General features: G+C 61.8%; 44 protein-coding genes, 1 tRNA gene, 1 pseudogene and 2 riboswitches (1 of these 48 running past the window's edge). Of the genes and pseudogenes, 22 read left to right on the forward strand and 24 right to left on the reverse strand.

All coding sequences use genetic code 11. The features are described from left to right. Nucleotides 1-85: 85 nt before the first annotated feature. Complete coding sequence (gene rpsU, locus LPA37_RS18880; protein WP_074262890.1) at nt 86-298, reverse strand: 30S ribosomal protein S21; 213 nt, start codon at nt 296-298, stop codon at nt 86-88. A gap of 328 nt (nt 299-626) precedes the next feature. Then, nucleotides 627-1,571: an aldo/keto reductase gene (locus LPA37_RS18885; RefSeq protein ID WP_228978510.1), complete on the reverse strand. Its 945-nt coding sequence runs from the start codon at nt 1,569-1,571 to the stop codon at nt 627-629. Nucleotides 1,572-1,821: 250 nt separating this feature from the next. Between LPA37_RS18885 and LPA37_RS18890 the strand changes: the two genes are divergently transcribed. From LPA37_RS18890 to LPA37_RS18900, 3 genes are all read left to right on the forward strand, one after another. After that, nucleotides 1,822-2,640: a flagellin domain-containing protein gene (locus tag LPA37_RS18890; protein WP_228978512.1), complete on the forward strand. Its 819-nt coding sequence runs from the start codon at nt 1,822-1,824 to the stop codon at nt 2,638-2,640. Nucleotides 2,641-2,813: 173 nt separating this feature from the next. After that, complete coding sequence (gene fliD, locus LPA37_RS18895; protein ID WP_229013331.1) at nt 2,814-4,232, forward strand: flagellar filament capping protein FliD; 1,419 nt, start codon at nt 2,814-2,816, stop codon at nt 4,230-4,232. A gap of 36 nt (nt 4,233-4,268) precedes the next feature. Next, nucleotides 4,269-4,565, forward strand: a complete 297-nt coding sequence (locus tag LPA37_RS18900; RefSeq protein WP_228978517.1) for a flagellar protein FliT — start codon at nt 4,269-4,271, stop codon at nt 4,563-4,565. Between the two features lie 170 nt (nt 4,566-4,735). Here LPA37_RS18900 and LPA37_RS18905 read toward each other — a convergent pair whose 3' ends face one another. The 9 genes from LPA37_RS18905 to LPA37_RS18945 all read right to left on the reverse strand — a co-directional run bounded on the left by LPA37_RS18905 (nt 4,736) and on the right by LPA37_RS18945 (nt 19,213). Beyond that, entirely contained in the window at nt 4,736-7,204 is a 2,469-nt protein-coding gene (locus LPA37_RS18905) for a tetratricopeptide repeat protein (protein ID WP_229013332.1), read from the reverse strand. 6 nt (nt 7,205-7,210) lie between these two features. Then, nucleotides 7,211-9,697 carry a tetratricopeptide repeat protein gene (locus LPA37_RS18910; protein ID WP_229013333.1) on the reverse strand — a complete coding sequence of 829 codons (2,487 nt, stop codon included), beginning with the start codon at nt 9,695-9,697 and terminating at the stop codon, nt 7,211-7,213. A gap of 54 nt (nt 9,698-9,751) precedes the next feature. Beyond that, a complete protein-coding gene (locus LPA37_RS18915; protein WP_229013334.1) occupies nt 9,752-10,966 on the reverse strand; it encodes a class I SAM-dependent methyltransferase in 1,215 nt (404 codons plus the stop codon). Beyond that, nucleotides 10,963-11,904 (reverse strand): UDP-glucuronic acid decarboxylase family protein, encoded by a 942-nt coding sequence (locus LPA37_RS18920; protein WP_228978523.1) that lies wholly within the window; start codon nt 11,902-11,904, stop codon nt 10,963-10,965. The genes LPA37_RS18915 and LPA37_RS18920 overlap by 4 nt, the downstream gene beginning before the upstream one ends. Next, a complete protein-coding gene (locus tag LPA37_RS18925; protein WP_228978525.1) occupies nt 11,901-13,721 on the reverse strand; it encodes an O-linked N-acetylglucosamine transferase, SPINDLY family protein in 1,821 nt (606 codons plus the stop codon). Before LPA37_RS18925 ends, LPA37_RS18920 begins: the two co-directional genes overlap by 4 nt. A gap of 26 nt (nt 13,722-13,747) precedes the next feature. Next, nucleotides 13,748-15,916, reverse strand: a complete 2,169-nt coding sequence (locus LPA37_RS18930) for an O-linked N-acetylglucosamine transferase, SPINDLY family protein (protein WP_229013335.1) — start codon at nt 15,914-15,916, stop codon at nt 13,748-13,750. An 82-nt stretch (nt 15,917-15,998) separates the two neighbouring features. Further along, nucleotides 15,999-16,685, reverse strand: coding sequence for a glycosyltransferase family 2 protein (locus LPA37_RS18935; protein WP_229013336.1), 687 nt, complete (start codon nt 16,683-16,685; stop codon nt 15,999-16,001). 45 nt (nt 16,686-16,730) lie between these two features. Beyond that, nucleotides 16,731-18,494, reverse strand: coding sequence for a methyltransferase domain-containing protein (locus tag LPA37_RS18940; protein WP_229013337.1), 1,764 nt, complete (start codon nt 18,492-18,494; stop codon nt 16,731-16,733). 488 nt (nt 18,495-18,982) lie between these two features. Continuing rightward, a complete protein-coding gene (locus LPA37_RS18945) occupies nt 18,983-19,213 on the reverse strand; it encodes a hypothetical protein (RefSeq protein ID WP_229013338.1) in 231 nt (76 codons plus the stop codon). 14 nt (nt 19,214-19,227) lie between these two features. On the opposite strand from LPA37_RS18945, the gene LPA37_RS18950 reads away from it, so the two are divergent. From LPA37_RS18950 to LPA37_RS19000, 11 genes and pseudogenes are all read left to right on the forward strand, one after another. Then, a complete protein-coding gene (locus LPA37_RS18950; protein WP_229013339.1) occupies nt 19,228-20,337 on the forward strand; it encodes a DegT/DnrJ/EryC1/StrS family aminotransferase in 1,110 nt (369 codons plus the stop codon). Nucleotides 20,338-20,379: 42 nt separating this feature from the next. Further along, complete coding sequence (locus LPA37_RS18955) at nt 20,380-21,078, forward strand: WbqC family protein (protein WP_229013340.1); 699 nt, start codon at nt 20,380-20,382, stop codon at nt 21,076-21,078. Between the two features lie 29 nt (nt 21,079-21,107). Next, a complete protein-coding gene (locus LPA37_RS18960; protein ID WP_229013341.1) occupies nt 21,108-21,830 on the forward strand; it encodes a class I SAM-dependent methyltransferase in 723 nt (240 codons plus the stop codon). A gap of 13 nt (nt 21,831-21,843) precedes the next feature. After that, nucleotides 21,844-22,692, forward strand: a complete 849-nt coding sequence (locus tag LPA37_RS18965; RefSeq protein ID WP_229013342.1) for an NAD-dependent epimerase/dehydratase family protein — start codon at nt 21,844-21,846, stop codon at nt 22,690-22,692. Continuing rightward, complete coding sequence (locus LPA37_RS18970) at nt 22,689-23,666, forward strand: ATP-grasp domain-containing protein (RefSeq protein WP_229013343.1); 978 nt, start codon at nt 22,689-22,691, stop codon at nt 23,664-23,666. Before LPA37_RS18965 ends, LPA37_RS18970 begins: the two co-directional genes overlap by 4 nt. Then, on the forward strand, nt 23,644-24,324 hold the full coding sequence (locus tag LPA37_RS18975; protein ID WP_229013344.1) for a metallophosphoesterase family protein: 681 nt from the start codon (nt 23,644-23,646) through the stop codon (nt 24,322-24,324). Before LPA37_RS18970 ends, LPA37_RS18975 begins: the two co-directional genes overlap by 23 nt. A 12-nt stretch (nt 24,325-24,336) precedes the next feature. Beyond that, on the forward strand, nt 24,337-25,311 hold the full coding sequence (locus tag LPA37_RS18980) for a glycoside hydrolase family protein (protein WP_229013345.1): 975 nt from the start codon (nt 24,337-24,339) through the stop codon (nt 25,309-25,311). Further along, nucleotides 25,308-26,315, forward strand: coding sequence for a glycoside hydrolase family protein (locus LPA37_RS18985; RefSeq protein ID WP_229013346.1), 1,008 nt, complete (start codon nt 25,308-25,310; stop codon nt 26,313-26,315). The genes LPA37_RS18980 and LPA37_RS18985 overlap by 4 nt, the downstream gene beginning before the upstream one ends. Beyond that, nucleotides 26,282-27,040 carry a class I SAM-dependent methyltransferase gene (locus LPA37_RS18990; RefSeq protein WP_229013347.1) on the forward strand — a complete coding sequence of 253 codons (759 nt, stop codon included), beginning with the start codon at nt 26,282-26,284 and terminating at the stop codon, nt 27,038-27,040. The genes LPA37_RS18985 and LPA37_RS18990 overlap by 34 nt, the downstream gene beginning before the upstream one ends. 106 nt (nt 27,041-27,146) lie before the next feature. Next, nucleotides 27,147-28,253, forward strand: coding sequence for an IS5 family transposase (locus LPA37_RS18995; RefSeq protein ID WP_407672569.1), 1,107 nt, complete (start codon nt 27,147-27,149; stop codon nt 28,251-28,253). Nucleotides 28,254-28,679: 426 nt separating this feature from the next. Further along, nucleotides 28,680-29,648 (forward strand): annotated as a pseudogene (locus tag LPA37_RS19000) (tyrosine-type recombinase/integrase); the annotation flags it as partial. A 66-nt stretch (nt 29,649-29,714) separates the two neighbouring features. On the opposite strand, the gene LPA37_RS19005 reads toward LPA37_RS19000, so the two are convergent. Further along, nucleotides 29,715-29,790: transfer RNA gene (locus LPA37_RS19005), tRNA-Arg, on the reverse strand. Between the two features lie 295 nt (nt 29,791-30,085). Between LPA37_RS19005 and LPA37_RS19010 the strand changes: the two genes are divergently transcribed. Further along, complete coding sequence (locus LPA37_RS19010; RefSeq protein WP_228978564.1) at nt 30,086-30,991, forward strand: c-type cytochrome; 906 nt, start codon at nt 30,086-30,088, stop codon at nt 30,989-30,991. Between the two features lie 132 nt (nt 30,992-31,123). On the opposite strand, the gene LPA37_RS19015 is transcribed toward LPA37_RS19010, so the two are convergent. Beyond that, nucleotides 31,124-33,208, reverse strand: a complete 2,085-nt coding sequence (locus LPA37_RS19015) for a UvrD-helicase domain-containing protein (protein WP_229013349.1) — start codon at nt 33,206-33,208, stop codon at nt 31,124-31,126. Between the two features lie 261 nt (nt 33,209-33,469). Here LPA37_RS19015 and LPA37_RS19020 point away from each other — a divergent pair, with 261 nt between their 5' ends. The 7 genes from LPA37_RS19020 to LPA37_RS19050 all read left to right on the forward strand — a co-directional run bounded on the left by LPA37_RS19020 (nt 33,470) and on the right by LPA37_RS19050 (nt 44,166). Next, entirely contained in the window at nt 33,470-34,531 is a 1,062-nt protein-coding gene (locus LPA37_RS19020) for an oxidoreductase (RefSeq protein WP_228978568.1), read from the forward strand. A 162-nt stretch (nt 34,532-34,693) separates the two neighbouring features. After that, a riboswitch (glycine riboswitch) is annotated at nt 34,694-34,794 on the forward strand. A gap of 46 nt (nt 34,795-34,840) precedes the next feature. Beyond that, nucleotides 34,841-34,988: riboswitch (glycine riboswitch) on the forward strand. Between the two features lie 79 nt (nt 34,989-35,067). Beyond that, the gene (gene gcvT, locus LPA37_RS19025; RefSeq protein WP_229013350.1) at nt 35,068-36,186 is read left to right on the forward strand and encodes a glycine cleavage system aminomethyltransferase GcvT; all 1,119 of its coding nucleotides are present in this window, start codon (nt 35,068-35,070) and stop codon (nt 36,184-36,186) included. Nucleotides 36,187-36,249: 63 nt separating this feature from the next. Further along, entirely contained in the window at nt 36,250-36,630 is a 381-nt protein-coding gene (gene gcvH / locus LPA37_RS19030) for a glycine cleavage system protein GcvH (protein ID WP_228978570.1), read from the forward strand. A gap of 67 nt (nt 36,631-36,697) precedes the next feature. Beyond that, nucleotides 36,698-39,628, forward strand: coding sequence for an aminomethyl-transferring glycine dehydrogenase (gene gcvP / locus LPA37_RS19035; RefSeq protein WP_229013351.1), 2,931 nt, complete (start codon nt 36,698-36,700; stop codon nt 39,626-39,628). 115 nt (nt 39,629-39,743) lie between these two features. Next, entirely contained in the window at nt 39,744-40,886 is a 1,143-nt protein-coding gene (locus LPA37_RS19040; protein WP_228978573.1) for an alginate lyase family protein, read from the forward strand. A gap of 27 nt (nt 40,887-40,913) precedes the next feature. Further along, nucleotides 40,914-42,302, forward strand: a complete 1,389-nt coding sequence (locus LPA37_RS19045; protein ID WP_228978574.1) for an L-serine ammonia-lyase — start codon at nt 40,914-40,916, stop codon at nt 42,300-42,302. A gap of 142 nt (nt 42,303-42,444) precedes the next feature. After that, a complete protein-coding gene (locus LPA37_RS19050) occupies nt 42,445-44,166 on the forward strand; it encodes a thiamine pyrophosphate-binding protein (RefSeq protein ID WP_228978577.1) in 1,722 nt (573 codons plus the stop codon). Nucleotides 44,167-44,220: 54 nt separating this feature from the next. On the opposite strand, the gene LPA37_RS19055 is transcribed toward LPA37_RS19050, so the two are convergent. The 11 genes from LPA37_RS19055 to LPA37_RS19105 form a co-directional block, all read right to left on the reverse strand. Then, entirely contained in the window at nt 44,221-44,601 is a 381-nt protein-coding gene (locus LPA37_RS19055) for a phosphopantetheine adenylyltransferase (RefSeq protein WP_228978579.1), read from the reverse strand. 82 nt (nt 44,602-44,683) lie between these two features. Next, a complete protein-coding gene (locus LPA37_RS19060; protein WP_228978580.1) occupies nt 44,684-45,847 on the reverse strand; it encodes an acyl-CoA dehydrogenase family protein in 1,164 nt (387 codons plus the stop codon). A gap of 16 nt (nt 45,848-45,863) precedes the next feature. Further along, the gene (locus LPA37_RS19065) at nt 45,864-47,168 is read right to left on the reverse strand and encodes an NAD(P)/FAD-dependent oxidoreductase (protein WP_229013352.1); all 1,305 of its coding nucleotides are present in this window, start codon (nt 47,166-47,168) and stop codon (nt 45,864-45,866) included. A 32-nt stretch (nt 47,169-47,200) separates the two neighbouring features. After that, the gene (locus LPA37_RS19070) at nt 47,201-48,238 is read right to left on the reverse strand and encodes a DUF2156 domain-containing protein (protein WP_229013353.1); all 1,038 of its coding nucleotides are present in this window, start codon (nt 48,236-48,238) and stop codon (nt 47,201-47,203) included. Further along, a complete protein-coding gene (locus LPA37_RS19075) occupies nt 48,228-48,704 on the reverse strand; it encodes a hypothetical protein (protein ID WP_228978589.1) in 477 nt (158 codons plus the stop codon). Before LPA37_RS19075 ends, LPA37_RS19070 begins: the two co-directional genes overlap by 11 nt. 11 nt (nt 48,705-48,715) lie before the next feature. After that, nucleotides 48,716-49,519 (reverse strand): glutathione S-transferase family protein, encoded by an 804-nt coding sequence (locus tag LPA37_RS19080; protein WP_228978592.1) that lies wholly within the window; start codon nt 49,517-49,519, stop codon nt 48,716-48,718. A 21-nt stretch (nt 49,520-49,540) separates the two neighbouring features. Continuing rightward, nucleotides 49,541-50,185: a methyltransferase family protein gene (locus tag LPA37_RS19085; RefSeq protein ID WP_229013354.1), complete on the reverse strand. Its 645-nt coding sequence runs from the start codon at nt 50,183-50,185 to the stop codon at nt 49,541-49,543. A 13-nt stretch (nt 50,186-50,198) separates the two neighbouring features. Beyond that, nucleotides 50,199-51,437, reverse strand: a complete 1,239-nt coding sequence (locus LPA37_RS19090; protein ID WP_229013355.1) for a cytochrome P450 — start codon at nt 51,435-51,437, stop codon at nt 50,199-50,201. 40 nt (nt 51,438-51,477) lie between these two features. Next, nucleotides 51,478-53,307: a fatty acyl-AMP ligase gene (locus LPA37_RS19095; protein WP_228978598.1), complete on the reverse strand. Its 1,830-nt coding sequence runs from the start codon at nt 53,305-53,307 to the stop codon at nt 51,478-51,480. A 37-nt stretch (nt 53,308-53,344) separates the two neighbouring features. Next, the gene (locus tag LPA37_RS19100; RefSeq protein ID WP_229013356.1) at nt 53,345-56,287 is read right to left on the reverse strand and encodes an aminotransferase class III-fold pyridoxal phosphate-dependent enzyme; all 2,943 of its coding nucleotides are present in this window, start codon (nt 56,285-56,287) and stop codon (nt 53,345-53,347) included. Between the two features lie 504 nt (nt 56,288-56,791). Beyond that, on the reverse strand, nt 56,792-57,671 hold the 3' portion of the coding sequence (locus tag LPA37_RS19105; RefSeq protein WP_228978602.1) for a branched-chain amino acid ABC transporter substrate-binding protein. Its footprint extends 269 nt past the window's final position; 880 of the gene's 1,149 nt are visible here — the last part of the coding sequence; its start codon lies beyond the right edge, outside the window — the gene reads right to left on this strand; the stop codon is at nt 56,792-56,794.

A 57,671-nucleotide genomic window follows, 5' to 3' on the forward strand; every position in this document is an offset into this window, starting at 1 on the left:
TGCTTCCGCCGCCTCAAAAAAACCCCCGGGTGTCTCTCAATATAAACACCCCCCCCCCCCCGTCTGGCCGTGCGTGAAAGCGTGCTTAGTGCAGCTTTTTCGGCAGTTGCTGGCTACGCAGGCGCTTGTGCAGGCGCTTCACAGCAGCAGCCTTCTTGCGCTTACGTGCCGTCGTCGGCTTTTCGTACGATTGGCGTTCACGCAGCTCGGCGATCAGGCCATTCTTTTCGATTGCGCGACGAAAGCGGCGGATCGCCACTTCGAACGGCTCGTTTTCTTTCAGAAGAATCGTCGTCATGTAATTCCTAACTAAATCGCTTGATACGGTTGATTGCGTGGCGGCAACCCGCTCACGCGCCGGCACTCCGGTCGTTTCGATTCATGGCCAATAACAGGCAAACGAAACCATGGACGAAAACGAGAGGCAAAGCGGCCACGGAGGCCAGAAAAGAGAGGTGGGGAGTTCACCGCGAGAACGCGGGCAGACGCATAAACAGCGCCGCGTCTGATGCCCGGTTCACCGCCGACGTTCAACTACAAATCGACCACGAAACAGGCAAAGATCTCAATTCACTCCCGATGATATCAGGAAAAACTCGTGCCCACCATGACTTTCACGAATGCGTTCAGGCACTTGCGTCGTTCAGACGGCGGATATCGGCGTCCGTGAGCCTCAGATGAACTGCCGCGACAAGGCTTTTCAACTGGCCGACCGAGGTCGCGCTGGCAATCGGCGCGGTCACGCCCGGACGCGCTATCAGCCACGCCAGTGCCACCGTGGCGGGCGTGCTGTCATGCCGTCCGGCGACTTCGTCGAGCGCCTTCAGGATGCCAAGGCCGCGCTCGTCCAGGTATTTTTCGACCCGGCTGCCGCGAGCGCTGCTTTTCCCGAGGTCCGCCTTCGACCGGTATTTGCCCGACAGAAAGCCGCTCGCAAGACTGTAATACGTCACGACACCCAGCCGGTGTGCAAGCGCAACCGGCTCGATCTCTGTTTCGTACGGAGCGCGATCATACAGGTTGTATTCCGGCTGGAGCAGCTGATACTTCGGCAAGCCGTTCTGCTGCGCGACCGCGAGCGCTTCTTCAACTCGCGCGCCGCTGTAGTTGGAGGCGCCGATCACCCGCACCTTGCCCGCCTCGATCAGGCGCTGGTAGGCGCCGAGCGTCTCGGCGAGCGGCGTTTCCGCGTCGTCGAGATGCGAAAAATACACATCGATGTAATCGGTTTGAAGGCGACGCAGCGAATCTTCGACTGCGGCCTGGATGTTGCCGCCTGACAGTCCTTTTCGCGCACCGAGCATGCCCACCTTGGTCGCGAGCACGACCTTGTCGCGCCTTCCGCCCTGCTTCAGCCACTTGCCGATGATGGTTTCCGATTCGCCGCCCTCGTGCCCCGGCACCCAGGCCGAATAGACGTCGGCGGTATCGATGAAGTCGAGCCCGGCGTCAACGAAGGCGTCGAGAATCGAGAACGAAGTGGCTTCGTCGGCGGACCAGCCGAACACGTTTCCGCCGAAAACCAGCGGTGCGACCTGTACCTGCGACGTGCCGATATTGCGTTTTTGCATGACTTCTCCCAGGGGAAATGCATCCGGACCGACAAGCATACGCCGTCTCGCGGATCCGCACAGGGAGGCGCTCTCCGGGGTTTTTCCTGGCCTCGGGCGGGCCCGTTCCCTCCCTCTTTTCTCTCCAGCCCCTAAAGTTTTGTTCGCGCGCCGCCGACAACCAGGAAAGGCGGGCAGCGCCACTCGTCAAACGCGCTACGCCGAACCCGAACCAGCCTAATTACATGGCGTTTTCCAAACGAGGAAGCAAATGCTGAATATCAACACCAACATTCTGTCGCTGACGGCACAGAACAATCTGTCGGGCTCGCAAAGCGCTCTGGCGCAAGCCATCAACCGTCTGTCGTCGGGCAAGCGCGTGAACACGGCTGCTGACGATGCAGCAGGTAACGCAATTGCAACGTCGCAAACGGCGTCGATCAACGCGCTGACCCAGGGCGCCGCAAACGCGAACAACGCAGTGTCGATGGTGCAAACGACCAACGGCGCACTGCAATCGACAGTCGACAACCTGCAACGTATCCGCCAGCTGGCAGTGGAAGCAGGCGACGGCTCGCTGGATTCGTCGGCCCTCTCCAACCTGGATTCGGAAGTTCAGGCGCGTCTGACGGAAATCACGCGTGTTGCTGCACAAACGACGTTCAACGGCAAGGCAGTTCTGTCGAACGCCGGTAGCGTGACGTTCCAGATCGGCGCGTTCGCGGGCCAGCAGATCACCGCATCGTTCGGTACGACGGTGTGGAACGCAGGCGGCCTCGGCCTGACCACGCTGAGCGTTTCGACGGCAGCACTGGCACAAACGGCAATGACCTCGATCGACGCGGCACTGGCAAGCGTCAATACCTTCCAGGCAACGCTCGGCGCAACGCAAAACACGATGACGGCCGCCATCACGACGACGACCACGCAAGCGACGAACATGAGCGCAGCGCGTTCGCAGATCACCGACGCGGACTTCGCGACGGAAACGGCGAACCTGTCGAAGGCTCAAGTGCTGCAACAAGCTGGTATCTCGGTGCTGGCTCAGGCAAACTCGCTGCCGCAACAGGTTCTGAAGCTTCTCCAGTAAGACTGACTGAAGCACGGCGTGCGCTACGGCGTCGCATTGCGGGAGCCGCAGCCATACGCGGCTCCCGCAAGGAATACAGGTTGGACCCGTGGGAGGCTCGCCTCCCACAACCCGTTTCTACGCTTCAGTATCATTGACCTGACTTTTTTCGCATCGACGAACGGAGCATCCGTATGACCACGACGGCGTCCTCATCTACTACCGACGTAACCAGTCTGCTAGCGCAGGCGGCCCAGTCCATCATCAGCGGTTCGACCAAGTCGACGCTCGATGTCAACTCGCTCGTGTCAGCTCTCGTTACTGCGAAAACAGCCGGTCAAAACGCGACGATTGTGAACAAACAGTCGCTCGACAATACCGAAGTGTCGGCCATTGGCTCGCTCAAATCGGCACTTTCGTCGCTGCAAACCACACTGAGCGGCCTGGCAGACGGCTCGACGCTGTCGAGCGTCGCCGCAACCGTCAGCAGCAGCGCGCTCACTGCAACGACGACCACCGGTGCGGTCGCCGGCAACTACACGGTCAACGTAACGCAAGTAGCGACGGCCAACAAGATTTCTTCGCAGGCGTTCACCAGTAGCGACACGATCGGCAGCGGCACGCTGACCATCGGTCTCGGCAGCACCGGCACGATGTCGCTCAACGTGACGTCGGGCCAGTCGCTGTCGGACATCGCGAGCGCGATCAACAGCTCGTCGAATAATCCGGGTGTGTCGGCGTCGGTCATCACGGCGGCGGATGGACAGCATCTGGTCATCCAGTCGACGGCGACGGGTGCTGCTAACACGGTCTCGGTGACGGCAGGCAGCGGCCTCAGTTCCAAACTGAATTCCTCCGGTTACACGACGGTGACGACGGGTCAGGACGCGCAGTTCACCATCGACGGCAATGCCGTGACCAGCGCCAGCAACACCGTGACGAACGCGCTGAGCGGTGTGACGCTCGTCCTGTCGGCGGCCGCCATCGGCACGCCGCAGACCGTGACGGTTGCAACCGATCCGACCGCAACCACGAAGGCAATCAACGACTTCGTGACGGCGTACAACAACTATGTCACCACGGCTGCTGGCCTGTCCGGCTACGACACGACCTCAGCGACGGCCGGTCCGCTGCTGGGCGACTCGATGCTCAACCAGATCAACAACGGTCTTGCCAACCTGATCAGCGGCGGCGTAACAACGGGTGGCAACACATTCAGTCTCTCGTCGATCGGCATCGACCTGCAACCGGATGGCACGATGGCCGTCGACCAGAGTACGCTCACGGCAGCCGCGACCTCCAACAGCCCGGCGCTTGCCGGACTGTTCAACACAACGAACGGCATCGGCACGACGCTGAATTCGTTCGTGAACACGTACGTCCAGTCGAGCGGCACGATCGACCAGCGCACCGCTTCGCTGAACAGCGACCTGTCGAACCTTTCGGATCAGGCGACGGCGTTGACGGATTATCAGACCACCCTGACCGCGCAATACAACGCGCAGTTCACCGCGCTGAACACGCTGATGTCGCAGATGCAGAACAACACGCAGTACCTCACACAGCTCTTCGGCGGAACAAGCAGCGCGGGTGCGCTCGCGACCAATAAGTAAGCCCGCGCAATGACGTCGACATCAGGAATGGAACGTATGGCAGACGAACCGCTGGACCGCGCGCTCGACCTGAGCCAGGCAATCGAAGCCGCAGCCGTTGAAGGTGACTGGCTGCGCGCCGCCGCGCTCGTCGAAGAACGCTCGCCGCTCCTGATGTCGCTGAGCCCCACGCAGACGCCGGAGGCACTCGATAAGATTCGCACGATCCAGCGCATCGACGTCGCGATCACGGAACAGGCGAAAACTGGATCGGACCGGATCGCCTCGCAGCACAGCGCGGCGATCGGGCGCATCAAGGCGGTCCGTCTGTATCACACGACGGGCATGCTTTAAGGCGGCAAAAGCCGTGACCGGACGGCGCAAAGAATAAAACAAGGGAATACAACGAACACCGCATGACAAATGCGGGATCTTTGAGTTGCTTCGGAAAGCCGCACTTGCGGCTTTTTTTTCGTCCCGATGCTGCCGCGATTTCATTGCATCATAGCCGGCGACGATTTCCGTCAGCCAGTGGAACCGTCCGAAGCATACGTATTCCACATCGCCGCGAACGCGTCTTCGAGGTTGCGCGCGAAGCGCGGCGCATCACACAGCGGCGATGCCAGCAGTCGCTCACGCAAGCCTGCACGCAACGCGCCGAGGCTTGTGCGATCTGCCGCGAACGAGATCGCCTTCGCGACGTAGTCGTCATCATCCGCGGCGACCCACTGCGGCAATCCCACCGTATTCAGAATGCTTTCGCCTACATGCGACAGGAAACGATCGCCACGCCGCGTCAGCACAGGTACGCCCATCCACAGCCCTTCGACGCTCGTCGTACCACCCGGGTAGGGAAAAGGATCGAGCGCGATATCGACCTGATTGAACATGTCGAGATGCATGTCGCGTGGCGTAGCGCCGACGAGAATGAGACGCTCCGCGGCAACACCGTGGCGCGCGAAACGTGCCGAAATGCTGTCGCGCAGAAGCTGCTGATCGAGTTGCGGGGCCTTCAGCAACAGACGCGAACCTGCAGCCGCATGCAGCACGCGCGACCAGAGCGCAACAACGTCATCGCCGATCTTGCTGAGACTGTTCAGGCAACCGAACGTCACGGCACCGTTTGCAAGCATCGGCAGCGGTCCGATGGCGATATCCCGCTGCGGCGGAGTGAAGCAGAGGTAACTGTCAGGTAGCCGCCAGGGCTTTTCGACGAAGTGAGATTCCTCTTCAACCGGCAGCACGTGCCGGTCGCCGAGAATGTAGTCAATCGCTTCGATCCCCGTCGTTGCGAAGAACCCGAGCCACGTTACCTGCACCGGCGCAGGCTTCCACGCGAAGACCGACAACCGGTTGAACGACGTGTAGCCAGACAGATCCAGCAGGATGTGAACGCCGTCCGCGTGGATCCGGTGGGCGACATCCTGCTCAGTCATCGCAGTGATGTCGCGCCACGCGGTGAAGTACGGCTTCAGTCGCGCTGTCGTCGCGTCTTCCGATACCTGGGCCGCATATGCGATCAACTCGACGCGTGCCGGGTTGAGATGCTCGAGTGCGGTTTCGAGGAATACCGCGACCGGGTGCGTTTTCAGATCGCCTGAAACGAACCCGACTCGCAGCGGACCGGCAGGCCGCTTTGCGCGATGACGGAAAGGTTGCGCCCGCGCGGCCACATGTTCTCCATACCTGCGCGCATCGATTTTCAGCGTTTCCGCAGATGAACACGCTGCGCTTGCCGAACTGAAAATTACGCCCTGATGCGCGGCGTCGAGTCCTGGATCAAGGTCGCGCGCGTTGCGATAGGCCGCGAGGCCGCCGTTGAGATCGCCCACAGCACGCAGGATTTCGCCAAGCGTGAGGAACATTCGCGCGTCGTTATTAGCCAGAAACAGTGCACGGCGGCAACTCGTCAGCGCTTCGTCCGGCTTCTCGAGCATCATCAATGCCCAGGCGAGGTTATGATGCGCCTCGGCGTTGCCTGGATCGAGTTCCGTCGCGTGCCGGTAACCTGACGCTGCGGCTTCGAATTTTTTCAAACCAAAGTACGCGCCGCCGAGAACGTTATAGGCCTCGGCGAGCGACGGCGCGTATTCGATGGCTCGAGTACAGCTTTGCACCGATTCGTTAAACCTGCCCAGTCGCCTCAGCACGCCGGCGCGATTGCAATGCGCGTCCGCCAGATCCGGCTTCAACGCGATCGCCTGGTCGAAGTGCGTGAGTGCGGCGTCCAGATCACCCGCGTCGCAAAGCATGGCGCCAAGGCTGTTGTGGGCCGCTGCATCGGTCAGGTCCAGCGCGCGGCGCAGACTGCTGACCGCGCCGTCCAGGTCGCCACGCGCTTTCAGCATCAGACCCAGACTCTGATGCGCGACGCGCAAATCAGGCCTCAGTTCGACCGCCATGCGATAACTCGCGATTGCTGCATCCGGCCTTTGAAGTCCACGAAGCGCGTTGCCGAGGTTGTTGTGCGCCTCAGCATAGTCCGGACGATATTCGATCGCCTTTCCGTACGTCTCCACGGCCGCATCGAGTTCGCCCATGTCCAGCAGCGCATTGCCGAGATTGTTGTACGCTTCTGCGTAACCTGGACGTAGCGCGATAGCCTGTGCACAACTCTGTATCGACGCCTCCAGCTGTTTCGCCTCGCGCAGTGCATTGCCCAGGTTGTTGTGCGCTTCTGGATAATCGGGTTTGAGCGTCATGGCCTGCCGATAACTGGCGATTGCGTCCTCAAGCCGGCCCTTCTCGCGCTGCACGTTGCCGAGGTTGTTGAAGTAGATCGCGTTGGGGTGCATCGCAATCGACTGTTCGATCAGGACGAAACCGGCCTCGTGCTGATTCAGCTGACACGCCAGCAACCCCAGAAAATGGAGCGCGTCTGCGTTATCCGGCTCGACCTGCAGGATCTGGCCGTACAACGCCCGCGCTTCGGTCAGCTGCCCTGTTTGATGGTGTGCAAGCGCTGTCGCGAGAAGTGAAAGATTGTCTTGCATGACCGGTCAATCCGTAGCGAGTGTTGTTGCCATGACATCATCGGCATATTGCTTCCACATGCCATGAAACGCGTCCTCGAGATTCCTCGCGAAACGCGGCGCGTCGCACAACGGCGACGCCAGCACATGTTCGCGAAGCCCCGCGCGCATCGCAGCCAGCATCGATGGATCGGACGCGAAGGCAATCGCCCGGGCGAGATAGTCTTCCTCGTCGACGGCGATCCAGTCTGCGAGATTCGCGGTCTGCAGCAGGCTTTCGCAGATGTGCGTCAGGAATCGGTCGCCCTTCATGCAGAGCACCGGTACGCCCATCCACAGTCCTTCCGCTGTCGTCGTGCCACCCGGATAGGGAAACGGGCTCAGCACGATATCGACCTGGTTGTACGTCGAGAGATACTCCACTCGCCTTGACGCGCCCTGGAGGATCAATCGCGACTCATCGATACCGTGCGCGGCGAAACGCCGGAAAGTAGTGAGCTGTGCACCCTTCGTGTCGAGCCCATGCGATTTCAGGAACAGCCGCGAACCCGGCACTGCATGCAACAGACGGGACCACAGCGCGACGACTTCGTCGCTGACCTTCATCAGCTTGCCAAAGCAGCCGAACGTCACCGTGCCGCCGTTTGCAAGCATCGGCAGCGGGCCGATCTTCACATCGTCCACAGGCGGCGTGAAGCACAGATAGCTGTCCGGCAAGCGCCACGGCTTTTCGACGAATTGTGCTTCCTCACCCGGCGGCAGCACGTATCGGTCGCCGAGGAAGTAATCGATCGACTCGCTGCCCGTCGAAGCAAAGAAGCCGAGGTAGCTCACCTGAACCGGTGCCGGTTTCCACGCGAAAATCGGCAGTCCCGTGTACGCCGTGTGGCCCGACAGATCCACCAGCACGTCGATGTTGTCGTCACGGATCACGCGTGCCGCTTCTTCTGTTTTCAGTCCGTCCAGCACGCGCCATGTGCTGAAGTGCGGCTTGAGACGCGCGGTGACTTCGTCCTCGAGCGTATAGGTCGCGTAGGCGATCAGCTCCACACGCGCCGGGTTCACATACCGGAACACGCTTTCCAGGAAAATGCCCGCCGGATGCGCGCGCAGATCGCCCGACACGATGCCGACGCGCAGGCGCGAGCCGTCATGCGACGGTTTGTGCGCATATGGTTTCACGCCCATCGACATCAATTCACCGAAGCGGCGCGCATGCTTCAGATAGGTGTCGGTATCGAACTTCGCGGAGCCCGCCAGACTGAACAACAGACGGTTATACGTCTGAACCGGATCGGGATCGAGCGGCAACGCTTTCAGATAGGCGTCGATTGCGCCATCGAGATCGCCAAGTGCGCGCAGGATGTCGCCAAGACTGATGTACATCGGCGCGGAGACGTCGGCGAGCTCAAGCGCCTTGTGGCAGCTTTCCAGCGCTTCGTAAGGCTTGTCGTGCTTCAGCAGAACGACGCCAAGGTTGTGAAACGCATCCGCGTTATTCGGGTCGAGTTCGATCGCGTGTCTGTAACTCAGCGTGGCCGCTTCGAGCCGGTCGAGACCGTAGTACGCGATGCCAAGGCTGTTGTACGCCTCGGCGAGCGTCGGCGCGAGTTCGATCGCGCGGATACAGCTTTCCACCGATTCCTCGAACCGGCTCTGCCGTCGCAGCACGCCGCCACGATTGCAATGCGCTTCGGCAAAATCCGGCCGCAGTGCGATCGCCGTGTCGAAGTGCGTGAGCGCGGCGTCCAGATCGCCAATGTCGCGCAGGACAGTGCCGATGCTGTTGTGCGCGTCCGCGTCGGTCGGATCCAGCGCGTGGCGCAGGCTTCTGATCGCCTCTTCCGGTTCGCCACGCGCTTTCAGCAACAGACCGAGACTGTGATGTGCAATCCGCAGATCATGCTTTAACGCGACTGCCGTGCGATAGCTCGCTATCGCATCGTCCGTTTTGTCCTGCGCGCGAAGCGCGTTGCCGAGGTTGTTGTGCGCCTCGGCGTAATCCGGGTTAAGGCGAATCGCCTCACCGTAGCTCGCCGCTGCCGCCTCCAGCTCGCCCATATCCTGCTGCGCGTTACCGAGATTGTTGTGCGCTTCCGCGTAACCTGGGCGCTCCGCAATGGCCCGCGCACAGCTCTCTACCGCCGCCTCGGGCTGCCTCGCCTCGCGCAGTGCGTTGCCGAGGTTGTTGTGCGCCTCGGGATAGTCTGGCTTGAGCGCGACCGCGCGACGGTAAGCTTCGATTGCGTCCGCGAGACGGCCGTTCTGGCCCAGCATGTTGCCGATGTTGTTGTAGTAGGTTGCGTTCGGATGCGCTGCGATCGACTGTTCCATCAGCCCAAGACCCACATCGTGCTGACCCAGCTGACACGCGAGCAGCCCCAGAAAATGCAGCGCGTCCGGATTGCCCGGCTCGGTCTGCAGGATCCGTCCGTACAGCGCCCGCGCTTCGGCGAGCTGGCCCACCTGATGATGTGCCAGTGCGTTCGCGAGAAATTGGGAGTTGTTCTGCATGTATCTGGGCTCGTGCGTCAGCAAGGGCGACGCATCGCGCGTCGCCCGGTTCAATCAATACGGATGCGATTCAGCGCCGAAATCCACCAGCGCGCCGTTGTGCTCGATCATCACGCTTTGCACAGCGATACCTTCGCGGGACATTTCCGCGATGATGTCGCGCGCACGCCATTGCGTTGGAATCACGATGACGTCGACGCCGGACGACTTCAGCACGTCGCGGAATTCGATCTTCTGGCCGGTGCCCGGCACGTACGTGCCGGCCTTGTGCGGATCGGAATCCACAACCAGAGGAAAGCGCACTGCGTCCGCGCCGAACTGGTGGATGAAGGCCGCCGCCTTGCCGGTTCCACCCCAGATCGCGACGCGCTTGCCCGAAGCCGCGAGGCCCGATAGTTGCTGCGCGATCGTCTCGCGGCTTTTCACGGTACCCGCGGCGAAACGCATTGCTGCTTCGGTGCGCGTGCGCGCCTGCGCCGGCACGCCGAGCTTGACCAGTGCATAAACGACTTCACCGTCGTAGCCATGTTCAAGCGCGACGATCTCACCCGCACGCGACATCAACGTGCGGAACGATTCGGTCGTGAAATGCGATACGTGTTCGTAGAAGAAGTCGGCAAGGCGATTCGTTTCAAAGACGCGGTCGATACACGGCACTTCGGCGAACAGCCAGCAATCCTTTCCTTCCGGGCCTTGCATCGCCGCGCCCCACGCGAGCTGCTCGATCAGCTTCGCCGGTTCGGTGAGATGTTCCAGGACGTGACGGATCACAATCGCATCCGGTGCGAACGCGCTCATGTCGACGAGCGGATCGAACAGACGCGCATGAAACTCGACGCCCTTGCCGGTCTCCGGGCTCGCGTTCGGATCGAAGCCGATAAAGCGGCCGGCCTCGCGCGCCTGCGCGAGGCCGCGCACGAAGTGACCCTCACCGCAGCCGATCTCGACGACGAGCGGCGCGGCCGGCAGATGATTCAGCAGCACGTCGCGCGTATCAGCGAGGTGACCTTTCCAGATGCCGCCGCTGTTGAACATGCGGTTCGGGTTGCTTTCGTATGGAATCGCGTCGTAATGAAACTTGTGGTTCCACACATGGGAGCACGACGGGCATTGCACGAAATCCTGCGCATGACGTGGCAACGCACGCGCCGCTTCAGCCGATGCGGGCCAGGCGAGCGTCGCGAGCGTCTGTGCGCCCGCCGGAAAGAAGCGCGCCGCGACCGAGTGGGCGCAAACGGGACAGGTCGTCCCCACAAGATCAAGACTCATGATTTCACCAGGTGTTTGAAGTAGGCGATCGTTTCTTTCAGACCGTCTTCCAGGCCGACGCCAGGCTGCCAGTCGAGATGCTGGCGTGCCTTTGTGATGTCGGGCCGTCGTTGAATGGGATCGTCCTGCGGCAACGGACGATACTCGATGCGGCTCTTCGAACCCGTCAGCCGCAGCACCGTTTCCGCGAGATCGCGGATCGTGATTTCAGACGGATTACCGATATTGACCGGACCGGTTTCCTCGTTCTGATCCATCATCCTCAGCAGACCTTCCACGAGATCGTCGACATAGCAGAATGAGCGCGTCTGGCCGCCGTCGCCGTACAGCGTGATCGGGTCACCGCGCAGCGCCTGCATGATGAAGTTCGACACGACGCGGCCGTCGTCCGGGCGCATCCGCGGGCCGTACGTGTTGAAGATCCGCACGACGCGGATATCGACGCCGTGCTGACGGTGGTAATCGAAGAAGAGCGTTTCGGCGCAGCGCTTGCCTTCGTCGTAACAGGCTCGCGGGCCGGTCGGGTTCACGTTGCCCCAGTAGCTCTCCTGTTGCGGATGCTGCTGCGCGTCGCCGTAGACTTCGCTCGTGGACGCCTGCAGGATGCGCGCGCCGCAGCGCTTCGCGAGGCCGAGCATGTTGATCGCGCCGAGCACGGCCGTCTTCACGGTCGAGACGGGATCGCTCTGGTAATGCACCGGGCTCGCGGGACACGCCATGTTGAACACGCGGTCCGCTTCGACGTACAGCGGCAGCCACACATCGTGACGGATCAGCTCGAAGTTCACGCGGCCGATCAGATGCTGGATGTTCTGCTTGCTGCCCGTGTGAAAGTTGTCGACGCACATCACGTCGAAGCCGGAGGCGACGAGGCGATCGCACAGATGCGAGCCAACGAAGCCGGCACCGCCGGTAATCAGGGCGGACTGGTTATTCATTCTGCGATCTCCACGACAGCGGTAAGGTGTTGCGCCCACATGCCATGCAAGGCGGCTTCGAGATTCCGGGCAAAACGCGGCGCATCGCACAGCGGCGACGCGACCACCCGCTCGCGCAGGCCGGCGCGCAGCGCGGCGAGGCTGGCGCCGTCAGCGGCAAATGCAATGGCGCGGGCGAGATAGTCTTCGTCGTCGGCGGCGATCCATGTGTCGAGGCCCGCCGAATGCAGGAAGCTTTCGCAGATGTGCGACAGGAAACGGTCGCCGCGACGGCACAGCACCGGCACGCCCATCCACAGCGCTTCGGCTGTCGTCGTGCCGCCGGGATATGGAAATGGACTCAGCGCGATATCGACGCGGTTGTATGCGGCCAGATACTCCGCGCGCGGCGAGCGGCCTTCGAGAATCAGACGCGACGCGTCGATGCGATGTGCCGCGAAGCGACGCAACGTCGTTTCGTGAACGTGCGCCGTATCGAGTTGCCCCGCCTTCAAAAACAGCTTCGCGTCCGGCACCGCGTGCAGCAGACGCGCCCACAACGCGACGACGTGATCGGTAATCTTCGTCAACTGGCCGAAGCAGCCGTACGTGACGTAGCCGTTAGCCAGCATCGGCAGCGCGCCGACTTTCGCGTCGTCCCGCGGTGGCGTGAAGCACAGGTAGCTGTCCGGCAGCCGCCAAGGCTTTTCGACGAAATGCGCTTCTTCTTCGACCGGCAACACGTGACGGTCGCCGAGCACGTAGTCGATCGTGTCGAGACCCGTGCTCGCGAAAAAGCCAGGCCAGCTCACCTGCACCGGCGCGGGCTTCCATGCGAAGAGCGGCAGACGGTTGTAGATCGTGTGACCGGCGCCATCGAGCAGCACGTCGATGCGATCGTCGCGGATGCGCCGCGCGGCGGTTTCGTCGCTCATGCCGGCGATGCTCGTCCACGCGCTGAAACGCGGCTTGATGCGCGCGGTCAGGTCGTCTTCGAGTGTGCGCGTCGGATACGCGATGAGCTCGATCCGCGCCGGATCGAGTTCGGCCACGACGCTTTCGATGAAATAGCCCACCGGATGCCTTTTCAGATCACCCGACACGATGCCGACACGCAGTGCGCGTGCTGTGCGCGGCGCGAGATCGACCAGCCAGTCCTTCCACGGTTTCGCCTGCGTGCGGATCTGCGCGGCGAAGCGGAGCGCTTCATCGAGGTATTGCCGCGGCGTCGTGCTGGCAAGGTAGTTCAGCGCGAACAGCAGGTTGCTGTGCGGCTCGGCAAAATCTGGACGCAGCGCGATCGCGCTGCGATACGCCTCGATGGCTGCGTCGAGTTCGCCGAGTTCCATCAGCGTATTCGCGAGATTGTTGTAAGCCTGCGCGTGCTCCGGCGCCAGGTTGATCGCGTTGCAGAACGACTGCACCGCCGCCTCGTGTTTTTTTAGCGCGCGCAATGCATTGCCGAGGTTGTTGTGCGCGTCGATGTGATCCGGCTTCATCGCGATGGCCTGCCGGAAGCACTCGGCGGCAGCAGCCGGCCGGTTGTTCGACTGCATCACGTTGCCGAGGTTGAAGTAGTACAGCGCCTGCGGCTTGCGCGTGATTGCCGCCATGATCAGCTCGGTGGCCGTCTCGTACTGCCCTTGACGATTCGCGACGAGGCCAAGCAGGTGCATCGCGTCGGCGTGCTCCGGATCGATCGCGAGCACGCGGCGAAAGAGCGTCTGCGCTTCGGCCAGACGATCCGCCTCGTAGTGCGCGATCGCTTCGGCTAATGTGAGTTCGAGCGTCTGCGGCGTCGGCGTGAGTTGTCCGGAAACGCGTGCGTTTTCGGACATGGACAGATCCTGGTTACCGGAGTCGCTCATGGGGTAATGCGTCCCGCGTGATTCGGGACGTTCTCAAGTGGATTTTGGTGTGGGTTGACTGTGGACGACGGCGCGCCTGCGCGATCGTGCGAATGCGTCCGCGGATCGGCGACGTACTCGCGCCACATGCCACGAAACGCTCCTTCGAGATTCCGCGCGAAGCGCGGCGCATCGCACAGTGGCGAGGCAAGAAGCTGCTCGCGCAAACCCGCTTTCAGGCGCATCAACTGATCGCGACCCGCGGCAAAGGCGACAGCTTTCGCGACGTAATCGTCATCGTCGGCGGCGATCCATTCGGCGAGGCCAACCGTGTTCAGGATGCTTTCGCCGACATGCGACAGGAACCGGTCGCCACGACGCGTGAGCACCGGCACACCCATCCACAACGCTTCGACGGTGGTCACGCCGCCGGGATACGGATACGGGTCGAGTGCGATATCGACGCGGTTGTATGTCGCGAGCAGCTCGCCTCGCGGCGACTGCCCTTCGAGCATCAGACGCGCGGCGTCGATGCCATGCGCGGCGAAGCGCGCGCGCGTGGCCTGTTGCACTGAAGCATCGTCAAGCTGCTTCGTCTTCAGATACAGACGGGAACCCGAAACCGCGTGCAGCACGCGCGCCCACAACGCGACGACGACATCGTTCAGCTTCACGAGATGGTTGAAGCAGCCGAACGTGATCGCACCGTCTGTCGACACCGATAGCGGCCCGAGCGGGATTTCAAAGGCGGGAGGCGTGAAGCACACGTAGCTGTCGGGCATGCGCCACGGCTGTTCAACGAAGTGTGGCGCCTCGTCGTCGGGCAAAACATGCCAGTCGCCGAGGATGTAATCGATCGCGGCGACGCCCGTTGTCGCGAAGTAGCCAAGCCAGGTCACCTGAACCGGCGCCGGCTTCCATGCGAACATCGAAAGACGGTTGTGCGTCGTGTGCCCCGACAGGTCGACGAGAATGTCGATGCCGTCGGCACGAATCCGGCGCGCGGCGGTTTCGTCATCGACGCCGTCAAGGGAATGCCACGCAGCGAAATGCGGCTTGATGCGCGCGGTTAGCGAGTCTTCACCGCGTTGCGTGGCGTAGGCGACCAGCTCAATCTGCGTCGTATCGATCTGCGCGACGACATTTTCCAGAAAAATGCCGACGGGATGCGTTCTCAAATCACCCGAAACAAAGCCGATTTTCAGGCGACGCTTCGATGCTTCTGCGTCAGGTGCCTCATGCGTCAGCCGCTTCGCATGTGTGATCTGCCAGTCGCCAAAGCGGCGCGCTTCTGCGATCTGTTCGTCGAGCGAAACCTGCGGCATGAAGTTGAGTTGCAGCAGCAGATTACTGCGCGCAACCAGCAGATCGATATCGAGCGTGATGGCCTGGCGGAAGCTGACAACAGCGTCATCGAGCAGCCCCTGATCGCGCAGCACGTTGCCCAGGTTGTTGTGCATTGTCGCTACCCACGGTTTCAAGGCAGTCGCCCGGCGGTAGCAGGCCGTCGCCTCGACAAGGCGGCTCCGCTTTTCGTACACGTTGCCGAGGTTGTTATGCGTCTCGGCGTAGTCGGGTCTCAGACTGAGCGCTTTCGAGTAGCTCTTCATCGCGGCATCGTCATCGCCGTGATCCTTGAATGCGTTGCCGAGATTGTTCCAGGCCTCGGCGAAACCGGGCGCAAGTGCGAGCGCGGCAACGCAGCTGTCGATCGCGGAAACCGGATCGGCAGCCTCGCGCAACGCGTTCCCGAGATTGCTGTGCGCTTCTGCGTAATCTGAACGGAGTGCGAGCGCCTCGCGATAGGCCACGATCGCAGCATGATGCTCGCCGCGGCGGGTCAGCACATTGCCGAGGTTGTTGTAATAGATCGCGTTGGGATGCAGCCGGATCGACCGCCTGATCCATTCGAGGCCGGTAGCGATGTCGCCTGTATCGCAGACAAGCAGTCCAGCGAAATGCACCGCATCGGCGTGATCGGGCTCGCAGGAAAGAATCTGCTGATAGTGAGCGGCGGCATCGGTAAAGCGTCCCGCCTGATGGTGCGCGAAAGCCGCCTGTAGCGTGTCGGCGATGGAGGCAGTCGAAGGCGCATCGGCGTGGTCAGTCGCCGGAAGGCGCGCATTCTGCGCATCCCGGTGCCCGTTTTCCCCCACCCGCTGTTCTTCGTCGTTCGCCTGTTCCATCGCGTTTTTAAACTCATTCCCCGATTCACCGACACGTCCCGATCACGGCACCCGCGTGGCGAGCGCCGTCCGTGTCGCTGGCCTAGATCTGATATTTCTGCAGATATCGCTGGTAGCCCTCGCGCCACGTCGGCGTGCCAAACGCGCCACCACTTTCGTGAACCACGCTGATGGGATACGTGCCCATCGTCAGGCCCTTAAGCTCGGCCTGGCGACAAAAGTCCATGTCGTAGAAATGGAACATGAACTGTTCGTCAAAACGCACGCCGGCCGAATGGAGCCGTTCGCTGTCCGCGATCAGCATCAGTCCGTCGAGCAGCTTGCATTCGCGCTCCGACGGGCCGAATACGCTGATGTTTTGGCAAGGAAAGCCCTTGCCGTGGCCGACGACGCCGCTCAGGTACTGTCGCTCATCCCACTGGAACTGCGCATTGGTGAACGCCCACGCCGGCTGGAACGGCACGCGACGCGTGTTGCCCGCGAGGCCGGCGATGTCGAACTTCGCCGCGGCTTCGTAAATGCGTTCGACCCAGTAGAAGTCGACGAGCGAAATATCGTCATGGATGAAGACAAGGATTGCCGGACTGTCTTTAGCGTGGTCGATCGCCGAGTTGTAGACGGTCGAAAGGCCGTACGAATTCTTCTCGTAGAGCAGGAATTCGGGTGGAGTTGCGTGTCTATAGAGCGACAGTGAGCGCCCAAGGGCGGACTCCGTGGCGAACTGCTCGCGCGAATGTCGGGTGGCGCAAACGAGTCGGATGGGCTTCATGGATGGATCAGGTCTGGAGTCGAAGTTTGGCGTTCCGTTTGCATTTCAAGCTGCAAAAACGGGCGCTTCACCCTTCGCGAAAAGAAAGAACGGTTCGCGCACGTTGCAACCAGCCTTGTACGCGTCAATATTGCCCAGCACCGTCGCGTGGGGGTACAGGTCGCCGTTAAGACCCGCGTCACGGAAGTAGTCGACGATATCGGCACCGAAGAGGCGCACGTGATCGTCCTGACCGAAGTACCACGTCTTGAACGGCACAGAGGCGGGCTTGTTCAGTTCGAATGTGTGCTTCAGTATCGGCGAGTAAGGTGTTTGCGCCACGACGTGACCACCGGGAGCGAGGCAACGGCTGAACTCAGCCAGTGCGACGTCCGGGCTGTCGACGTGTTCCAGCACGTGATTGCAGATGATCAGGTCGAAGTGGCCGTCCGGAAAGTCGAGGGCCTCGACGTTAATCTTGCGGTGGTCGGGGGAACGCGGGAACAGGTCGCCGGCAATGTATTCATGGGGCTGGAGGCGGCGGATGCGCTGTTCAATGCTGGCTTCGGGTGCGATATGAAGGATGCGCTTTCCGGGCGCGTCCTCGAGGATTCCCGAGTACGCAATATATAGCCATACATGGCGGTCACGGTCGTTGCAGTAGCAGTGCGGGCAGTTATGCTTGTCGAGAATCGAGCCGATCGTCTCGGTATGCTCCATGAAATCCATGCGCATATTGATGTTCGGGTGCGCCAGCCATGTGTCGACGGGTTGTTCGCAGATCACACAGAAGTCCTGGGTATCAGCTGGATTTTTGCGTGCTGTTACGCGCTCCATTACGGCGTCGCGCGCGCTCTCCAGGTTCGCCTGATACTGCACCGAGTCAAACAGTTCGTTTGACGGAAGCTGTGTCAGCTCGTCCAGATTGCCCAGCAGTGCGCCGAGTTCCGGGAGTTTTCCTGCCCAGCCCGTATAGATCGCTTTCATTCGATCTTTCGCCGCCGCAAGGGCCTCGCCGCGCAGGCGACCGTCCGCGGCCTCGCCGCGCAACATCATTTCCCACTCGAAGAGCCCGGCGCTGAAACGCGGGCTGCCCTGGCTGGAATTCTGACCGGCGTGCTGCCTGAAAGCGCTTCCGTATCCACCGACCGCGACAATCGGCGCACGCCCGGAGAGGTTCAGACACATCGCTACATCGGCGAGGAACAACAGGTCGAGATCGCGATAACCGAACAGTTCATCCAGTTCGACAAGTTCGCGATTGAGCATGATGTTGCTCGGCTCACCCACGAAATTATTTTGATTGGCGACCATGTACTCAGCGAGGAATGCCCGATCGAGAAGCACGTGCTCACCTTCGTTGACCAGCGCGGGCGGGACGAACGTCACCTGATCGTCACCATCGATAAATACGCGGCCATGAAACGCCAGCGCGGATTCCGGATTTTCACGCAGTGCGGCTATCAGGATTTCGACCGAGTTCGGCATCAGGACGTCATCATCGAACAGCCATTTAACGTATTTGCCGCTCGCACGCCGCCACAACTGGCGGGCATTTTCCGAACCGTTTTGAAACCCGTGATGGAAATACTGCACGCGCGAATCCCCAACGCGCCGAACAAGCGCTTCCAGGTCGCCATGGGGCGTGTCATCGCCCACGAGAATCTCGACGTCTTCGAACGTCTGCTGCTGCGCACTTATCAGCGCTCGGCCAAGAAACAGAGCCTTGAATGCCGGAATCAGAATACTGACGGTAGCCATTGAAGCGAATCCTTCCTGTAATTGAACTGCCTTTGCCGTGCCCGCGTATTCAATGCTTTCGGCTGGCATTCAAGGCCGCGCCAACGGCCTGCGACGTAACAACCAGGCGCGCAATGCGGACTTTCGATGGCAGGATCGTAGCGTCAAGGGCGGCGCTTCAATCAAGGGAACAGGGGCGGATTTAGGGGCTATTTTCGGGCTGGCCGCCCGCGCTTCTCCTCGATACGCGCAGGGTGCCGCGCCCGCCCCGGCGTGGCGATGTCGCAGGCTGCGGAGTGATTCCGTGCCCTTTCGCGATCCCGCAAACAGGCATGGTTTTCAGGCTCATATCCGCGGTTCAGCACGGTCAACCGGGCAGCATAATCCACCGGGATCGCTTCTCTCACCGAAACCGTGACCCTTTACTGTGTGTCGTCAGCGACTCAGATGCCGCCCATCCACCAGAAGGTCTGTCGGACCAGAGTTCGCCTTCGGGCTGGCTTATGGTGGCGCGTGTGGCGGAGTGCAAACGCGTGGCTTTTTTCACGGAACGAGAGGAACCAACGAGCGCCAATGCATCACTTCGCGTCGTCCCGACGTGCAACGACGAGCGGATCTTCATCGGCCAGCCACGCCTCGCGCCGCTCGCCGAGTCTCTCTCCCAGGTTGGGAAGATATGGGACGGCGAGATCATGACCAATGATGCTCTGTTTCCTCAGTAACTCGAGAATGCTCTGTGCGAGTACAGCGTATTCGCGAGTCACTTTCGTATCCGGGAATGAACGAAGCGCTGGCTTGAGCGCAAACATTGAGTGATTGACACATGAGAAGCGAGAACATTTTCGTCACCAAGCCGACCTTGCCGCCCCTGGACGAGTTCGCCCCTTACTTGCAACAGATCTGGGACAACAAGGTCCTTACGAACGGGGGTCCGTTCCATGAGCAGTTGGAAAGGGAGCTCTGCGAGTATCTCGGCGTAGAACATATCTGCCTGTTCACCAATGGCACCCTCGCACTGGTCACCGCCTTGCAGGCTTTGCGAATCACAGGGGAGGTCATTACCACGCCCTACTCATTCGTAGCGACCTCCCACTCTTTGCTCTGGAACGGCATCAAGCCCGTTTTCGCCGATATCGATCGCGACACGCTAAACCTGGATCCTGCGAAGATCGAGGCAGCAATCACTCCACAGACTACGGCAATCATGCCGGTGCATTGTTACGGACATCCGTGCGATATCGATGCCATTCAGAAAATAGCCGATAACTACAATCTGAAAGTCATTTACGACGCAGCGCACGCTTTTGGCGTCGAAGGCGATTCCGGCAGCGTCCTCAGGCACGGTGATTTGTCAGTGCTCAGCTTTCACGCCACCAAAGTCTTCAATACATTTGAAGGCGGTGCCATCGTTTGTCCCGATGCCAAAACTAAAGTACGTATCGATCAACTGAAAAACTTCGGTCACGTTGGCGAAGTGACCGTCGTGGCCCCGGGTATTAACGGAAAAATGAGTGAATTCAACGCGGCTCTGGGATTGCTGCAGTTGAAGTACATTGACCAGGCTCTGGCACGGCGAAAGAGGATTGATACGGCCTACCGCGAGCGCCTGGAGGGCGTAAAGGGCATTCATTGTCTGAAAGGTGCTGGAGAGAAAACCGCCAACTACGCCTATTTTCCGATTCTGGTTCAAGCCGACTATCCAATCCGCCGTGACGACCTTTATCAGAAGCTCAAGGACAGGGGGATCCATCCTCGCCGTTATTTCTATCCACTGATTTCGGATTTCCCAATGTATCGCGGGTTGCCTTCTGCTCATCGTGAGAATCTGCCAGTGGCAACAGCTTCGTCACAACAAATTCTGTGCTTGCCGATCTACCCCGACCTGGAAATCTCGGTGGTCGATGAGATCACTCGCTTTATTGCAGGCCAGTAAAAAGTGGATATGGGTCCGACGAGCAGCCTCGTGAGGGAAGGGATGAAACTGGCCATCATGCAGCCATACTTCTTCCCCTATATCGGATATTTTCAGCTGATCGCAGCGGTAGATCAGTTTGTCGTGTACGACAACATCAAATACACGAAGAAAGGCTGGATCAACCGCAACCGGATTTTGCAGAATGGAAAAGACGCAGTCTTTTCTTTGCCTTTGAAAAACGGTTCGGACTCGCTGGACATTTGCGAGCGCGAGCTTGCAGGGGATTTCAAACGCGACAAGCTACTGAATCAGATCGTTGGTTCGTACAGGCGTGCGCCGCATTTTGAACAGACGTTCCCACTGATTGAACGGATCGTGCGTTACGACGATGTCAATCTGTTCCGCTATCTGCATCATTCCATCGTCAGCGTATGTGCGCACCTGGAACTGGATACGGAAATCCGCGTGTCGTCCGGGATCGACATTGATCACGAACTGAAAGGACAAGGCAAGGTACTAGGGCTGTGTCGGGCGCTGGGTGCGGGAACCTACGTCAACGCCATCGGCGGCATTGATCTGTATGCCAGGAACCACTTTCAGGCGCAGGGTATGGAACTCAAGTTCGTTCAATCGAAACCGTTCGAGTACGCTCAGTTTGGTGCGCCATTCGTCCCTTGGCTTTCCATTGTGGACGTGATGATGTTCAATGCGCCGGAGCGGGTCCGCGCTCGGGCAAGAGATGGCTTTGAACTGGTCTGACGCGAGACGCACAACCGTTTGGGGATGAAATGAGCAATGTGCTGGACACGCATGTGGTCGCTTATCAGGGAGACAACCTGTACGACTTCGATAACGAGATTCTGTTGACCTGGTATCCGCAAAGGATATTGCACCATGCGGGAGCTGCAGGCTCTCTGTTGGAACTCGGCCTGGGCCATGGCTACACCACCGATATTTTTTCCAGACGGTTCCAGCGGCACGTAGTGCTGGAGGGATCGCCCGCCGTGATCCGGAATTTCCGCGATAGGCATCCGGACTGCCGGGCGCAAATCGTTGAAACCTATTTCGAGGAATTTTCCACCGAGGAACGGTTTGACGTAATCGTCATGGGCTTCATCCTTGAGCACGTGGATGATCCGCTACAGATCCTGCGCCGTTATCGGTCGTTTCTTGCACCTGGCGGGAAAATATTCCTAGCCGTGCCGAATGCTGAAGTGTTGAATCGCAAGCTCGGGCATCTGGCTGGCTTATTGGACGAAATGACCATCCTGTCCGAAAATGATCGCGTACTGGGTCACAAGCGCTATTACACCGTCTCCAGCTTGAACGCCGAAGTGAGCGAAGCGGGTTGTCACGTCGACCGACTTGAAGGCATATATCTCAAGCCGCTCACCACCCGCCAACTGGTTTCCCTGAATCTGGACCGGAAGATCATAGACGCCTTGTGTACAGTCGGGATCGATTATCCCGAGCTGAGTTGCGGGCTACTAGCTGAAATTTCGGCCAGATAAGACGGAAGCCGAAATGAAGATACTCATCGTGGGCGGAAATTCTTCGGTAGCGCAGGTGCTGCGTCCTGTGCTGGCGACTTTTGCAGACGTGCTGACGGCTGGGCGAAGCGGTTGCGATGTTGCGCTGGATTTGTCTTGGCCAGACGACCAGTTTTGCCTGCCGCAAGGGCTCGATTGCGTCATTCAACTGGCTGCTCATTTTGGTGGGCGGGACTACGACGAGATGATGGGTGCCGAACAGGTGAATGTCCTTGGAGCGCTCAAAATCTGCCGCGCTTGCACGCGTGCCGGGGTTGGTCATCTGGTGCAGGTTTCCAGCATTTTTGCCGGACTGTCAGAAACCTCACCGTTTTTTGGCAGCTATGCGCTTTCCAAGCGCCACGCCGAAGAGGTCGCCCGACTGTATTGCGACAGTTCCGGTTTGCCGCTGACCATTCTGCGTCCGGCACAAATCTATGGCGAAGGTGAGTCGTTTCGCAAACACCAGCCTTTTCTGTATTCAATTCTGGACAAAGCACAGAACAACGAAGACATCGTGCTTTATGGTGATAACGATGCACAGCGCAACCTGATTCATGCCGAGGACGTGGCCGAAGTCATTGCCAGAGTGATTCAGCAGCGCGTCCTTGGACAATTTGCGTGCGTCGGCCAGACAAACGTGCGGTACACAGAAATCGCGGCAGCAGCTATCGGAGCGTTCGACAGCCATAGTGATATCCGTTTCGTGGCGGACAAACCGAACATCCTGGACAACGCTTTCGCACCAGACGAGACCCTGTATCGCCTGATCGGTTATTTCCCGAAAATCTCACTGATCCAGGGCATGGCCCGCGAAGCGGTGCGCCGAAAGGCAATGCCATGAAGAGGGTGCTGGTTTCCGGTGCGAGTGGCATCGTCGGCTACGGCGTTTTGCGATCATTGCGACAGGCGGGCCAACCATGCTTTCTCGTGGGCACTTCGATCTATGACGACTCAGTGGCGCCTGCATTTTGCGACGTGTTTGAGCAGGCCAAGCCCACCGACGCGCCAGAATACCTAGATTGGCTGCTCGCTACCTTGCGCAGGCATCGCATCGATCTGTTAATACCTGGCATCGAAATCGACATGTACCACTGGGTTGAGCATGTACCCGAGATTCGGGCAACCAGTGCGTTGCCGTTGCTCAACGCCCACGAGCTGATTGCGCTGTGTAAGGATAAATGGGACTTTTATCAGCAGCTGAAGGCGGCCGGGGTCGCATGTGCCATCGAAAGCTCGCTGGAGGATGACTTTAATGCGCTGGTGCAGAAGTTCGGCCTGCCATTCCTGCTGAAGCCGCGTCGTGGCTTCGGCTCCAGGGGCATCGTACGGGTCACCTCGGAAGAAGTTTTCCTGACGCACCAGGAGGAGATCGGCACCATTCTGATGGCGCAACCCATTGTGGGCAACGATGAAGAGGAGTTCACCATCTCCGCGTTTTGCGATGGGCTTGGCGGTTATTTCGCCGGCATGACCCTGCGGCGGAAACTTTCGCGCGATGGTTTTACCGACAAGGCGGAAGTGGCGGACACGGCCGAATTCTCCCCTGCAATCGCCGAACTGTGCCGGCTTTTCCGCCCGATGGGGCCGACCAATTTCCAGTTCCGGCGCTCATTGGCCGGTCCGAAACTGTTGGAAATTAATCCTCGAATTTCTTCCTCCACCTCCATCCGAGCTGCATTTGGTTATAACGAAAGCGCGATGGCACTGGAATACTTCCTGGATCGACGCAATCCGACGCAACCCGTCATCCGGCGCGGTCGAGCTATCCGTTACACCGACGAGCAGATTTTCTATGAAGACGGCATTCATTTCTGACATTCACGGCAACTACGAAGCGCTGAAATCAGTGCTGGCAGCTATTGAGCGGCTTGGCGTAGATCGCGTCTACTGCGCTGGCGACGTGGTCGGTTACTACTCGCAGATTAACGAGTGCTGCCGCGCATTGCGCGAGCGCGAGATTCCCTGTGTGATGGGTAATCACGACTGGTACATGGCGGGCGACGGCTTCTGCCCGCGCTCGCGTAGCGTGAACGATTGCCTGGCTTATCAACGCACCATCATCGAAGACGTACATCTTGAATGGTTGCAAAGTCTTCCAGTACAGATGCGCATCGGTGAGATACGGCTGGTGCATGGCGGCTGGGGAGACCCCATTGACGAATATCTGAAGCCAACCGCCGAGTATTTCGACCGGGTGCAAGGCAACGTATTCGTCTCTGGCCACACGCATATACAAACTGTGCAGCGCTTTGGTGAAAAGATCTACTGCAATCCCGGGTCGGTGGGTCAACCACGGGACGGCGATCCGCGGGCGGCGTTCGCCGTCTACGAGGCGGGGGCGTTCACCCTGCATCGCGTCGAGTACGACATGCAGAAGGTGTTTGACCTGATGGATGCTGCCGGTTTCAGCGACTACTACTACGGCGGACTGAAGACAGGCGCGCGCAACCTGCGGCGACTGGCCGACGACTAGGACAAGCCTCTTATGTTCAAATGGAAGAAACTTGGCAAGGTGTTCGATCCCAAGGATTTGAAAACTCCAAACTGGATGAGCGAGTTTGCGCAATCGCCCTCGGTGCAGATCGAAGAGAGTTACGTCCGAGTGTATTTCTGTTCCCGTCCTGCTCCAGGGCGGGACGGACAATATCTCAGCTACATCTCCTTTATAGACCTCGACCGCAGCAATCTGCTTAATATCCGGCGAGTGTGCGAACAGCCAGTGTTGAGCTTGGGAAAATATGGCACTTTTGATGAATTCGGCACGTATCCGGTTTCGGTGATCCGCGACGGCGACGAGATCCGCGCCTATTACGCAGGATGGACTCGCTGCGAATCGGTACCATTTAACGCGGCAATCGGCGTGGCAATCAGCCGTGACGGCGGCGAGACTTTTAACCGGCTGGGCGATGGGCCTGTGCTGTCCTACAGCCCGGACGAGCCTTTCTTACTCGGCAGCCCGCGAATCCGCAAGTTCGAGGGACGCTGGCAGCTCTGGTATGTAGCCGGTAAGGAATGGCGAACGATCGATGGCAAGCCAGAGCCGGTGTACAAGATACGCATGGCTACTTCGGACAACGGCATCGATTGGGTCAAGCATGATCGCGACCTGATTGCGGACAAGCTGGGCGAACACGAATGCCAGGCCTGCCCAGACGTGTCCTACCGCAACGGCCACTACCATATGTTCTTTTCCTACCGGGACATCCGCAATTACAAGAGCAGCGAGGGCGGCTACCGCATCGGCTACGCCTCGTCGACGGACATGATCAACTGGCAACGCAATGACGATCTGCTGAACATCGGGCTATCCGAAACCGGATGGGATTCTGAAATGGTCAACTATCCGCACGTCTTTGAACTGGATGGCTCGACCTACATGCTCTATCAGGGCAACGGTATGGGGCGCGCCGGGTTCGGGCTGGCGTTGCTGGAATCGTCGGAAGAGTGGGGGCGGCCATGAAGTGGAAGAAGCTGGGCAAGATATTCAACCCGACCGAGCACGAACTGCCCAATCGTTGCGTAGAGTTCGCCCAATCGCCCCAGACACTGGTATTGGCAGACCGTGTGCGGGTGTACTTTTCCACTCGTGAACGCGACAACGTGGGCAAATTTCTCAGCCATGTCACCTATGCCGATTTCTCACGAGACATGAGTCGACTCATCGGCGTGTCCTCGAAATCAGTGATCGCGCTGGGCGGCTTAGGCTGTTTCGACGAACACGGCATTTTCCCGATCAATGTGCTGCGGGATGGCGAACGGGTAATGGCATACACCACTGGCTGGAACCGCAAAGTTTCAGTGTCGGCGGACGCTTCGATCGGCTTTGCGATAAGTCACGACAACGGAGAAACCTTCCAGCGTAATGGCACTGGACCGCTGCTGACCGCCTCGCTGAACGAACCATTTCTGGTCGCCGACGCCTTCGTTGCTCGATATGGCAATGACTATCACATGTGGTACATCTATGGCACCAAGTGGCAAAAATTCACCGAAACAGAAGCACCCGACCGGGTCTACAAGATCGCCCATGCCACTTCGCCAGACGGCGTCAACTGGCAACGCGACGGGCGGCAAATCGTTAGTGACCGGCTAAATGCCGACGAATGTCAGGCATTGCCCACCGTGATCTGTCTGGACGGCGTTTACCACATGTATTTCTGCTACAGGCAAGCTTACGGTTTTCGGCAAGACAGTAATCGAGCCTACCGCATCGGCTACGCCCGCTCCACTGACCTGGAAAACTGGGTGCGCGACGACAGTCTGGCAGGCATCGACGTCTCCCCAGACGGGTGGGATGCGCAGATGCAGTGCTATCCGCACGTATTTGAGTGCGACGGCAAAGTCTACATGCTCTACAACGGCAACGAGTTCGGCCGCCATGGCTTCGGTCTGGCCATACTGGAAACTTATAACTCAGGAAAGAATCAGCCATGTCAGAGTCAAGAAACTACAACGACGAGCTGAACGATGAGGACAACCTCGCAAAGGAGAAGTATGCCTATAGCTTCGACTTTGACGTGATGCACCCATACATGATTCGCTCTTTTGAGCCATTCTATCGCCCAGGGAACCTCCTGGAGCTTGGAAGTTATCAAGGCCAGTTCACCCAACGGTTTCTCAATCACTTCCACGACATCACTTGCGTTGAAGCCTCCGATGAGGCAATGCGGGAAGCGCAACGCAGGCTGGGCGATCGTGTTCAGTTCATCAATGCGATGTTTGAGGAAGTGACTCTGCCGCGCCGCTACGACAACATCGTGCTAACCCATGTACTGGAACATTTGGATGATCCTGTGCAGGTGTTAAGGCGTATCAACGACGACTGGTTGACCAAGGACGGCAGGTTTTTTCTGGTGTGCCCAAATGCCAACGCGCCATCCAGGCAGATTGCGGTGAAGATGGGATTGATTTCCCACAACTCCGCTGTCACTCCTGCTGAGGCAGAGCATGGACACCGGTGCACCTACACTCTAGATACACTCGAACGCGATGCAGTTACCGCCGGGTTGAAGGTCGTTCACCGGTCTGGGATCTTTTTCAAGGCGTTGGCCAACTTCCAGTGGGATCGATTGCTGCAGACGGACATCATTTCCAAAGAGTATCTTGAGGGGTGTTACAAGCTGGGACAGCAGTACCCGGACCTTTGCTCAAGCATCTTCCTCATGTGTGAGCGAGGCGAAAAGAAATAAGAGAAGTTTGGTTCCTAGCAGGCTGTTGAATTTTGATCCCGTGTAAACGGGGTTTGAGGGACGAGCGTTATGGATATCGTGTTCATGATCTTTGGCAGCGGATACGATGCGCGGAATGGATGAGATGCAGGAACCCCTGTTCACGACAGTCAAGCTGGAGGACTTCGTTCCGGCGGATCACCCGTTGCGACCGATCCGGTTGCTGGTGAATGAGGCGTTGAAACGGCTCAACGGGCTGTTCAGCGTCATCTACGCGGACACCGGCCGTGCCTCGATTGCGCCCGAGAAGCTGATGCTGGCGCTGCTGTTGCAGGTGTTCTACTCGGTGCGCAGCGAGCGCATGCTGATGGAGCAGATGCGCTACAACCTGCTGTTCCGCTGGTTCGTCGGGCTGGCGATTGAGGACGCCGTGTGGGACCACTCGGTGTTCTCGAAGAACCGCGACCGCTTGCTGGAGCATGAAGTCGTGGAAGCGTTCTTCACCGAAGTCATGAGCCTGGCGGACAAACGGGGCTTGCTGTCGAGAGACCATTTTTCGGTGGATGGCACGCTGATCCAGGCGTGGGCCAGTCACAAGAGCTTCCGCCGCAAGGACGGCTCGGACGATGGTCCGCCAGCCGGCGCTGGCCGCAACGCCGACACTGACTGGAAAGGCGAGCGACGTAGCAATGCGACACACGAGTCGACGACTGATCCGGAGGCGCGATTGTTCAAGAAGAGCCACAAGAGCCCGGCCATCCTGTGCTACCACGGGCACATCCTGATGGAGAACCGCTCGGGGCTGGTGGTCGGCGCCGTGGTCAGTCAAGCGGATGGTTTCGCCGAGCGGGCCAGCGCGTTGCAATTGCTCGATTGCGTGCCAGGCGTTCATGCGAAGACAGTGGGTGCCGATAAGGCGTATGACACTCGCGACTTCGTGAACGATTGCCGCGCTCGCAACGTGACACCCCATGTCGCGCGCAACGATGAGCGTTGGGGCGGCAGCGCAATCGACGGTCGCACTTCGCGGCATGCGGGCTACCGGATCAGCCAGATCATCCGCAAACGAATCGAAGAGCATTTCGGCTGGGGTAAAACGGTCGGTCGGATCCGGCAGACGGTCTATCGTGGCATCCGGCGCGTCGACCAGCACTTCAAGCTGACGATGGTTGCGAGCAATCTGACCCGCATGGCGCGAATGCCAGGGGTGGTGCCGCAAGGAGCAAGGCGATGAGCCGCCACGGCGCGAAGACTGCGCGCCACAAGGGCTGCATGCGTGCGCATGCCCCGCGCAGATTGCGCGGCGAACCGGTAATTCAGCGGGAAATTGCACGCGCAAGCCTCCTGAACATAGCTTCGCTCCTCATGACGGGGCGCTTTTCAACAGCCTGCTAGGGAACATGTCAGTCAGCGCATCGTGTAATGAATGCACACAAGCGCGATGCGAAGCTACAACGATCGTAGCGACCGACCAATGTGATTTACACGCGACGTGCAAAGTGCGCCACTGCACGTTGCACGCCTGATTGACTTCAGGCAGGTCAGGCCATTGCGGCAGCGTTGGAGAACTCTTCAGGACTGGCCGGGCGCTGCTCTGGCTCTGCTTATGCGGTAGAAGTCTGAATCTGCTGGTCATGTCGTTTCTGTCAGCTACCCGCATCGCGATTTCCATGACCGGCTGAAAGCCGATTTATGGGATCAGGCGAAACTCGGCCACAAGCCGCGGTACACCTGGAACGATGCGATGGTCCGTTACATCGGCGATCGCGAGGGCATCGCCAGCCTCGAAACCAGCAAGACGCATTTGCGCTGGCTCGACCAGCATCTGTCCGGTGTACTACTGGCTGACATCGATCGCAGCAGGATCGACGCGATTGCACACGCCAAGCGGATGGAACCGCGCATCGTGCAGACTCGCCAAGGGCCGAAGATGCTTGGGCGCAACGTCAGTGCGGGAACGGTGAATCGCGTCGTGGGAGTCCTTAAGGCGGTCCTTAACGCGGCGGTCCAATGGGAGTGGCTTGATCGCGCGCCGGTGACAAGGCGCTCGAAGGTCGCCACAAAGAGGATTCGCTGGCTGACGCAGACGGAAGCCGCCAGGTTGCTGGCCGAGCTGCCGACGCATCTGGCCGATATGGCGCAGTTTAGTCTTGAGACAGGCTTACGCCGTGCCAACGTGACAGGTCTGCAATGGTCGCAAGTTGATCTGGTGCGTCGTGTTGCATGGATCCACCCGGACCAGGCGAAAGCTCGGAAGGCGATCACGGTGCCACTGTCGGATGCGGCCGTAGCGGTGCTGCGGCGGCAGATCACGAAGAAGCGAAAGCCCGAGCATGTCGAAAGCGTGTTCGTATATCGCGGCAGCCCTGTCTTCCAGACAGTCACCGCAGCCTGGAAAAAGGCGCTGAAGCGAGCCGGTATCCGTGACTGCCGCTGGCATGATCTGCGCCACACTTGGGCAAGCTGGCATGTGCAACGCGGCACGCCCATCAAGGTCCTGAAGGAACTGGGGGGATGGGAAACGATGGAAATGGTGCAGCGGTACGCGCACCTGTCGGCCGACCATCTGTCGCAGTGGGTGCAACCGATGACCGAAGCGCCGGCAAAGCTACATCTGGCCGCGCGTTAGGTGCAATTCAGGTGTAATTCGGGGGAATTGATGAAGCAGAGAAACCGCTGAAAGCCTTACGGCTATTGGTGCGCCCGGCTGGGATCGAACCAGCAACCCCTGCCTTCGGAGGGCAGTACTCTATCCATTGAGCTACGGGCGCATTTCACGAAAAACGCCGCAAAATCAACGGAAGCGGCGCCAAAGCGAGACCGAGAGCATACCGGGTTTCGGGTGACCCGTCCACCGCCCCGCCCGCTGAAGCCCGTCCGGCGGCCTTCGACATGTCACCGCGACATCCCGGCGCGATACGAAAGATTCGCGTAAACGCCTACTGAAGAGCGTCCTGCCGGCTCGCCGCCGTCGAAACGTTGCGTCTATAATCGTCCTCGTAATAAAAGAACAGGTCGTTGCCGTCACGCTGTACCGCTCACAATATCCCCGGAGACGAGACAAGCATGAGCGAAGCACCCCACGGAAATCCGATCAAGACACCCGCACAGCTACTCGCTGCGATCATCGCCGGATTTGCAATCCCAATCGTCATCATCGTTCTGCTGGCCTACTACGTCGATAACGGCACGCGCACCGGCGCCGGCACCGACGGGCTCACCGACGCCGCGGTCGACCAGCGGATCACCCCGCTAGCCCAGGTCGACATCCGCGACGCCAACGCGCCGCGCGTCTACAAAACCGGCGAGGAAGTCTACAAGGCCGTCTGCTTTGCCTGTCACGCCGCGGGCACCGCGGGCGCACCGAAATTCACCAATACCGCCGACTGGGCGCCGCGCATCGCGCAAGGCTTCGATACGTTGTGGCACACGGCGCTGACCGGCAAGGGCGCGATGCCCGCGCGCGGCGGCACGAGCCCGGACGACTACAGCGATTACGAAATCGGCCGCGCCGTCGCCTACATGGCGAACAACGCAGGCGCCAATTTCGCCGACCCACCCGTGCCGGCTGTCGGCGCTGCCGCAGGCGCATCGGGTGCTGCAGCCGCTTCGGGTGCAGCGACGACAGGTGCCTCAGATGCTGGCGCAGCGCAGGCCGCAGCAGCAATGGCTGCCATGGCGAACGTCCCGCAAGCAGCGCCCGCTTCTGGCGCGGCGCAGAGCGCGGACGCCTCGCAGGCCGGCAAAACGCTCTACACGCAGGTGTGTCAGGCCTGCCACGCGACTGGCGTGCTCAACGCGCCGAAGTACGGCGACAAGGAAGCGTGGGCGCCGCGTCTGAAGGATTCGATGGAGACGGTCTACAACTACGCGCTCCACGGCAAGGGCGCGATGCCGCCGAAGGGTGGCTCGAACGCGTCCGACGCCGACGTGAAAGCCGCCGTCGACTACATGGTCAGCGCGGCGAAGTAACGCGGGTTTCAGTCCGACCCGGCGGGCAAAACAAAAATCCCTGCGACCGCATCGCGCGTCGCAGGGATTTTTTTCGCCCGTTTCGTCCGTTTCGTCCGCTGCAAAAACCCTGAACCACACAAAAAACGAACCTCAGGGCTTCTGCAACAACGCCTTGAGACTGGCGAGCCGGTCTTTCGGCGACATCGGCGCTTCTTCGGGCGTGGGCGGCGGCCCTTCGTCGAGCGCCATCTCGGGGATGAATCGCGACGGCTCGCACACCACCGTTTCCCGCGCGCGCTTGCGCTTCTTGCACCAGTTCAGATGCAGGCTGCGCTGTGCGCGCGTGATCGCGACATACATCAGGCGGCGCTCTTCCTCGATACGGCCTTCGTCGACGGGACCGTCGTCGGAGCCGCCACGGTGCGGCATGATGCCCTCCTCGACGCCCACCAGAAACACGTGCGGATATTCGAGCCCTTTCGATGCATGTACCGTCGAGAGACGCACGGCGTCCGGGTCTTCTTCCTTGCCTTCGAGCATCGACATCAGCGCCACCGTCTGGATCAGGCCCAGCAGGTTCTTGCCGGTGTCGGCGAGGCCGTCGGCGTTATCGAAACCGGTCGCCTCGCTGCCCGCTTCAGGCTCGGGCTTCGTGCCCTTACGCTTCAACCACTCCAGAAACTCCAGCACGTTCTGCCATTTCGACTGCGCCTGGCGCTCGTCGAACGCGTCGTACAGATACGCTTCGTAATGTATCGCGTCCATCAGGTCGTCGAGGACGGTGGTCGCGGCGTCACTATCGGCGCGGTCCGTCAGACGCTGCATGAAATCGCAGAACGTCCGCAGCGGCTCGACCTGACGCGCGGACAGACGCGCCTCGATGCCGCCCATATACACGGCCTCGAACAGCGACACCTTCGCCTGTCCGGCGAACGAGCCGAGCGCCTCCAACGTCGTATTGCCGACGCCGCGCCGCGGCGTGGTGATCGCGCGGATGAACGCGGGATCGTCGTCGGCGTTGGCGATGAGGCGCAGATAGGCGCAGATGTCCTTGATCTCGGCCTTGTCGAAAAACGACTGGCCGCCCGACAGCACGTACGGAATCCGCTCGCGCCGTAGCACCTGCTCGAAGATGCGCGCCTGGAAGTTGCCGCGATACAGGATCGCGTAGTCGCGAAACTGCGTGCGCCGCTCGAACTTGTGCGCGGACAGCCGGAACACGACCGACTCGGCCTCGTGCTCTTCGTCGTTGCACGGCGTGACACTGATCGTGTCGCCCATGCCGTGCTCGGACCACAGCTTCTTCTCGAAGAGCTTCGGATTGTTCGCGATCACGTTGTTCGCGGCGGTCAGGATGCGCACCGTCGACCGGTAATTCTGCTCGAGCTTGACTACATGCAGCTTCGGGAAATCCTTGCCGAGCTGCGCGAGATTCTCCAGCGTCGCGCCGCGCCAGCCGTAGATCGCCTGATCGTCGTCGCCCACCGCGGTGAACGCGGCGCGCGGGCCGGCCAGCTGCTTCAGCAGCTCGTACTGGCACGCGTTGGTGTCCTGATACTCGTCGATCAGCAGATAGCGCAGCTTGTTCTGCCAGCGGTCGCGCACCTGCTCGTTCCGCGCGAAGAGTTCGGCGGGCAAACGGATCAGGTCGTCGAAATCGACGGCCTGATACGCGTGCAGCGTCGCGACGTAATTGCGATAGACGATCGCGGCCTGATGTTCGTCTTCGTTCGAGGCGAGCGTCATCGCCTCTTCGGGCATGATCAGACCGTTTTTCCACAGCGAAATGATCGACTGGATCTTGCGGATCAAACCCTTGTCCGTCGAGCCGACCTGCTCCTGGACCATGCCGAAACAGTCGTCGGAATCCATGATCGAAAACTGCGGCTTCAGGCCGACGTGTTCGGCCTCCTGACGCAGAATCTGCACGCCGAGCGAGTGGAACGTACACACGGTCAGCTGGTTGACGGGCACCTTGCGGCCTTCCTTGCCGGGCGTGGTCAGCGTTTTGCCCTCGAGCAGCTTGCCGATGCGCTCGCGCATTTCCGCGGCGGCCTTGTTGGTGAACGTGAGGGCGGCGATATGGCGCGGCTCGAACCCCTTGGCCTCGATCAGGTGCGCGATTTTCTGGGTGATCACGCGCGTCTTGCCGCTGCCCGCGCCGGCGAGCACGAGACATGGACCATCGAGATAGCGCACCGCTTCGTTCTGGGCGGAGTTCAGGCCTGCGGACATCGTTGACTGGAAGGTAGTGCGGTTGAGAGCGAGTGGATGAAGACCCGCCCGGAGGCACGCGGCCTGGCGGAGTACCGGATGCGTGTGAGCGCTTGCCAGGCCACGCTTTCCCGGCTCGGGCCGCCAGCACGAGACCCGCGATGTTAACACGGATGAAAGCCCCGCTGACGCCATGCGGGAGAACGCTAACACCGGCCGCCGTGTCACAATTACAGCGTTGCGCGCCGCCCCCGCCGCGCGCCGCTCCTGCAGGAAATTCGCATGTCTTCGTCACTGAAAACAGGGTTGATGGGCTACGGTTTTGCCGGCGCCACGTTCCATGCGCCCGTGATCGACAACTGCGGCCGCGCAAGCGTCGCGGCGATCGCGACGAGCCAGCCCGCCAAAGCACTCGCCGACTATCCGGACGCGTCGGTCGTGCCGGACCTCGACGCGCTGCTCGCGCTCCCCGATATCGAGTGCGTCGTCATCGCGACGCCGAACGACACCCACTTCGATCTCGCGAAGCGCGTGCTCGAAGCAGGCAAACACGTGGTCGTCGACAAGCCGGTCACGCTCTCCGCCGCCGACGCCCGCACGCTCGCCGACCTCGCCCGCCAGAAGAAGCTCGTGTTCGCACCCTTTCACAACCGCCGCTGGGACGGCGATTTCTTGACGGTGCGCGATCTGGTCGCGAGCGGCGAGCTGGGCCGCATCACGCATTTCGAATCGCACTTCGACCGCTTCCGGCCGCTCGTCAAGCCACGCTGGCGTGAGGAAGCGGCGCGCGGCGGCGGCCTGCTGTTCGATCTCGGGCCGCATCTGATCGACCAGGCGCTGGTGCTGTTCGGCGTGCCGTCGACAATCATGGCCACGGTCGGCATTCATCGCGACGAAGGCACGGCGCCGGATTATGTCCACCTGCAATTCGGCTATCCGGACAAGGAAATCGTGCTGCACGCCACGGCGCTCGCGGCCATCGCGCCGCCGCGCTTCGCGATTCACGGCACGCGCGGCAGCTACGTGAAGTTCGGCCTCGATACGCAGGAAGACCAGCTGAAAGCCGGTCTGCATCCGGGCGACGTCGAATTCGGCGGCGGCAATGAACCTGGCGTTCTGCGCGAACTGGATGGCGAGCTTGAAGTAGAGCGCCCACTGCCGACACGCGACGGCGAATACGCGAACTTCTACCGGTCGCTTGCAGCCACGATCCACGACGGCCAGGCGTTCCCGATCTGTCCCGAAGAAGCGGTCGACGTCATGACCATCATCGAACTGGCGAACCAGAGCGCGCGCGAAGGCCGTCGCCTGCCGTTCCAGCGCATCGGCGCGCGCACCGCCTGACAGCGTCGAAAGAGAGCAAATCGCCAGAAACCAGCCGGCCGGCCTGTCATCGGGCGACGCCGGCCACAGCCAGGATTTCTGGTGCGCAAACCCGGCTCACGCAGCGTCGGCGCGGGCCGCGCCGTCTCAATTTGACAAGGTAGAGGGGCTCGCGTACATTCGCCGCACGCGTCGGGAGAGCGTGCTGGCCGCTGGACATCGCAGGCCGCGCCGCCGAAGGGGCACACCCGCAAACTCTCAGGCAAAAGGACCGACTGCGTCGAAGAACCCGTTTCGTCAGATCAATCTCTGATCGTCGCAAACGGACGTTTTTCGCACTCTGGAGAGCGGCAGTAGCCATCGTTGCGATTCCATCGCGCGACCGGCAGGCTGCCCACCGAAGGGGCGCGCGTTCACCGTGACAGATTCACTGATCCGGTAGCGCAATCTCTCAGGTATCGAGGACAGAGGGGTCATGCATCCGGTCGATCGCAGGCACACGGCCGCGAGCGACCGGATGCATGGCCTTTCCTGATTCGCGAGACGCCCGAGGCCCCATGACCGAACTCAAACACACCCCGCTCCACGCGACGCATCGCGCGCTCAACGCCCGCATGGTCGACTTTGGCGGCTGGGACATGCCCGTCAACTACGGCTCGCAGATTGACGAACACCACGCCGTGCGCACCGATGCCGGCATGTTCGACGTCTCGCACATGTGCGTCGTCGATTTCACTGGCGACAAGGTTCGCCCCTTCTTCGAATTCGCACTGGCGAACAACGTCGCCAAACTGCAAACGCCCGGTCGCGCGCTTTACTCGTGCCTGCTGAATCCCGAAGGCGGCGTGATCGACGACCTGATCGTGTACTACTTCAGCGAAGATCATTTCCGCGTCGTCGTGAACGCCGGCACCGCCGACAAGGACATCGCCTGGTTCAACCGGCTGAACGCGGAACGCGGCGCCGGCCTGAAAATCGCGCCGCGCCGCGACTACGCGATCGTCGCCGTTCAGGGTCCGAACGCGCGCGAAAAGGTCTGGCAAACCGTGCCAGCCGCCCGCGCCGCCACTGAAGCGCTGAAACCGTTCAACGCCGCGCGCGTCGCGGATACGCCGTTTGGCGAACTGACCGTCGCGCGCACCGGCTATACGGGCGAAGACGGCTTCGAAATCATCGTCCCGGCCACGCACGTCGACGCGCTGTGGAAAGCGTTGCAGGCACAGGGCGTGCGCCCCTGCGGTCTGGGCGCGCGCGACACGCTGCGCCTCGAGGCGGGCATGAACCTGTACGGCCAGGATATGGACGACGGCGTCTCGCCGCTCGACGCCGGCCTCGCATGGACGGTCGATCTCGTGAATGCGCGCGACTTTGTCGGGCGCGCGAAACTGGAGGCGCACGGCTCGCGCTCGGCGTTCGTCGGCCTGATCCTGCAGAAGGAAAACGGCAAGGCGGGCGGCGTGCTGCGCGCGCACCAGACGGTGGTCACGCCCCACGGCGACGGCGAAATCACAAGCGGCACGTTTTCGCCGACGATGCAGGAATCGATCGCCTTTGCGCGCGTGCCGAAGGGCGTGCAGCCGGGCGACGTCGTCCATGTGCGGATTCGCGACAAAGCCCTGCCCGCAAGCGTGGTAAAACTGCCGTTCGTGCGCAATGGCAAGGTGCTCGCCGCCTGAGCCACGCGCGCGTCCATTCTTCAAGCCCAATCCAGCCAGCAAATAACGCAACAGGAGCATCCGATGAGCATCCCGGCCGATCTGAAATACACCGAATCGCACGAATGGGTCCGCACCGAAGCCGACGGCACGCTGACGGTCGGCATCACCGATCACGCGCAGGAAGCGCTCGGCGATATCGTTTTTCTCGAACTGCCGGAAGCCGGCCGCACGGTGACGGCCGGCGACGCCGTCGCGGTGATCGAATCCGTGAAGGCGGCTTCGGACATCTACGCGCCGGTTTCGGGCGAGATCGTCGAATCGAACACGGCGCTCGCCGACACGCCGGATTCCGTCAACAGCGCGCCGTATGACAGCTGGCTCTTCAAGGTCAAACCCGCCGCCGGCGCCGCGACCGACCGTCTGATCGACGCCGACGCGTATTCGAAGTCCATCGGCGAGTAATTTTTCAACACGTCAGGTGCGGCGCCTGGCACATCAAGCCGGCGCGCCGCACTGCCAGGAACACCTCATGAAGCTCGAACACCCGGATCGTCTGATGAACCGCACCCCTCTCTCGCTCGCCGCGCTCGAAGTGCATGACGCCTTCGCCGAACGGCACATCGGCCCGGATTCCGCCGATCAGCAGGCGATGCTCGAAGCCCTCGGCTTCGCGTCGCGCGCCGCGCTGATGGACGCCGTGATTCCGAAGACGATCCGCCGCGGCGAAACGCTGCCGCTCGGCCCCTTCGCCCAGCCGAAGAGCGAAGCCGAAGCGCTCGCCGCGCTGCGCGAACTCGCGGACAAGAACCAGGTGTTCCGCTCCTACATCGGTCAGGGCTACTACAACGCCCATACGCCGGCGGTCATCCTGCGTAACGTGCTGGAAAATCCGGCGTGGTACACGGCGTACACGCCGTATCAGCCGGAGATTTCGCAGGGGCGTCTCGAAGCCCTACTGAACTTCCAGCAGATGGTGATCGACCTGACCGGCCTGTCGATCTCCAACGCATCGCTGCTCGACGAAGCCACCGCCGCCGCCGAAGCGATGACGCTGCTGCAACGCGTCGGCAAGCCGAAGTCGAACGTGTTCTACATCGCCGACGACGTCCTGCCGCAAACCATCGAAGTCGTGCAGACCCGCGCGAAGCCGGTCGGCATCGAAGTGAAGGTGGGCCCGGCGGCCGATGCCGCCGGCGCCAACGCGTTCGGCGTGCTGCTGCAATACCCGGGCGTGAACGGCGACGTGCGCGATTACCGCGCGCTGGCCGACGCCATCCACGCGGCGGGCGGCCATGTGGTGGTCGCCGCCGACCTGCTCGCGCTGACCGTCCTGACGCCGCCGGGCGAATGGGGCGCGGACGTGGCCGTCGGCAACACGCAGCGCTTTGGCGTGCCGGTCGGCTTCGGCGGCCCGCACGCGGCGTATCTCGCCGTGCGCGACGAGTTCAAGCGCCAGATGCCGGGGCGCCTCGTCGGCGTGACCGTCGATGCGCAGGGCAATCCGGCGCTGCGTCTCGCGCTGCAAACCCGCGAGCAGCATATCCGCCGTGAGAAAGCCACGTCGAACGTGTGTACCGCGCAGGCCCTGCTCGCGATCATGGCGAGCATGTACGCGGTCTATCACGGCCCGCAGGGTCTGAAGACGATCGCGCTGCGCGTGAACCGCATCGCCGCGCTGCTCGCCGAAGGCGCGAAGCAGCTCGGCTACACGCCCGTCAACGATACGTTCTTCGATACGCTCACGTTCGAAACCGGCGCGCGCACGCAGGCGCTGCACGACGCAGCGACGGCGAAGGGCATCAACCTGCGCCGCGTGAGCGAAACACGCGTCGGCGTTTCGGTCGACGAAACCACGAAACGCGGCGATCTCGTCGATCTGCTGGCAGCGTTCGCGCAGGCGGCGTTCGTGAACGACGCGCCGCAGGTCGACGCGCTGGACGCGGCACTGGGTGCGGCGGATTCGTTCCCGGCATCGCTGGAACGCACGAGCGCATACCTCACGCATCACGTGTTCAACCGTCACCATTCGGAGACGGAAATGCTGCGCTATCTGCGCAGCCTGTCGGACAAGGACCTCGCGCTCGACCGCTCGATGATCCCGCTCGGCTCGTGCACGATGAAGCTGAACGCGACGTCGGAAATGCTGCCGGTCACGTGGCCGGAATTCGGCCAGATCCATCCGTTCGCGCCGGCTGAGCAAACCGTCGGCTACCGCGAAATGATCGATCAGCTCGAACAGATGCTGGTCGCGGCGACCGGCTACGCGGCCGTTTCGCTGCAACCGAACGCAGGCTCGCAGGGCGAATATGCGGGCTTGCTGATCATCCACGCGTACCACGCGTCGCGCGGCGAAGGCCATCGCAACGTCTGTCTGATTCCGGCTTCGGCGCACGGCACGAACCCGGCCTCGGCGCAGATGGCCGGCATGCAGGTCGTCGTCGTCGCGTGCGATGCGCAGGGCAACGTCGATATCGAAGACCTGAAGAAAAAAGCCGCGCAGCACGCCGACAAGCTCGCCGCGATCATGATCACGTATCCGTCGACGCACGGCGTGTTCGAAGCCAATGTGCGCGAAATCTGCGAGATCGTGCACGCGCACGGCGGCCAGGTGTATGTGGACGGCGCGAACATGAACGCGATGGTCGGTCTCACGGCGCCGGGCCAGTTCGGCGGCGACGTCTCGCACCTGAACCTGCACAAGACGTTCTGCATTCCGCACGGCGGCGGCGGACCGGGCGTCGGCCCGGTCGCGGTCGGCGCGCATCTGGCGAAATTCCTGCCGAACCAGACGTCGTCGGGCTATGAGCGCGACGCGAGCGGTATCGGCGCTGTGTCGGCCGCACCGTATGGCTCCGCTTCGATCCTGCCGATCTCGTGGATGTACATCGCGATGATGGGCGCGAAGAACCTCACCGCCGCCAGCGAAGTCGCGATCCTCAACGCGAACTACGTCGCGAACCGGCTCGCGCCGCACTACCCGGTGCTGTATTCGGGCCCGGGCGGACTCGTCGCGCATGAATGCATTCTGGATTTGCGACCGATCAAGGATTCGAGCGGCATCAGCGTCGACGACGTCGCCAAGCGTCTGATGGACTACGGTTTCCACGCGCCGACAATGAGTTTCCCGGTCCCGGGCACGCTGATGGTCGAGCCGACGGAATCGGAGTCGAAGGAAGAACTCGATCGCTTCATCGAAGCGATGATCGCGATCCGCGACGAAATCCGCGCCGTCGAGGAAGGCCGCGCCGATCGCGAGGACAATCCGTTGAAGCACGCGCCGCATACCGCGCAGATCGTCGTCGCCGACGACTGGAAGCATGCGTATGCACGTGAGACAGCCGCGTATCCGCTCAAGTCGCTGATCGCGCAGAAGTACTGGCCGCCGGTTGGCCGCGCGGACAACGTCTATGGCGACCGCAACCTGTTCTGCTCGTGCGTGCCGGTGGCGGACTACGAGTAATACCTGCCGCGTCATGGGAAACCGCGCGTCGCCGTTTCACGGCGCGCGGTTCTGTTGTTCGGGACCGGGAACGGCTAACATCACACACCGAATCAGCCTGACCAGGGAGTTTCGCATGGCGCGAAAGGTGCGATTGATGCAGGGCCGGATAAAAGCAACGCAAGCACGTTCATGGCAGTCCGCCGGCACATCGCTGGCGACGCTGCTTCTCACCTGCGGCGCACTCATGCTGAGCGAGCGGCAAGCTCATGCGGCGATGAATTTCTGCGCCGCACCCGCGCTGCAAACCAGCGAGCGCACCAACGCCGATCCTGGTGTGAAGGCGCTGGTCGGCAACGTGCTGCTACATCTGAACGACCCGCCCCACGCGCTCGCGAAACTGCATACCGAAGGCACGTTGCCGCACCAGGGCATCTACGACCAGAGCGTGGAAGCCGAAAAGGATCTCGACCTGCTGCGCGACGCCGCGCTCGCCTGGCGTGCCACCAGCGACGAACGGTATCTGAAGCTCGTCGACCGTCTGCTGTACGCGTGGGTGACAACCTACCAGCCAACTTTCAATCCGGTCGACGAAACACACTTCGACGGCCTGATCCTCGCGTACGACATGACCGCCAGCGCGCTGCCCGTGAAGACGCGCAACGCCGCGATGGCGTTCCTCACGAAGCTCGCGAACGGCTACATCGGACAGATCGACGCGCAGCCGCGTCCGCTCAAGGGTTCGTTCCGGAACAACTGGCAAAGCCACCGGGTCAAATTGATAGCGATGGCGGCGTTCACGCTCGACAATCGCAAGATGATCAACGCGGCGCAGCGTCTGTATATCGAGCACATCGGCGACAACATCGCGCCCGACGGTTCGACCGTCGATTTCGCCGAACGCGATGCACTGCATTACGTCACGTACGATCTGCAACCGCTCGTCACCGCCGCGCTTGCCGCGCGCCGCCACAACCGCAACTGGCTGCCGGAGAAAGCAGCGAACGGCGCGTCGCTCAATGCCGCGCTCGACTGGCTGAAGCCCTACGCGACCGGTGCGAAAACGCACGAAGAATTCGTGCATACGGACGTGCCGTTCGACGTGAAACGTCGTGAGGCCGGCCTGCCCGGCTACTCGGGCCAATGGGACCCGAAGAACGCAACCGAACTGTTTCACCTCGCCGCGCGACTCGATGGCCGGTTCACGCCGGTCGCGCTGCAACTGGCACCGACGCCGCCCGCGTGGCTCGCCGTGTGCCTGCCGCTCGCGGCACGCTAACACGATCTTTATTTGCAGGGAGCAGTAATGGCAGTCAGTGTGTTCGACCTCTTCAAGATTGGCATCGGTCCTTCCAGTTCGCATACGGTCGGTCCGATGCGCGCGGCGTTGATGTTCGCCCAGGGTCTTGACCGCGACGGGCTGCTGGAGGCCACGGCATCCGTGAAGGTCGATCTGTACGGCTCGCTCGGCGCGACGGGCAAAGGCCACGGTACGGATCGCGGCGTGATGCTCGGCCTCCTCGGCGATGCACCCGACACGGTCAATCCGGACACCATCGCTGAACGTCTCGAAGCGGTGCGCGAGCAGCGCACGCTATCGCTGCTCGGCAAGCACGCAATTCCGTTCGTTCTGAAAGACCACATCTCGTTCTACCGTCAGGCGCTCTCCGAACATCCGAACGGCATGAAATTCCACGCGTTCGATGCACAAGGCGCGACGCTGCGCGAATCGACGTATCTGTCGGTGGGCGGCGGTTTCGTCGTGACGGCCGGCGCGCCGAATACGAAAGTGCTGAGCGCGGTCGAGCAACTGCCGCATCCGTTTCGCTCCGGCGACGAGTTGCTTGCGATGTGCGCCTCGACGGGCAAGTCGATCGCGCAACTGATGTGGGAAAACGAACGCGTGTGGCATACCGAAGCGGAAACGCGCGACGGTCTGCTGAAGATCTGGGCGGTGATGCAATCGTCCGTCGCGCGCGGCTGCGGCATTGGCAATCCCGACGCGGACGGCACGTTGCCTGGTCCGTTCCATGTGAAGCGACGCGCGCCGCAGCTGTATCGCACGCTGTCGGGCAATCCGGAACTGGCGCTGCGCGATCCGTTGTCGATGGTCGACTGGATCAATCTGTACGCGATCGCCGTGAACGAGGAAAACGCCGCGGGCGGGCGCGTCGTCACGGCGCCGACCAACGGCGCGGCGGGCATCATTCCGGCTGTGCTGCATTACTACACGCGCTTCATGCCCGGCTCGAACGAACAGGGTGTGGTCGATTTCCTGATGACGGCTGCCGCGATCGGCATCCTGTACAAACTGAACGCGTCGATTTCGGGCGCGGAAGTGGGCTGCCAGGGCGAAGTGGGCGTCGCATGCTCGATGGCGGCCGGCGCGCTCGCGGCCGTGATGGGCGGCACACCGCTTCAGGTCGAAAATGCCGCCGAAATCGGCATGGAACACAATCTCGGCCTCACGTGCGATCCGGTCGGCGGCATGGTGCAGATTCCGTGCATCGAACGCAATGCGATGGCTTCGGTGAAAGCGGTCAACGCCGCGCGCATGGCGCTGCGCGGCGACGGCAGCCACTACGTGTCGCTCGATTCCGTCATCAAGACGATGCGCGAAACCGGCGCCGATATGAAAACCAAATATAAGGAAACGTCGCGTGGCGGTCTCGCGGTGAATATCGTCGAGTGCTGAGGCGAGTCGTTTTAATAAAAAGGCCGCGCGCGCATCGTGTTGATGCAGCGCGCAGCCGCCAACCGTGACACCGGCCAGCGCCGCGCGCCTGAACAGCCCGGCGGTTTCTGGCCCGAATGAACTGACTGGAGGGTTTCTCGCAATGTCGTTGCCGAACGTTTCTGCTGCTACTGATTCCGCGGGCTCCGCCACCACCGGTGCGCGTCTTGTTGTCGATGCGTTGCTGACGCACGGCGTCGAACGCGTGTTCTGCGTGCCGGGCGAAAGCTTTCTTGCGATCCTCGATTCGTTGCACGACGAGACCCGCAGTATCCAGACGATCGTCTGCCGCCACGAGGCAGCGGCCGCCAACATGGCTGAAGCCGTCGGCAAGCTGACCGGACGGCCGGGTGTCGCGCTCGTCACGCGCGGCCCGGGCGCGACGCACGCGTCGATCGGCGTGCACACCGCGTTCCAGGACTCGACGCCGATGATCCTGCTGATCGGCCAGTGCGCGCGCGAGCATCTCGACCGTGAGGCTTTCCAGGAGATCGACTACCGTCGCATGTTCGGCCAGATGGCCAAATGGGTCGCGCAGATCGACGACGCCCGCCGCATTCCCGAATACCTGAGCCACGCGTTTCATATCGCGACGTCCGGCCGTCCGGGGCCCGTCGTGCTGTCGCTGCCTGAAGACGTGCTGAGCGACGCGTGCCCGGTCGTGCCGGGCGCGCCGAAATATCAGCGCGTGGCGGCATCGCCGTCGAACGCGCAGATCGATCAGCTGCGCGCGCTGCTTGAACGCGCGGAGCGGCCGATGGTGATCGCGGGCGGCAGCGGCTGGACACCGCAGGCGTGCGCGGACTTCCGCCGCTTCGTCGAAACCTGGCAGTTGCCGGTCGGCCTCGCGTTCCGCTATCAGGACACGCTCGACAACGAGCATCCGAACTACGCGGGCGACGTCGGTCTCGGCGTCAATCCGGCGCTGGCCGCGCGCATTCGCGACGCCGACCTGCTGCTCGCGATCGGCCCGCGCCTCGGCGAAGCGACGACGAACGGCTACACGCTGCTCGACATCCCGAAGACAAAGCAGACGCTCGTCCACGTTCATCAAGGCGCCGAGGAACTCGGGCGGGTCTATGCGGCCGATCTGCCGATCGTCTCGGGCATGCCGGAACTCGTCGCGCTGCTCGCGGAACTGACGCCGTCATCCACGCCCCGCTGGGCCGGATCGGCGCAAGCCGCGCATGCGGCGTATCTCGACTGGCGCAAGCCGCGCACGATTCCCGGCGACGTACAGATGGGCGAAATCATGCAGCAGCTGCGCGCCCATCTGCCCGACGACGCGATTCTCACGAACGGGGCCGGCAACTATGCGACGTGGCTGCACCGGCATTTCCCGTACCGTCATTTCCGCTCGCAGCTCGCGCCGACCAGCGGCGCGATGGGCTACGGCGTGCCGGCGGCGATTGCAGCGAAATCGATGTATCGGGATCGCGCGGTCGTCGCGCTCGCGGGCGACGGCTGCTTCATGATGGCCGCGTCGGAACTCGCGACGGCGATGCAGTACGACCTGCACGTGATTTTCATCGTCGTGAACAACAGCCACTTCGGCACGATCCGGATGCACCAGGAAAAGAACTATCCGAACCGCGTGCACGGCACCGGCCTGACGAATCCGGATTTCGTCGCGTTCGCCCGTTCGTTCGGTGCGCACGGTGAACTCGTCGAGCGGACGGAAGATTTTCTGCCGGCGCTTGAACGTGCGCAGGCGGCGAAGCGCCCCGCGCTCATCGAAATCCGCATGCCGCAGGAAGCGAGCACGCCCGGCGCGACGCTGGAGCAGATTCGCGAGCAGGGACGGAAACTGCGCGGCGAGGTGTAGCAGGCGCCGGATGCCACGAGATCCGCGACCGCAAGACGACAGGCGGTCGGAAAATCAGGCGGCGTGCGCCTGCCAGCACCGCGCGCCCGCGCCGATCACCAGCGCAACTGTCGCAAGCACGTCGATCAGCACGACGCGCCACAGTTGCGCGGTGAGATGTCCGGTCGAGCACGCCAGATACAGAAAGGCGCCGACGCTGACGAGGCCCGCGATATAACCCAGCGGCTGCAATCGGGCGTCGAACGCGGCATAGATCAGGAACGCGCCGAGCAATCCAAACAGCACCGCGCGGTGACGCATCAGGACCGTGAGACTGGGTTCATCGAGTGCGATGCCATAAAGACTGGCAAGGCTACGAACACCCGACACGCCCGAGACCGGCAACAGATGAATGATGCCGACGATGATCAGCGGCGCGGCGATCAGATATTTCATGTTTTTCCCGCTTTCCCTGGTTATGTTATGAGACGGCTGCGGGGCCACTGGCCTGCGCCGCGCCCCCGCATATGGCATGTCGCTAGTCCCGTGAACCAGACGCTCCAGACAAAGCGTCGACCTCGGCGGCCGAATCCAGCCACGCGGCGATCATCGGCTGCGCCGCCTTGCGACCGACCGGATGGAACGCAAGGCATCGGCTTGCGGCAAGCAATGTCATGATTTCGCCGTCGCGGATGTAGGCAAGACCGCCTGCCAGCTCCGCCGCGTGCATCGCACATCGCTCGAGGGCTCGCTGAACACCGAAGCGGATCATCAGCACACGGGCAAGCAATGCCTCGTCGGGCGGGCAGGTCTGCATCAGGTGAATGGCACCATCCAGCGCCGCCTGGGCGCATTCCAGTTCACCGGCAAGCAGCACCCGCTCCGACTCCTCGACACGACGATCCGTCACCACCCGGGCGGCCATTGCGCTTACTACGCCCAGGTAACTCGCCGACGCGACGATCTCGAACCAGCACAGCCCCATCGCTTCCGCGACCGCGACGATCCCGGCGGTTTCCGTGTCGCCTTCAGATGCGAGCAGCACCTGTTCGGCCGGAACCCTGACGTTGTCGAAACGCAGTTCCTCGTTATCCGCGGCGGCGAGCAGCGGGACATTCCAGAATTTGTGCCGCGTGACGCCCGGCGCGCTCGACGGCAGAATCGCCATCCCGGTGCGCTTGCTGCCGTCGGCCCCCTGCACCGCGACGCCGACCGTGATGATGTCCATGCTGTTCGCCATCGTGCAGGGCTTCTTGCTGCCGGTGATCCGGAAACCGTCGCCGTCCGGCACCATGAAGACGGTCGAATCCAGAATACCCGCGCCACGCCGCCCTTCGGCGAACGCGGACGCAACCAGCAGATTGTCGTGTGCGACATCGTGCAGCATCCGCGCGCATGACGGCACGTGGTCGGCCAGCGCACCGCACACGCTGACCGTGAAGTTATGCATCGTCAGCATGAGGGCCATCGATGGCGCAAGGGCGCCGATCGCCCGCTGCATGCGAATGCCGTCGTACGGCGAAATCGCCGCGCCGCCCAGCGATGCCGATACCCACAGTCGCGGCAGGCGGTACTGGCGGATCAATGCCTTGATCTCCCGCGGGTCCTTCGATTCCATCGCGAGCAGACCGTGCCCGGTGAGTTCGGCTTCAAGACCCGGTGCGTATTGCTCCAGGATGACACGTGAATCCTGCAAGAACATGAGTGGTTACCTCTTTTCAGATAGTGATTTGGCTCGAATGACGAAGCCATCCGAGATACAGCGGAAGAACCGTGCGAACGACCGCACGCGGCAGGCCGGTGGCGCGCGGGCACGCCCAGGGAACGGACGGGATAGCGGTGTGGCCCGCCATTGCATGTGCGAGATCGCGGCCGGCCGCGACGGCGAGCGCAACGCCGTGTCCGTTCCACGCGCCGACATGCCAGAACCGGCGCCCGGCATCGAGCGCTTTAACGATGGGCCACTCATTCAGCGTGCAACCGAGCAGACCGTGCCAGACGGCATCGGCCGTAATCGGACGCAGCGACGGAAAGAAAAGCGGCAACTGCCCAGGAAGGTCCGGCGCGCTCCGCGCGTGCAGGTCGAGATCGACCTTTTCGTCGCGCGCGTAGCGATAACCGCCACCGATCAGCAAGCGGCCATCAGCGAGAGGTCGCAGAAAGTTGAACATCGGACGCGCGTCGTACAGACCCTGCCCCTGACGCCAGCCGATGACATCGCGCTCGGCTGCACTGAGTGGACGCGTCACCGCGGCGAACGCCGCGACGGGTAGAACGGCCCGTCGAAACCCGCCCAGACCACCGATACCGCCGATGCCTCCATCGACAGCGAACACGACCCGTGAAGCGTTGATCGAGCCGGCGCGAACATGCAGCGTGCCGGTGTCACGCGCAAAACGCGAAACCCGTGTGTTCTCAAAAATACGTACGCCCCGTTCAAGCGCAGCGCGCTTCAGGCCGATGCACAGCCGGCCGGGATTCAGCAACCGGGCCGGAAATGCGATCGCGTTGCATATCCGTCGCGAATCCGGCAGCGACGCGCGGATCGCATCCGCGCCGAGCAACGGCACGTCGAAGCCGAGCGCGCGATAAATTGCGGCGCGTCTTTCAAGTACGACAGCATCGACGTCACGGAGGGCCACCTGCCACTGGCCGGCCGCGTGCATATCGCAGTCGATGGCGCAGGTGTTCACCAGACTGGCCGTCAACTCCACGGCGTCGAGCGAATACGCGTAGGCCGCGTGCGCGAAATCAGGCCCGAGCGATCGCACCTGACGCTCGATCGCCGGACCGATCCGCGGCGCGCATTGGCCGGAGTTCAGCCCGCTCGCGCCGTACCCGATACGGCCGGCCTCGAGCAGCACGACGTCGAGCCTCGGCTCGACCATCTTGAGATGGAGCGCAGTCGAAAGCCCGGTCAGGCCACCGCCCACGATGACGACTTCGCAGGTTATGTCGCCGGCTGGCGCGGGCGCGGCTTCGTCAAGTGGAAAGGGAAGCCACACAGTGGAGGGTGCGTCCACCCGACGCTCATGAAACGGCGCGACGGAAGCCACTAGATCGCCCTCGTCAAGCGCAGGAATTGCCACAATCCGCTGGCGGTCGCGCCGTTCTGAAACGCGATGTACTCGGGCTGGATGAGATCCGGGGCCCATTTGAGCTTGTATTGCAGCTGCGCTTCAGCGGGATAGATGAAACTGCCGTGCCGCGCCAGCTTCCGGAACGTCCACGCCGTCGCGCGACTGTGCGCGCCCGCGATTTCGTGTTCGTCGGCAAGCGACGTGAGCGGCGTAAAGCCAAAATTGAGCATCCCCGCGCCTTCCGCCTTAAAGCGCTCGATTGCCGTGATGTTGATCAGCTCCATCACGCCCGTCGTCGCATCGGGTTTTCGGCGCGTGAGGTCGTGCATCCAGCCCGTATGCCGGCCGAAGCTCGCCGTGTAGAGCACGTATGCCACCGTCTCATCGTTCTGCATCGCCACGAACAGACGCCTGACCGAGCGGTCGAGGCGGTCGAGCGCACCCACTTCGCCGATGAGAAAGGCCAGCTCCTTCGCGCCCTTGTCCTTGATCCATTCGCGGTCGATCGCGGCGATCGCCTCCTTGATGTGCGGAGTCACCGGCACATCGGCGCCGAGTTCGAGCACGCTGACGTGACTGCGGCGCGCCCGCGATATCTTGTTGCGCAGCTTGATGAACGGCGTGCCTGAAATCCTGAAGCGATCAAGACTCACGCTGTACGACGCGCCGATCTGGTTGACCCGAAAGCCGCGACTCGCGAACAGGACCGCGTCGTCGCGGAACATCTGGACTGCGACAACCTTGCGCCGCTCGCGGCGCGCCCAGTCGAGAAACCGGTCGAGCAACGCGGCGCGCTGCCCGGGCGCAGCCGTGATGCCGGCTACCATCACCAGATGATGGCGGCCCGCCGGCCGGTACGCGATCAGCCCGTCGATATCGGACGCACGAAACCGCAACGTCTCCTGATTGACCGCCAGCAACGCCGACGGGTGGTCCGCATGACGTCGCAGCACATCGACTGGATCGTTCGATGGAGGGGCGTCAAGCACTTCAGCGGGTGCGTCATGCTGCATCCGGACCTCCTCGCCTCGTCGCGGATGCATTGACGTAGCTCGTCCTGAAATGCGCGAACGCGGGATGAACGGCCGGCTCGAAGCTCACGCCGAAGGGCTTCAGGAAATTGCCGAACAGCGCGCGGTCGCCGCACAGGTGGACCGGTATGGCGAGCAGCGCCCATTCGGGCTGGACCAGCCATGCCCACAGCACCGCTACCAGCAGTCCCGAGACCGCGCAGTGCGTGCTGTTGTACAGCACATAGAACATGCGGCGAATACGTCTGCCATGCGCGTGCCGGTGCGCGAACGCGCCAGGCAGGTAGCCGATGACATCGATATAAGCGAACAGAAGCACGAATGCCCACCAGCGGATCTGCGTCAGATGAGCGACAAGCAGCCCGACACAGATCGCAAGCGCCACCAGGTTCTCCAGCCGCAGCAGCCGGTATGTCACGGGCGTTTCAAAGAGGTTCTGCTGGTCCATGGCATCCCCCTTCAGCCGGCCTGCCGCATGAGCTGTTCGAGCTTCGGGTGCGCCGCCACCACAAGCTTCGTCATGAGCGCTTGCAGTTCAGGATCGAGATATCGTACAAACGACGGCTGCATGGACGGTCTTGTCAGCATTCGCATGTACCAGGAACGCAGATTCGGATGCGCCTCGAAGGTCATCAGACCGCCGAGGCCCACGTGCTCCGCGCGCATCACATAGGGCAATGCGGCGAGATCGGCAAGACTGCAGGCCGGGCCGGCGAGCCACGCATGGGTGTCCGCGAGTTGCGCTTCCATACGCATGAAGAATGCGCGATGCCGTTCGATGCAGTCCTTCAGTTCCGGCGCATCGAGACCGTGCTCGAGCACGCTACGGCGCCACGCGCGCACCGATTCGTCAGGGATCGCCTGAAGCAATGCGCTGACAGCCTCGGGATGCTGCTGCAACAACAGCGGACGCGCCAGCACGGCCCACGTCACGATGCCCGACGCGTGGTGCAGTTCACGGTCGATCCAGTGGTTCCATTGCCGCGCCGCATAACGATGCGCTGGCGCGACTGGCATCAGCGGGTATTGCGGGAACGCTTCGTCGAGGTACTCGCAGATGAACCACGATTCGGTCAACGCAAGCCCGTTGTGTTCGAGCACCGGCACTTCCGCCCGCCCGTTCAGACGACGGAAGGCTTCGCTGCAATGCTCACCGGCAAGGAGATCCACGATGCGGTCGCTCCATTCGAGCTGCTTCTCGGCGAGTGCGAGCCGGACCTTCTGCGATGCAACGGAAAACGGTGAATGATGAAGAGTGAACATAGAGGTCGTTTATTCCCAGAGTTACCAGACGAGCGGAACCAGTCGCTTCACGCGACTGCAATAGGTGATGTACTGCGCGCCAAACGTCTGCAGCATCAAACCTTCTTCATAGCGGATGCGTCGCACGAAAGCGGCCAGTAGCAGCACACCGGCCAGCGCGGCGGCGACCGGCGCATGCATGGCGAGCAGCATGCCGGTGTAGAGGAACCAGGCACCCGTGTAGCTCGGGTGACGCATCAGGCGATACGGACCGCTCGAAATCACCTGCTGGCCTGACTGCACGCGCACGTGCCAGGTAAAGAAGCGCCCGAGCTCCGCGACAGCCCATGCGCGCAGTAGCGCGCCGGCGATGGCAGCCGCGAACGCGACGACGGCAAGCGTGTCCCAGGCCATGCTTCCCGGGTAGCGCCACACGAGACATTCGACCACGCCGCCCAGCACCACCAGATACACCGTCCATACGAGCTGCCTTGCCGTACCTCGATCTTCGGGCGGTGCGTCGCGATCGAGCGGGCTGTAGGCAGGCTGCGTCAGTGAGGCGAGCAACCCCGCCCCCACCATCGCCCAAAGCTTCGACGAAGCGAGCGCGGCGGGCTGAAGAACCGCGGCAGGCACGAGAAAAACAAGCGTCACCGCGACGAGTCCAGTCATGAATTTGCGAATCATGTGAGGCCCCTCGTCATGCGGTAGCAGGCAGTGACTGCAACCCGCGAAACACCACGGTGCCAGGCAACCAGCGCGGATTGTCGATCTCCGGTTTGAGATCCGGCAGGCGCTCGAAAATCGTTTGCAGCGCGACTTCGGTTTCGACCTGGCCGAGTTGCGCGCCGAGGCAGTAGTGCGGGCCGCCGCCGAACGAAAGCGGGTAGCTGCTTCTGCGCGAGATGTCGAAACGGTCGGCGTCCGCCCAGGCCGCCGAATCGCGGTTCGCCGACGCCAGGATGCAGAGGATCGTTTCGCCAGCCTTGATCGGGGCACCCGCGACCTCGATGTCTTCGCGTGCCTGGCGCGGCGTCATCTGCACGGCCGAGTCGTAGCGGACCATCTCGGTGACCGCGTCGGGCAGCAGCGTCATGTCGCTTTTCAGCGCGTGTAGCTGATCGGGGTGCCGGTACAGTGCAAGTAGTCCGTTGCCGATCGTGTTCACCGTCGTCTCCTGGCCACCGACGAAGATCATCTGCAGGTTGTCGATCGTCTCGGCGCGCGTTATCCGGCCGTCCGCCTCGGCCGCAATGAGCTGCGACGTCAGATCGTCACCAGGCTCGCGCCGGCGCAATTCGACCAGCCATTGAAAATACTCGTGAGCTTCGTTGACAGCCTTGTTCTGTTCGAACAGTTCCAGGGGACTCAACGGTGCGGGTTCGAGCGCGCGCGAACCGTTGGCACTGCGCTGGCTGAACTTCGGCCAGTCCTGTTCCGGGATACCGATCAGGTGGCAGATCACCGCGCTCGGCAAGGGAAAAGCAAGATCCAGCATGACGTCGAACGCGGTCTTTTTGAGTGCCGCGTCGACCAGACCGTTCATCACTGACCGCATGAACGGACGCATCGCCTCGATCCGCTTGTGGGAGAAACTACGTGCGACCGCGTTGCGCACGCGCAGGTGATCGTCGCCGTCTTTCATCACCATCATGTTGCGGGCCGATGCGTACACCGGCTGCTCGACGATGCCTGGACCGAGCCGCTTCGACATGTTCTCGAAGTAGAAGTACCCGCGTCCGAAATGCGCATCCTTCAGCATGAACGAGACTTCGCTGTGCCGGCTGGCAACCCATACGCCATGGGGCGAGCGATACATCGGCGCATGCTCGCGCAGCTGCGCATAGACGTGATAGGGATCCCGCACGTGCAGGGGATGAGGAATGAGCGGATCGAACGCGGGGACAAAAGCGGCCGTGTCCGGTGAAAGCGCTGACATGAAATTCTCCTGAGAAAGAGGCGAATGGGGACGAACGGGTTCAGACGGGAAGCGGCGTTTCATGGCGTGCGTCGCGGGCAGTGCCCGTATCCACGAAACGCGGGTTCGTCCATTGCGCGACGACCTGAAGACGATCTTCGAGGAACTGCTCGCGGCAGGGACGGCGCGACAGCTTGCCGCTCGTTGTCTTGGGAATGCTGCCGTTGGCGATCAGAACGATCGCGTAGGGCTGGATGCCGTGATGCCGGTAGATGGCGTCTCGCATGCAGGCGGCGATCTCGTCGACGCGAAGCTCGTCGCGCCGGTTGATTTCCTGCGCGAACACAAGATGATCCTCATTGCCGACGGCGATGCAAAACGCGATGCCGCACCCCGGACGCATCGCCTCGTGGCACTGGTCGACGGTACGTTCGATGTCGTGCGGATAGTGATTGACGCCACGAATGATGATCAGGTCCTTGAGACGGCCACTGACATACAGTTCGCCATCACGCATGAAGCCGAGGTCGCCCGTCTTCAGATAGGCGCCCGCGCGGTTGTGCAGAGGAGCATCGAATACCGCGGCAGTCGCGGACGGGCGCTCCCAATACCCCGCTGTCACTGACGGCCCCGCGACCCAGATTTCGCCGACGCATCCGTCGGCACGCTCGAGTGCCGTGTCCGGATCGACGATGCGCACGTCGAGACCGGTTGCCGGCCTGCCGCAGCTGACCAGTTCGCGCACCAACGTGTTGAGCGAGGTGCTCTCCTGCGCGATGGCCCGCGCCTCGTTCGCATAGGCCATGCTGTCGATCGACAGCGTACGGGGCGGTTCGTCGCGCCGCTTGCCGGTCACGAAGAGCGTGGTCTCCGCCATGCCATAACAGGGATAGAAGGCACCGCGCCGGAATCCGCGCGGCCCGAAGCGTTCGGCGAAACGGTTCAACGTGTCGGCCCGCACCGGCTCCGCACCGGAATACGCCAGCTCCCAGCTCGACAGGTCCAGCATCCCGAGCGCTTCGTCGGTGACCTTGTCGACACACAGCTCGTAAGCAAAATTGGGCGCGCCGCTGATGGTGCAACGTCGCTTCGACAGTTCGCTGAGCCATCGCTCAGGGCGGCGCAGAAAAGCGGCCGGCGCCATGAAGCTGACCGGCACGCCCGCGCAGAATGTCGCGAGCATCGAACCGATCAGTCCCATGTCGTGATACGGCGGCAGCCACGTCAGAACGCGATCGTCGGGCCTGAACTGCATATGCAGCGCGATCAGGTAGACGTTGTGCAGCAGATTGCCGTGCGTGACCTTGACGCCTTTCGGCGTGCCTGTCGAACCCGACGTGTATTGCAGAATCGCGATCTGTTCGCGGCCTGCATGCGGATCGCGCCATGCGTCTTCGAGAGATCCGATCGCGAGATCGGTATCGGTCGCGAACCAGCGCAGCCGGGCGAGCGGTCCGGCCCCATCGTCCAGCTGGGTGAGCGTTGCGGCAGTCGTCAGTGCGGCGCTCGCGCCGCAATCGCGTGCGACGGCGGCAAGCCGGTCGCGCAGACGCGGGTTCAGCGGCGGGTACGCGGGCACACCGATCATGCCGGCATACAGGCAGCCGAACAGCGCGCACAGGTAGTCGAGCCCCGCCGGGTAAAGCAGCAGTACGCGGTCACCCGGTTTGCCCGAGGTTTGCAGTAGCGCGGCAATCTGCCTCGCTCGCTGATCGAAGCGCAAACAGGTGATCGACTGATCCTCAGGCTGCGAGCCCGAATAGTCGATGTAGGTAAACGGCTGCCCAGCCGGATTGGCATGCGCGTGGCCGCGCGCGACTTCGACGAGGCTCGAACTGCCGTACGGCGCGGCCGGAACCAGAAGCTGAAGCGGTTGGTTCGATGCGGTCATGGGGATCTCCTTGAAACGGATATGTCGGCACGCGGGCTCAGGCCAGTGGCAGTGCACGTTGTGCGGTGAGGTCGATGAAGCGTTGCCACTGGTCTTCCGCCAGAGGCCGGCCGAAGCTCTGGAGACCCGCGAGCGTGAAGCCGTGTTTGCGTGCGAGTTGCTGTTGTCGCGCGATCTCCCGCACATCCAGCGTGCTGCCGATACTCACGTTCTCGAAACGTCCTTCGAGTGCGAGCAGCATCGTTTCGGCCATGCACGCGAACGCCGTGCCGGACGCAATGCCATACGGACCGATACGCGGGGAGCCCGGCAACGCGATGACTCCGCCGTCGATCACGAGTACGTCGGGACGGTCATCGACGATCGAAGCCGGGATGGAGCGTGGCCTCGAGATGTCGCACACGATGGCTCCCGGTCGCAGCAGGGTCTCGTCGATGACGTCGCCGGGAAAACTGGTTGCCGCGAGTGCGACGTCCGTCTCGCCGAGCGCGCGGATGTCGCCTGTGAGCACGAGCGTCCCCTGCTCTTCCAGCTGTGCGATCAGCGCATCGGTGTCGGGTTGGCACGAAGCGGCGTTCGCCTGCACCGCGGCACGCCTGATCTGCGCGGCAACAGAGTCGGGGAGAAAGGTTTCGTCGCATGGCGAAAGCGCACCGTCGACGATCATGCGCGCCACGGCAAGAAGCCGGGCGCGCCCGATCTCGCGCGTGTGTGCCGGATTGCCGATCAGCAACATTCGTGCAGCGCGGCGCGACAGCAGGATCGCCATGCACGATCCGATCGCACCCGCCGCGCCGATGACCGCGGCCGCACTCGCGTCCCACTGACGGCCGGTGCGATGCATGACGTCGTCGAGTGCTTCGACGCCCGCGGCGACGGTGTATGAATTGCCCGATGTCAGTGCGACGTCCTGATTCAGCAGTTGCGCGCCGCCGCCGCTGACCACGGACGTGTAGGCGCCGAGGCCGACAATCCGCGCGCCGCGCTCGCACGCAAGCCTGATGCCCCTGTTCAGCACCGCGATGGCCTCGTGTTGAGAAAGCTGACGCAACTGCGCCGCGGTGTGGCTGATCATGATGAAATCGCCCCGCGCCTTCGCACCTGCCAGCGATTCGATCCGCGCACTGGAACCGACGACGGGATCGATCAGGCCGTCCATGCTTGCCGCGAACTCCGCCAGTTCGTCCGCGTTCAGGATGTTCAGGCTGGGGTCGTAGTCGGCATAGCTTTGCGCGTCGAGCGGGTGAATCAGAAACCCGAAGCGATGTTCGTCTGCCGCATCATGCGAAAGAAGATGCGCCGTAGCGCGCGACGCGTCCGACGACGACGACGTGACTTCAGTGATATCGGGCAGCCCGGACGCCTCAGGCTTGTCGACCGCCCCGGCTGTCGCGCATGCGGGTGCCTCGCGCCGCAGCAGCGCACGATAGAAACGGCCTGTATCGCAGCTCGCCAGCACGCTAAACGCGCGCTCGAGCGCGTCAGCGGCCCTGTCGCAATGCTCGCGCGTCGCCGTCAGCGGCGGCTGGACGCGCAGCACATCGCCTCGATTGAGCGTCGGCGCGAAGCGGACCCGCTCGACATTCAGCAAGTAACTCGCGACAAACTGAGCCAGTTCGCCCTGCTGCGCGGCGATGCCGAGGAAGTTCTCCGGCCAGCGCGCACGATCCGTATTCAGACGGATACCCAGCATGAATCCCTGCCCGCGGATCTCGTCGATCAAAAACGGAAAACGCGTGCGCATCGCCTCCAGCCGCTGCTTCAGACGGGCGCCTTCGACGCGCACGTGACGCAGCAATTCACCCCCGTTGCGCGTGAGCCGCTCCAGCGTGGCGAGCCCGACGCGCGACGCCAGCGCGTTGCCCGCAAACGTCGACGAATGCTTCAACGCGAACTTTTCGCTGTATACCGCCTGGGTGCACAGCACGGCACCGACCGGGACGAGACCGCCGCCCAGCGCCTTCGACAGCAGGAGAATGTCCGGGCGCACGCCTTCGTACTCGCAGGCGAACATCGCACCGGTACGTCCGAGCCCGGTCTGTACTTCATCGACAATCAGTACGACGCCATGTCGCCGACAGATTGTCTCGACTGCGGCCAGATATCCTTTCGGCGGAACGTGAACGCCGCCCTCGCCCTGGATGGGCTCGACGATGAACGCGGCATAGACGCCTGCCCGGGAAGCAAGATGCTGTTCGAGCGCGGCGGCGTTGCCGTACTCGATATGGTCGAATCCTGCGAGTGGCAGGCCGAAATGCGATTGATAGTCCGGCTTGCCAGTGGCCGACAATGCGCCGAACGTCTTGCCGTGGAAAGCGTTTCTCGTCGAAAGGATGTGCGTTCGACCCGTGGCATGACGAGCCATCTTGAGCGCGGCTTCCACCGACTCCGCGCCGCTGTTCGTGAACGTCACATATCGAAGCCCCGGCGGCGCCAGTTCGATCAACCGTTTCGCGAGAAGTCCAGCCGACACGAGACAGGATGGCTGCGCGAAAACCGGTTCCGCGTCGATGCGCAGCGTATCGACCGCGCGCCAGATATCCTCAGGATGGTGCCCAAAAGGAACAGCGCCGTATTGCGCAAGGAAGTCGAGATATTGTTCGCCTTCCTGGTCGTAGAGAAACGCACCGCCAGCGCGCACGAACGACCTGTCTATCTGGATCTGCTCCAGCTTTCTGGCCAGCCACGGATTCACGAAAGATTCAAATGCGCTTGCGGAACCCGAACCGGATTTCGGTGCTTGCTGTAGTTCGACCAGCGCATTGGCAAGTCCGGCCGAATCGGTTACGTATTCAAGAAAGTCGACCGGAATCGAGCGTTCAAGCCAGCGCTCCAGCGAACTGAGCAGCTCGGCACCGGACAGCGAGTCGATGCCCAGATCAGCCAGGCTGGCCGCGCCACCGCTCCATGCAGCGTTGAAATGCGCCCGCGTATAGGCGATCAGCCATGCAGTTATTTCCTGCTCTGTCTTTATTGACACTGAACCATCCATTTTCTGAATCAAGCGAGTTCAAGCCGCGCCCCAAAGGCGCTTCAAATTCTGGTTTCCCGTCTCTTTCGTCTTGATTTATCGAAATATAAACAGGCCATCATTAGCTTTACTAAGTAATTTAATCGCAACGTGAGACTTCCGTGCGATCAAGATTAACCGTTAGCCAGGCTCCCCGTAAATCAGACGACTGAATCTGGATCAAGGTTTTGGCGATTACAAAATAAGCTATCCAAAACAAATAAAATTGAGGCGCTTCTTATGAATATCGGCTTATTTAAGAGATTCGAGGCGTTGCCTGCTCGAGGCAAAGAGGCGGGAGATGGAAGAAGCCGGCGGGCGGGCTGGGAGTCCACGCGCGAAAAAAACACCCTGGGAGCCGGATTCGCTCGCAGGGTGTTTTCGAAGCTACCCGGATCGCAGGGGAAAGACTGGGATCCGGGTTGTGAAGCACGCGCCGCGTTTTCGCAGCGCTATTCCTTGACGAAGCGGCTGTTACTTGCCGCCCACGCTTTGCAGCGTCGTCCACTTGCCGTCGACAACCTTGTACAGCGTGATGCCGCCGTTCTTCAGGTCACCCTTGCTGTCGTAAGCGAGGTCTTTCGACGTCACGGCCGGCATCGACGTCTGCGCGAGCATCGGCAGGTACTTTGCCGGATCCGTCGAGTTTGCCTTCTTCATTGCATTGAAGAGTGCCATTGCGCCGTCGTAGGCGTACGGCGAGTACGTCTGCACGTCTTCGTTGAAGCGCTTCTTGTACTTCGCGACGTAGTCCTTGCCGCCCGGCATTTCGTCCAGCGGCAGGCCGGCGAGCGACGCCACCGTGCCGTTCGCCGAGTCACCCGCGATCTTCAGGAACGTGTCCGTCTTGACCATTTCGCCGGCCATCAGCGGCGCCTTCATGCCAAGCGTCTTCATCTGCTTGACCATCGGGCCCGCTTGCGAATCCGCGCCGCCGTAATAGATCAGGTCCGGATTCGCGGCCTTCAGCTTCGTCAGAATTGCCTTGAAGTCGACGGCCTTGTCGTTCGTGTACTCGCGCGCGATGATCGTTGCGCCCGATGCCTTCGCGGCCTTCTCGAACTGGTCAGCCAGACCCTGGCCGTATGCGGTGCGGTCGTCGACGATCGCGATCTTCTTCATGCCAAGCGACTTCGCTGCGAACGTACCAGCCACCGAACCTTGCTGCGTGTCGGAGGTCATCATGCGAAACGTCGTCTTGAAGCCTTGCTGCGTGTACTCAGGCGCCGTCGCCATCGCGATTTCCGGGATGCCTGCGTTCGCGTAGATGCGCGAAGCCGGGATCGTCGTACCCGAGTTGAAGTGGCCGAGCATGCCCTTGATGCCGTCGTCGACGAGCTTCTGTGCGACCGTC

The sequence above is a fragment of the Paraburkholderia gardini genome (assembly GCF_907164545.1).
Lineage (GTDB): Bacteria > Pseudomonadota > Gammaproteobacteria > Burkholderiales > Burkholderiaceae > Paraburkholderia > Paraburkholderia gardini.

Coding starts and splice junctions, on each gene's coding strand:
- rpsU (WP_074262890.1), bottom strand. CDS start 298: ATGACGACGATTCTTCTGAAAGAAAACGAGCCGTTCGAAGTGGCGATC.
- LPA37_RS18885 (WP_228978510.1), bottom strand. CDS start 1,571: ATGCAAAAACGCAATATCGGCACGTCGCAGGTACAGGTCGCACCGCTG.
- LPA37_RS18890 (WP_228978512.1), top strand. CDS start 1,822: ATGCTGAATATCAACACCAACATTCTGTCGCTGACGGCACAGAACAAT.
- fliD (WP_229013331.1), top strand. CDS start 2,814: ATGACCACGACGGCGTCCTCATCTACTACCGACGTAACCAGTCTGCTA.
- LPA37_RS18900 (WP_228978517.1), top strand. CDS start 4,269: ATGGCAGACGAACCGCTGGACCGCGCGCTCGACCTGAGCCAGGCAATC.
- LPA37_RS18905 (WP_229013332.1), bottom strand. CDS start 7,204: ATGCAAGACAATCTTTCACTTCTCGCGACAGCGCTTGCACACCATCAA.
- LPA37_RS18910 (WP_229013333.1), bottom strand. CDS start 9,697: ATGCAGAACAACTCCCAATTTCTCGCGAACGCACTGGCACATCATCAG.
- LPA37_RS18915 (WP_229013334.1), bottom strand. CDS start 10,966: ATGAGTCTTGATCTTGTGGGGACGACCTGTCCCGTTTGCGCCCACTCG.
- LPA37_RS18920 (WP_228978523.1), bottom strand. CDS start 11,904: ATGAATAACCAGTCCGCCCTGATTACCGGCGGTGCCGGCTTCGTTGGC.
- LPA37_RS18925 (WP_228978525.1), bottom strand. CDS start 13,721: ATGTCCGAAAACGCACGCGTTTCCGGACAACTCACGCCGACGCCGCAG.
- LPA37_RS18930 (WP_229013335.1), bottom strand. CDS start 15,916: ATGGAACAGGCGAACGACGAAGAACAGCGGGTGGGGGAAAACGGGCAC.
- LPA37_RS18935 (WP_229013336.1), bottom strand. CDS start 16,685: ATGAAGCCCATCCGACTCGTTTGCGCCACCCGACATTCGCGCGAGCAG.
- LPA37_RS18940 (WP_229013337.1), bottom strand. CDS start 18,494: ATGCCAGCCGAAAGCATTGAATACGCGGGCACGGCAAAGGCAGTTCAA.
- LPA37_RS18945 (WP_229013338.1), bottom strand. CDS start 19,213: ATGTTTGCGCTCAAGCCAGCGCTTCGTTCATTCCCGGATACGAAAGTG.
- LPA37_RS18950 (WP_229013339.1), top strand. CDS start 19,228: ATGAGAAGCGAGAACATTTTCGTCACCAAGCCGACCTTGCCGCCCCTG.
- LPA37_RS18955 (WP_229013340.1), top strand. CDS start 20,380: ATGAAACTGGCCATCATGCAGCCATACTTCTTCCCCTATATCGGATAT.
- LPA37_RS18960 (WP_229013341.1), top strand. CDS start 21,108: ATGAGCAATGTGCTGGACACGCATGTGGTCGCTTATCAGGGAGACAAC.
- LPA37_RS18965 (WP_229013342.1), top strand. CDS start 21,844: ATGAAGATACTCATCGTGGGCGGAAATTCTTCGGTAGCGCAGGTGCTG.
- LPA37_RS18970 (WP_229013343.1), top strand. CDS start 22,689: ATGAAGAGGGTGCTGGTTTCCGGTGCGAGTGGCATCGTCGGCTACGGC.
- LPA37_RS18975 (WP_229013344.1), top strand. CDS start 23,644: ATGAAGACGGCATTCATTTCTGACATTCACGGCAACTACGAAGCGCTG.
- LPA37_RS18980 (WP_229013345.1), top strand. CDS start 24,337: ATGTTCAAATGGAAGAAACTTGGCAAGGTGTTCGATCCCAAGGATTTG.
- LPA37_RS18985 (WP_229013346.1), top strand. CDS start 25,308: ATGAAGTGGAAGAAGCTGGGCAAGATATTCAACCCGACCGAGCACGAA.
- LPA37_RS18990 (WP_229013347.1), top strand. CDS start 26,282: ATGTCAGAGTCAAGAAACTACAACGACGAGCTGAACGATGAGGACAAC.
- LPA37_RS18995 (WP_407672569.1), top strand. CDS start 27,147: ATGCGCGGAATGGATGAGATGCAGGAACCCCTGTTCACGACAGTCAAG.
- LPA37_RS19010 (WP_228978564.1), top strand. CDS start 30,086: ATGAGCGAAGCACCCCACGGAAATCCGATCAAGACACCCGCACAGCTA.
- LPA37_RS19015 (WP_229013349.1), bottom strand. CDS start 33,208: ATGTCCGCAGGCCTGAACTCCGCCCAGAACGAAGCGGTGCGCTATCTC.
- LPA37_RS19020 (WP_228978568.1), top strand. CDS start 33,470: ATGTCTTCGTCACTGAAAACAGGGTTGATGGGCTACGGTTTTGCCGGC.
- gcvT (WP_229013350.1), top strand. CDS start 35,068: ATGACCGAACTCAAACACACCCCGCTCCACGCGACGCATCGCGCGCTC.
- gcvH (WP_228978570.1), top strand. CDS start 36,250: ATGAGCATCCCGGCCGATCTGAAATACACCGAATCGCACGAATGGGTC.
- gcvP (WP_229013351.1), top strand. CDS start 36,698: ATGAAGCTCGAACACCCGGATCGTCTGATGAACCGCACCCCTCTCTCG.
- LPA37_RS19040 (WP_228978573.1), top strand. CDS start 39,744: ATGGCGCGAAAGGTGCGATTGATGCAGGGCCGGATAAAAGCAACGCAA.
- LPA37_RS19045 (WP_228978574.1), top strand. CDS start 40,914: ATGGCAGTCAGTGTGTTCGACCTCTTCAAGATTGGCATCGGTCCTTCC.
- LPA37_RS19050 (WP_228978577.1), top strand. CDS start 42,445: ATGTCGTTGCCGAACGTTTCTGCTGCTACTGATTCCGCGGGCTCCGCC.
- LPA37_RS19055 (WP_228978579.1), bottom strand. CDS start 44,601: ATGAAATATCTGATCGCCGCGCCGCTGATCATCGTCGGCATCATTCAT.
- LPA37_RS19060 (WP_228978580.1), bottom strand. CDS start 45,847: ATGTTCTTGCAGGATTCACGTGTCATCCTGGAGCAATACGCACCGGGT.
- LPA37_RS19070 (WP_229013353.1), bottom strand. CDS start 48,238: ATGCAGCATGACGCACCCGCTGAAGTGCTTGACGCCCCTCCATCGAAC.
- LPA37_RS19075 (WP_228978589.1), bottom strand. CDS start 48,704: ATGGACCAGCAGAACCTCTTTGAAACGCCCGTGACATACCGGCTGCTG.
- LPA37_RS19080 (WP_228978592.1), bottom strand. CDS start 49,519: ATGTTCACTCTTCATCATTCACCGTTTTCCGTTGCATCGCAGAAGGTC.
- LPA37_RS19085 (WP_229013354.1), bottom strand. CDS start 50,185: ATGATTCGCAAATTCATGACTGGACTCGTCGCGGTGACGCTTGTTTTT.
- LPA37_RS19090 (WP_229013355.1), bottom strand. CDS start 51,437: ATGTCAGCGCTTTCACCGGACACGGCCGCTTTTGTCCCCGCGTTCGAT.
- LPA37_RS19095 (WP_228978598.1), bottom strand. CDS start 53,307: ATGACCGCATCGAACCAACCGCTTCAGCTTCTGGTTCCGGCCGCGCCG.